Below are 57,671 nucleotides of genomic sequence, written 5' to 3' on the forward strand. Positions count from 1 at the left end.
AATATGTTCGCAGAAGCCGCCCAGTCAATACTACCCTTCGGCGCGGCTGATATTGATGCGGTATTGACAGGACGGCTTCTGCTACCACCAACGCGTCTCGATGCCGGAAACGACCACTCCGAACCGATCACACGTGGAAAACCGATCACTGGAACATCCATAACGAAGCGATACACGAACGATTTTTCTGTCAACTTTTTTTAGGACGAGACAAGGTGATTGGATTTGGTCAATAAAAAAACCCGGCTTGCGCCGGGTTTTTTATGAACAGTTTTTCTGAGAATCAGACAGCGGGGTCCGTTTTTTCGTCCGCAGCGGGTTCGTCGACGGCGGGGGCCGCATCTTCTGCCGGGGCTGCTTCCGCGACGGGCGCGTCTTCCACAACTGGAGCTGCTTCCGCGACGGGCGCCTCTTCCACAACCGGGGCTGCTTCCGCGACGGGCGCTTCTTCCACAACCGGGGCTGCTTCTGCGACGGGCGCCTCTTCCACAACCGGGGCTGCTTCGACGACGGGTGCTGCTTCGACGACGGGTGCGGCGGCGGCGGCTTCGGCTTCCTGATTCTTGAAAAGGTTCTGCAGGGCGGGGATATCACCGAGCGAGAAACCGCGTTCACCGGTGGAGGTCTTCATGTTGAACGACTCACCGCCGTGATCCTCGCGCGAATCCTGCCCTTCCTCGCGCACGATGGCGCAGATGAAAGACTTTTTGTCGATGTCCATCTCGAGCACTTTTACCTGCACGCTGTCGCCGGCCTTGATGGCGCTGGTTTCGGCGGGCTTGGGGGCGCGGGGACCGCGGCGCTGCGCGCCCATCTTGCCGCGCGGCACAAAGCAGTCGATTTCGTACTCGAGCGCAACGATGGCGCCGGCGTCCATCACACGTTTCACCGTGCCCGTTGCTTCGGCACCGACGTGATAGATGTTGGCGAGACGCGGCCACGGATCGGGCTGTGTGGCCTTGACGCTCAGGGAGATGCGTTTGTCGCTCGCGCGCACTTCCAGCACCTGCACGTCGAGATGCTGGCCGACACGCACAACCTCGGAGGGGTGCTGGAGGCGGCGCGTCCACGACAGGTCGGAGATGTGCACCATGCCGACAATGCCGGGCTCGAGCTGCACGTACACGCCGAAGTCGGTGATGTTGCGCACCTGGCCCTTGTGCACGGTACCGGTGGTGTACTTGTCCGCCGCGGCCGTCCAGGGCGACTCGGTGAATTCCTTCATGCTGAGGGCGATGCGTTCCTTGTGCGGTTCCACATCCACCACGCGCACCTTCACTTTCTCGTGCAGCTTCACGACATCGGCCGGATTCGCGACACGCACCTTGCTCAGGCGCGAGATGTGCACGAGGCCGTCCACGCCGCCGAGATCCACGAACACGCCGTAATTGGTGATCGAGGTCACTTCGCCTTCGAGGATGTCGCCCTTCTTGACGACGAGGAATTTCTCGAGCTTCAGGGCCTTGCGGCGGCTGCACACGTATTTGCGCTTTTCGAAGTCCGAAAGTTCGACGATGAGCGCCGGCACATCCTGCCCCACAAAGGGCAGCATGTCGGTCTGCTCGGCGCGGCCTTCGAGCATGAACTGCGAGCGCGGAACAAATCCCTCGAGTTCCTTGAAGCTCACGATCATGCCGCCGGGGATGGCGCGCAGGCAGCGCACCTGCAGCACGGTCTGCTCCTTGTTGGCGGCCGTGAGTTCATCCCACACAACCTGCGCTTCCTCGTCCGACAGGCGCGGGCGGCGCTTCGGCTTTTTCTTCGGCGCGCCCGTCTCATCCGTCTCCTCGCCTTCTTCCAGTCCTTCCACGTCAGCGGCAGTCTCGACAGCGGTCTCGCCCGATGCCTCTGCGGCGGGGGCGATTTCGGCTGCGGGAGCGGCATCCGCTGCAGGCGCGGCTTCGACGACGGCTGTTTCCTCCGCAGCGGGGGTCACCTCTGCGACGGGTTCAACAGCCGCGGGAGCGGCCTCGGGTTCAGCAGCAACTTCGGCCTGGGTTTCCGCGGCGGGCGCGTCGGAGACGGGCGCTTCGGCGGCAGGCGTGTCGCTCTGTGCGGGCATGTCGGTGGACTCGGGAATCGGTAATTCCTGGTCGCGGTTTTCGGGGGTTGTCGGGTCGATACTCATGGGTGTTCCGAAAAATAGTGGTTGGTTGCGCACAGCGCGCTGTTCTCGCATTTGACACCATTCGTGGGAGGATGGACGCTTCCACGAAGACATGCGTGATTGTCCTTCTCACGGTGTACAGAAACCTAATCTACCCAGAAAATCTGAACGGCGCAAGGTGATTTGTGAGCGCCGGACCATCCGGGAAGGCGTGAACGGGGTAAGGGGAAGGGGGAAACGGAGCGGCGCAAAGTCTCTTCGACGCTCCGTCACTCCGTTCCCCCGCCGCCCCGATGTCCCGACTACCGCAGCGCTTCCTCGAGGGCGGTGGCGGCATCGGTTTTTTCGTCCCGATATTTGATGATCACGGGTGTGTAGATATGGATCGCATGTGTCTCGGCGAACCGTCCGCGCGCGGGACGCGATCCCTGCACCACGACGGCGTTCTCGGGGATCTCGAGCGGATGTTCGGCGGTCTTGCGATACACGACCTCGCGCACGAGATCGTACACGGGGGTGGATCCGGTGAGTATGACACCCGTGCCGATGACCACGCCGCGGCGCACGATCGTGCCCTCGTAAATGCCGCTGTTGCCGCCCACCATCACGTCGTCTTCCACCACGACAGGCACGGCGTTGGCGGGTTCCAGCACACCGCCTATCTGCACGGCGGCGCTGAGGTGCACACGTTTGCCGATCTGCGCGCAGGAGCCGACCAGCGCGTGGCTGTCCACCAGCGTGCCCTCGTCCACAAAGGCGCCGATGTTGATGTACGACGGCGGCATGACAATGACACCCGGCGCGATATAGCTCGCATCGCGGATGCTGCTCCCGCCGGGCACGATGCGCCGTCCGCTGGCGGCGTCGAAGGTCTGCACCGGAATGGTGTTTTTATCGGTGAAGGCGAATACCGGATCGGATACTCCGGTATTTTCGAGAATACCGGCCCTGAAGGCCCAGAGGATCACCTGTTTTACCTCGGTGTTCACCGACCAGACGCCGTCGCGTTTTTCCGCGGCGCGGAGTCTTCCCGCGCGGAGTTGTTCCCAGACGGGCGCGAGGAGAGCGCGATCCGCGTCGGTCGCGGCGCCGGGATCGATGGCGAGAATGCGGGCGATGTGGCTGTGCATGTCCATGGCGGCCTCCGGAATGTATGTGCTGGGTGAATCCAATAGTACTGAAGTGTCCGCTATTGGACAAGGAGCGGCGCACGGCCGCGGCGGGGACGAATCCGCGCGGCCCACACAGCGCGCGTGTGGTGAACTTGGGGAAGGCCGCGTGCGTTGTACCTGCATAGGTCGTTTTGTATGTTGTTTCCTTCATTATCCGGTGTCTCATGCGAACAGTCGTCTCAATTCTATCCGCCATAACGCTGTCACTCTTGTGTATTTCCGCGCCCGCGCGCGCGCAGGCCGACGAGTGGGAGGAGGCCCCGCAGTTCGAAGCCGAGGTGAACGGCAAGCCCGACATCGGCGTACGCGCGTTCCAGCCCTCCGGCTCCAAACCCTGGCTGCTTCTGGTGCGGGACAAAGGACGCAGCGCTCTTTTTCTCGATCTCTCCGCCAAGAAGGTGACCGTCGTGGCCGCGGCCGACGTGAGCGCCAGCGGCGACTACACGGTGAGCACGAAGGGCATGCCCGCGGGCAAATCCGCCGGATCGTACACCGTAAAATCCGGCGCGAGCAGCTTCACGTTTGAAGGGAAGAAGTACGCCGTGCGTATGCGCGAGACGCTTGTCGGCGAAGTGGGGCTGGGTGTGCTGCTGGCGCACAGCCCGATCTACGCCGCCTTGCGCGACGCCTACACCCCGCGCAAGGCCGCCGTCGAGGCGCTGTCGCGGCACACGAAGCCGGTGGACTTTGTGGTGATGCTCGCTACATGGTGCCCGACCTGCAAACGTGTGGTGCCGCGCTTCCTGAAAGTGATGCAGGACGCGAAGAATCCGCGCTTCACGATGCGTTTTGTGGGCATCGCGATGGGCGGCAGCGAGCCGCGCGCCGAGCTTGAAAAATACGGGCACGATTATCCGGCCATCATCGTGTATCAGGACGGCAAGGAGAAGGGCCGCATCGTGGGCGAACCCGTCTCGACGATGGAACAGTCCATACTCAATCTTGTAAAGAAATGACCGCACCTCTCTCATCAAATCCCGTTCTTCGTGTCACCGCGCGGGTGCTGCAGATCGCGGTCGGCGCGGTGATACTTCTGGCCGCCGTGCTGAAGGCCTTCGATCCGCCTGCGTTTGCGGAGCAGATCCGCGGCTACGACATTTTCCCTGCTCTCGCGGGGATAGCGGCCTGGTGTTTTATCATCGGCGAGGTGCTGCTTGCGGGCGCCCTATTTGTGAACCTGTTCCCGCGCCTGACGGGCGTGCTGACCATGATCCTCATGGCCTTCTTCATCGGTATCACCGCGTATGGCATCATGATCGGACTTGGAGGCAACTGCGGCTGTTTCGGCAGTCTTGTGCACAGGAGTCCCGAACAGGTGATACTCGAGGACGCGCTCATGCTGTTCGCGGTGCTGTTCTCGACTCTTGTGCTGGCGTCGCCGAAACAGAAAACGGCGCTGTGGAAGGTGATCGTCGTGCTGACACTCGGAGCCGCCTCGGCGGCGACCGCGGCGTTTGCCTACGCGCTTCCGGTGGACGAGTACGCGACGAGTCTGCGGCCCGGCGTGCGGCTCGATTCCTGGCCGGTGGAAGGCCTCAATCGCGATCTCACACGCGGCACACACATCATCTTCCTCTTCTCGTCCAAGGCCCGCGACGTGCAGGCCGACATCACGATGATGAACGCCGTGGCGCAGAGCGACGGCGTGCCGTCGGCCATCGGTCTCATGACCGAGGGCACCGCGGCGGTCACCGAAGTGATGTTCCAGTACGGCACCGCCTTTCCCGTGGGGGCGATCGAACCGCGCTTTGCGCGCTCGCTCTACCGCACGCTGCCTCGCGCCTTTGTGCTGCATGAGGGCACGGTCACCGACGTCTGGCCGCGCATCCCCGCGCCGGGCGACGCGCGCCGCGCCATCACGCGCGCCCTGCAGGGACGCTGAGCCATGGTCAAGATCTACACGAAGACGGGCGACGACGGAAACACATCGCTGTTCGGCGGAGAGCGCGTGCGGAAGGACGCCGCGCGCATCGAGGCCTACGGCACGGTGGACGAACTCAACAGCGTCGCGGGATTTGCCGCCGCGGCCTGCACACATGCCGATATCTCCGTCATGCTGCGCGATGTGCAGAACGCGCTCTTTGTGCTCGGCGCCGATCTTGCCACACCGCTCGCGGAAGACAAGGTGCAGGTGCCGCGTATCGGCGAGCAGCAGGTGCAGGCGCTCGAGCGGGCCATCGACACGATGGAGGAGAAACTCGAACCGATTCGTTTCTTCATTCTGCCGGGAGGCAGCGAACTCGGCGCGCGTATTCATCTGTGCCGCGCAGTCTGCCGCCGCGCTGAACGCGCAACGGTCGAGCTGGCCGCACACGAAACACTCAACGAGCACGACGTTCGGTATCTCAACCGGCTGTCGGACTTCTTCTTCGTGCTGGCCCGTTACGCGAACCTCGCCGACGGCGCGCCGGAAATCCGCTGGGAGCAATAAGGGAAAGGGGCACAGGCATGTTTGTCGCCATCGCGGGCAATATCGGATCCGGTAAATCCTCCCTGACGCAGTTGCTGCACGAACGATTCGGCTGGCAGCCCTATTTCGAGTCGGTGGACGACAATCCCTACCTCGAGGACTTCTACGGCGACATGCGGCGCTGGTCCTTTCACCTGCAGGTGTATTTCCTGAGCCAGCGTTTTGTCACACACAAGCAGATCACCGAGAGCCGGCTCGACGTGGTGCAGGACCGCTCGATTTACGAGGACGCGGAAATCTTCGCGCACAACCTGCACGAAATCGGCCGCATGGACGACCGCGACTACACCAATTACCGCGCGCTGTTCGACGCGATGAGCGCGTATCTGCAGCCGCCCGACCTGCTCATCTACCTGCGCGCGTCGGTCGACACGCTGCTCGCGCAGATCCGCCGACGCGGGCGGTCGTTCGAGCAGGGCATCGAGCGGCGCTACCTCGAGCAGCTCAACACGCTGTACGAATCCTGGATCGCCCACTACCACGGCGGCCCGCTGCTTGTCATCGACACCGACGAGAAGGACTTCGTGCACGACATGCAGCATCAGGAGGAACTTCTCTACGCCATCCGCCATGCGGCGGCGCGGCATGGCCGCTGACAGATCCGCGCGGCGTGCAGCGCTGGCGCTGTGTGCGGCGATGCTGCTCTGCACCGCGCCGATGCACGCGCAGCAAGGCGCCCTGCGCGGTACCGTGACCGACGCGGAGGGGCGGCCGCTCATCGGCGCAAACGTCGCGCTGCCGGGCACGATGCTCGGTGCGACCTCCAACGCCGAGGGCCGCTACTTCATCCGCCGCATCACTGCGGGCGTGCATTCCGTGTCGGCGACGATGCTCGGGTATGAACGCGCGACGGCGAGTATCGTCATCGCGGCCGGCGACACGGCGGTGCTCGACCTGCGCCTTCGCGAGACACCCATCGTCACCGACGAGGTGGTGGTGACGGCCGGACGACGCGCGCAAAGCTTTGAAGAGATTCCGGTCAGTATATCTCTTTTTTCCTCGCGCGATATCGAAGGCCGTGGATACACGTCGTTGGACCAGGCGATGCGCGCGATCCCGGGTGTGAACATGACCGAATCGCAGGTGAATGTGCGCGGCTCGAGCGGGTACAGCCGCGCGCTGGGAACACGCGTGCTGCTGCTGATCGACGGCGCGCCGATGCTGGCCGGCGACGCGAACGAGATCAAGTGGGACGCCGTGCCGATGTCGATGGTGGAGCGCATCGAGGTTGTGAAGGGCGCCGGATCGGCCCTGTACGGTTCGAGCGCGCTGGGCGGGGTCATCAACATCATCACGAAGGCGCCCGACAGGCCCGTGTACCGCGCGCGCCTCATGAGCGGCTTTTACGGTGATCCGCACGACGCGGAATGGAAGTGGTGGGGCGCGGGTCCGCGCTACTACAACAATCTCGACGTCGAGCACGGAAGCGCTCTCGACGGCTTCTCGTATCTGGTCGCGGGAGGCGTGCGCCACAATCAGGGCTATCGCAAGCACGACGATTTTCTGAAGTGGAATCTGAACGGGAAGGCGCAGTACCGTCTCGATCCCGAACACACGCTGAGTCTCTCCGCGCATTACGCATCCGACGACCGCGCGAACTGGATATACTGGAAGAATCTCGAGAACGCGCTGGTGCCGCCCGACGGCACGGATCTCGGCGAACGCATCCATTCCACCAAACTACACGCCTCGGCGTTGTACCGCGCGACGAGCAGCGCCGACTTCGCGTGGCTGGCGCGCGCCTCGCTGTTCCGCACCGCCTACGACGCGTCCAGCGACACGGCCGACTACGTCACACATCCCAACGACAAGACGCAGTCCGACGCCCTTGTCGCCTCGTTCGAGTGGCAGGGCACATTAAACGCGGGGCGCGGGCATACGGTGACCGGCGGGATCGACGGCAACGTCACTACTGTGCGGTCCACCACCTATGGCGACCGCGGCGGCGCGGGTGCTGCCCTGTATCTGCAGGACGAGTGGCGGCCTGATCCGCGGTGGACCATTTCCGCCGGCGCACGTGTCGATCTCACGTCCGTCGACACGGCCGACATCGACGGTCAGGCGAATCCGCGCCTGGGACTCGCGTACACACCGGTACACGGCACAATACTGCGCGCCTCATTCGGCCGCGGCTTCCGCGCGCCCTCCATCGCCGAGCGTTTTGCGAGCGCGAGCGGCGGCGGACTGCGGACCAAGCCCAATCCGTCGTTACTCTCCGAGCGCAGCACGTCGTACGAGGTGGGTGTGAAGCAGGAACTGCCGCTGCCGGCCTCGATCGACATCGCCCTGTTCTGGAACGAGTACAACAACCTTGTCGAACCCGCGCTCGATCCCGCCGACGGCATGATCGTGTTCCGCAACATCACGCGCGCGCGTATACAGGGATTCGAGATCGGCACGCAGGCGGCGTTTTTCGACGGCGCGCTGCGCGGCGCGATTTCGTACACGTACATGTATCCCCGTGATATCGGACGCGACGGCATATTAAAATACCGTCCCAGGCATCTATTCAATGCTTCGGGTGAAGTACGACTTTTCGAGGACGGCTTTGTTGCGGCGGACTTCCGTCACGTCGGCAGAATCGAGGAGATCGACCGCGAACTCGGCGTGCTCATCGCCAATGCCGACGTGCGTGTGGCGGCCTACGTGACGGATGTGCGCGCGGGCTGGTCGTTCACGCGCGGCGGTATTCCCCTCACCGCCACCCTGCTCGTCAACAACCTGTTCCAGTACAACTACGCCGAAATTGTCGGCAACATCGCACCCATCAGGAATTACGCGCTCGTCCTGGCGCTGGAGTTATAACGGACCGACGTTACACGTAACACGTATCCACGTTACACGTTGCATGTAGAATGTAGCAAAGTGGAAAGTAGCAAAGTGGAAAGTCGAACCGAGCGGTTCTTTTACTTCCGACCTTGCTACTTTGCTACCTTCTACGTTGAAAGTGAAAAGTAGCAAAGTGGAAAGTAGACCCGAGCGATTTTTCCACCTTGCTACTTTGCTACCTTTTACGTTGAAAGTGGAAAGTAGCAAAGTGGAAAGTCGAACCGAGCGATTTTTCCTCCTTGCTACTTTGCTACCTTCAACGTTGAAACGTGTCACGTGGATACGTGTCACGTTTCACGTATTTACTTATTGAGGAGCGAGTCGATTTCGTGCTTCTGATACGCGGCGCTCTCGCGGAGGGTTGGCGACGCGGCCGCCTCGTCGAAGGCGGCGCGGGCGCCCGGGAGGTCGCCCTTCGCGCGGCGGGCGAGTCCCACCTCGTAGGCGACGGCGGGAGCGGATGCGGGCGAGAGGCGCAGCGCGGCGGCGGCCTCCTCGATGGCCTCGTCGTGCCGATCGAGACGCAGCAGCGCGCGCGCGGCGACCAGGTGCGGCTGATACATGCCCTCGTCGTTTTTCATCGCCGCGCGGGCCGTGGCGAGGGCCTCGTCGAATTTCGAGGAATCGAGCAGCGCCTGCGCGAGTCCCGTCTGCGCCGAGGCCAGGCCCTTGCGCGCATGCGCGAGTTTGGGGTGCAGGGCCAGCGCGCGCTCGAAGGCGCTCACCGCCTCGCCATAACGCCGCAAGGCCGCGCAGGAATTGCCGAGGCCGTGATGCGCCGCGGCAAAGTCCGCGTTGAGCTTCAACGCCTCCGAAAAACAGACGGCCGCGCGCTGCTCGTCACCGGCGCGTCGCAGAGCCAGACCCTTCTGGTAATAATAAAACTCGTGTTTCTCGAGCGCGAGCGCCGCATCGTACTTGGCGATCGCCTCGGCAGTACGGCCCATCGTCAGCTTGCGGTTGCCCTCGAGATACAGCTTGCGCGCCTCGGCATTATCCTGTCCCGCGGCCCGGACAGAGAGTAACAGGAGCAGCAACAACAGGGTCGATCGCATGGTTCGCCTCTCGAATCGGTACAAAGGGAAAATGCCGATGCGAACATCGGCATTTCTGGTGCGGAAGGCGGGACTTGAACCCGCATGCCCTTTCGAGCGCCACCCCCTCAAGATGGTGTGTCTGCCAATTTCACCACTTCCGCGGGACCTGCTGTGAGGCTGGATGGGCTCGAACCATCGACCCTCTGCTTAAAAGGCAGATGCTCTACCTCTGAGCTACAGCCCCATCCGCCACAGCGGAATACAAATGTACGAAACGGGAAATGCTTTTGCAAATTCGCAGAGGCGGGCAGGGGACGGAGATCCGGGAGCCGCATGCCGGACGAGGAAGATTTTTCAGCAGGACGGTTCACGATTCCTTTTCTCGCGCCATATTGCACGGAGATATTTCTTCAGCATGTGAATTCAGGATCCATGATTCGACTCCTCCTCTTCGACCTCGACGGCACACTCGCCGACACACGCAACGACATCGCCGCGGCCGTGAACCGCACACTCGCGCGGGCGGACCTTCCCGCGCTGCACAACGACATCGTGCTGCCGTTTGTCGGACGGGGTGTCACACATCTGCTGCGGGACTGTTTTTCGGCGGCGGGCGGTGACGCGCTGGCGGGTGAGGCCGCGGTGCCCATTTTCCGCGAGGAATACGACACCGGACTCGTCCGCGAGACCGTGTTGTATCCCGACGTCCGCGATACACTCGAGAAATTATCGCGCTACGACATGGCAGTCGTGTCGAACAAACCCGTATCGATGAGCAGGCGCCTGCTCGCGGAACTCGGTGTCGCGCAGTTTTTCCCTCTTATCCTTGGCGGCGATTCGCTCCCGGAAATGAAACCCTCGGCGCTGCCCCTTCAACACGCCATGCGCGAGATGGGCGCGGAGCCCGGAGAGACGGTGATGATCGGCGACTCCGTCTACGACCTTGAAGCGGCGAGAGCCGCGAACACCATGGCGATCGCGGCTCTCTACGGCTTTCAGGACGAAGCGGCGCTGCGCGCGCTGCGTCCGGATTACGCGGTGCGGGGTTTCGGCGAACTCGCCTCGCTTCTCAGTTGAAGTAGTAGAACAGGCCTATCTGCGGCATCGGATACACGCTGCCGTCGCTGAAATAGGTGATGGCGCCGTTGGCGCAGAAGATGAGCTTCTTCGAGACTTCCCATTCGTAGGCGAGGCCGATGCCCGCGCGCCATTCCCCGTCGAGCTTCTCCGTGCCGTTGTCCTTCCAGGAATACAAGCCGGTGCCGAGATAGCCATAAAAACGCGAGCGGCCCACGTTGTCGAAATCGAACTGACCCTCGAGTCCGAACGAATAGGTCGAGACCTTGCCCGACTTGAAGCCGCCCCCCGTCAGTTGCACGGCAAAACGGCCCTGCGGGTGAAAGCGGGCCGAGAGCCCCATGCCGGAAAGAAAGCCCGCGTGTACTCCCGCGGCCCAAAGGTCCTTCGTGGCGAAGGGGTTGGCGTCGGCGGTGCCGGGATCGCTTGTCTGGGCGGAAACAAACGGCGCCAACATAAGGAAGGCCACAATGGCCGCAAGCGCGCGCTGTGTCGTTTTCATGGTCAAAGCTCCGTGTCTTGTGATTCGGGATCGAACATAGTAAGTTTTTTCATTGCCAGAACAAAATACCGCTTTGCCCGATAGCGCGCAGCAGCGCAGGAAACGCCCCGTATGGACAACATCGCAGCAGAAAAAGGACTCACGTATCCGGAATTGCTCGTCCGCCTCGACGCCCTCTGCGAGGGATGGAACGGCGACGTGTCGCTGCTTGCAAACGCCGCGGCGCTGATCTACTGGTCGGTGAACGATCTCAACTGGGCGGGATTCTACCTCATGGACGGGACACGCCTTGTGCTCGGCCCCTTTCACGGGCAGCCCGCCTGCGTCTTCATCGACGAAGGGAAGGGCGTCTGCGGCGCAGCCGCCTCGTCGCGCGCGACGGTTGTGGTCGACGATGTCGATCTTTTTCCAGGACACATCGCCTGCGACAGCGCCTCGCGTTCCGAGATCGTTGTGCCCCTGTGTGTGAACGGGGATCTGTTTGGCGTGCTCGATGTCGACAGTCCGATCCGCGCACGTTTCGGCGATGAGGAAAAGGCCTTCTTCGAGGCGGCCGCGGCCACACTCGGGGCGGCAATTTCCTCGAGCAGGCGCCTGCTGGATGTGCCCCGGGGGCGGCCGCTTTCTCCTTGACATGCCATGAACCCCCTCGTATATTTGTCCTTCGGCGTCTTTCCCACCAAACAGCAGGCCCTATCGACAGACTCGTTACCGGTTCTCCTTTGCAATCACCCTTCTCGAGTAACGATTGTCGTCACCTGTCACCCACCGCCGGGGAGTCCATCTCCCGAACTTCTCCGTTGTCGCCGCAGTTGCGACAGGGGAGCCGTATGTCCGGCGTGAAGCGTACGCGGGCCGGGTTGCCATGATACGCGGCCTCGCACGGTCGCCGCTCGCGCGGCAGACGCTCTGGTATTTTTTTGCTCAAATCGCCAACGGCGCCCTCGGCCTTGCGGTGATGACCGTCCTGACACGCGGGCTTGCAGTCGGAGATTTCGGGGCGTATTCCCTCGTCGTGACCGTGCTCACATTCACCGCGCTCTTTTTCGACTTCGGTGTTGCTGCATCGGCGGGCCGCCTGCTCGCAACCGCCACCGGTGAACAGGCACAGCGCGCCCGCGCCGGCGCGATGCTGACGGGTGCGATGGGCTTGGGACTCTTGTTCGGTGCGGCGCTTGCGCTCGCTTCAGCAATGGCGGATCCGTTACTCGGATCCGGCATTGGCTCCCTGCTGTTGTTTGCCGCGCCGTTTGCCGTCGTTCTGCCGATCCAGGAAATGATACTCATGATCTGCCAGGGAGCGGGCCGCATCGGACTTCTTTCGATGATGACCGTGCTGCCGCGCCTGCTGCTGCTGCCCGCTCTCGCGGGACTCGCCTATTGGAGCGGTCTGACACCATTCTCGGCGCTGCTGGTGACCATGCTCACCACGGTGTTCGCCGCGGCGGTCATCACCGCCGTGCTGCGCCCGTCGCTGCACGGCCTGCGCGCACAGCTCGGCGAGCTGCGCAGGGAAGTGCGCGAGTTCGGCCGCAAGACCTACGCGGGACGCGTGGTCGACAGTTTGACCACCGGAGTGGACCGCATGCTGATTGCGCGCTGGCACGGTCTGGAACCCGTGGGATACTATTCGGTGGCCTATACGATGGCGCAGCCCATCGCGATGATGAGCAGGGCGGTGGCCGGCAGCAGTTACCGCCGCTTTGCGGGCGAGGATTTTATTCCCCGGCGCGTGCTCGTGTTGAACGCGATATGGTGTGCCGCCGCCGCGGCCCTGCTGGCCGGACTCGGCATGCTTCTCGTCCCGCTGCTCTTTACCGGACGATACCTGCCCGCGCTCCCGGTGCTGCCACTGCTTGCCGCGGCCACGGCTCTGGCCGGCATCAACGCCGTGTTCCACTCGTTTTTCAACGCGCAGAGGCAGGGCCGTACCATGCGGTTCCTCTCGATCAGCACCTCGGGTCTCAACGTGCTGGCGAATCTGGCCCTCGTGCCCTTCCTTTCGATGACGGGCGCAGGACTCGCGCTTTGTGCATCCACAGGATTGAATCTCGTGCTCAATCTGTACTTTTACCGTCGATTCCGCCGCGGCCGCCGAGAGGAAAATACGGGCGCGGGTTCCGCCGCGTTCGACACGCCGGGCGCCGAGAACTATTCACGAACTTTCGATTGTTGACACCGCTATGACGAGATCCTTTGCTTCGATACCGCCCGTCCGTAACAGCGGCCTTCCGCGTTTGGCCCTCCTTGTGGCCATGCTCGCTGCGCCGCTTGGAAGCGCCGTGTTTGCGCAGGAACTGCGCGTGCTTGCATCCGGAGCGGACGGAATCACCATCGAATACAGGCCCGTCGTGCGACTGCGGTCGTTCAGCGACGCGGGGGTCGCCTATGTGCGCCCCGAATTCGCGGAGGCCGCGTCCGTCGCTCCGTTAAGTCCCGGCATTCCCGATCTCCAATTCCGCGGCGTGCTGCTCGCATTGCCAGGTCTCGAGGGGCACAGCGTGACAGTACTGGCCGCGGACTATGAGGACACACACAACACCGTGCTCGCTCCCGTGCCGCGGCGCTTCCGCGGAGACGATGGCCTCGTCACCTCGTACACGCGCGGCGCCGAGTATACGCGCCGCGGGCTGCTGCCGGAGTCGGTCGCGGAGCTTGCGGACGCGGGTATCGCGCGCGATCGTTTTCTCGCCACACTCCGAGTGTATCCCTACGCCTTCGATGCGGCCGCGGGCCAGCTTCGGCACTACACGCGGCTCGTTGTGCGTGTGCAGTTCGGGCCGGCCGATCCACGTCTGACCTCGGCGGGCCGCGCGGGCGAGTCCTTCGGCGGGACAGTGGTGAACGAACAGAGCGCACGTGGCTGGCGCATCGCGGCGCAGGCGCCGCTGCGCAAGACACAGACGGCCTCGCTCGCCAGCGGCGACTGGTACCGCATCGAAATACCGCAGGACGGCGTGTACCGGCTGACGAAGGCATGGTTCACCTCGGCCGGCATCCCGATCTCGTCTGTCGATCCGCGCAGCATCCGCATATTCGGACAAGGTGGTCGGGAATTGCCCTTACGCCTCTCATCGCCGCGTCCCGACGACCTGCAGGAAATCGCCATCGAGGTAAGCGGCGAAAGCGACGGGCGTTTCGACGACAACGACGCGGTGACCTTCTACGGACGAGGGAACAGCGGCTTTGTGTGGGACACCGTGGCCGGACGATACACACACACGATCCATCGTTTCGACGCGGCCAACGCGTATCTGTTGACCTTCGGCGGCGCCGCGGGACGGCGGGTCGAGGCGCAGCCGTCGCTCAACGAGGCGAATCCCTACACGCCGCAGTGGTTCACGGGCAGGGAATTTCACGAGGAGGAGGCCGTCAACCTGATCTCCTCCGGAAAGATGTGGGTGGGCAAACGTATACCGCCCTCGAGCGGAATCAACACGCAGGTGGTGATGAAGAAGCTGGAGGGCCTCGTGCGCGAGCAGCCCGTCACCTACCGCGTGAAGTTGTATGCGCAGTCGGAAGTGGCGCACTCGTTTTTGCTGTCCGACGGACAGACGCTCGGCAGCATTCCGATGACCACTGTCGCGTTCTCGACCGACCAGGACGACATCGCATCCGGCTCGGGCGTGCTGACCTTTTCACGTCCGGGCGATCTGCCCGAGGACCGCAGTTCGCTGAAGATCGAATACAATGTGTCCGATCCCGACCGCAGCCGCGGCGCATTCGTCGATTGGATCGAATGGTATTACGCGCGCCGTTTCACCGCGTCGGGTGACGTGCTCGACTTCGGCGCGCCCGACACCAGCACCGTCTGCGCGTTCGAGATACAGGGCTTCAGCAACAGCGACGTGGCGGTGTACGACGTGAGCATCCCCTGGCGTGTGCGGCGCATCGCCGATCCGGCGGTCAGCGGAGGCACCGTGCGTTTCCAGGCCTCGTCGCGCCGGGGCGCGCCGCCGCAGTATTACGCCGTCGCGGCGAACGCCGTGCGTCAGCCCGCGACGCCCACGCGTCTGTCGAATTCCGATCTCGCCGTGACGCAGGGTGCGCAGTATGTGATCATCACGTCGCAGGATCTGGCTCCGGCCGCGGAACGCTTGAAACGGCATCGCGAACGTCCGGGCGAGGATGCGATCACAAGCAAGGTTGTGACCCTGCCCGAGATATACAACGAATTCAGCAGCAGTGTGAAGGATCCGGTTGCGATCAGGAATTTCCTCTCGTACGCCCTGCGCTCCTGGACCGTGAAACCGAAGTACGTGCTGTTCTTCGGCGACGGGCATTATGATTACCGCAATTACGGGACGGATGAAAAGATCGTCGTGCCCGTGTGGGAGTCCGAAAACTCGATCAACCTCATGGCCTCGTACGTGACCGACGATTTTTACGCGCAGATATCGGGCGACGACGCGCTGGTGGACATCGCAACGGGCCGCCTGCCCGTGCTCGACACCGCCGAGGCGATGTCGATCGTGGACAAGATCATCCGCTATGAGAGTGATCCCGATTTTGCGCCGTGGAAAAACCGCGTGACCTTCGTGGCCGACGACGGACTCACGACACGCATCGATGACGGACCGACACACACGGCGCAATCCGAGGACATCGCGCGCTCGCTGCCCACCGGCATCGAGCAGGAGAAGGTGTACATCGTGTCGTACCGCACCGAGATCACGGCCGAAGGCCGTCGCAAGCCCGACGCAAATCAGGCCATCATCGACCGCATCAACGAGGGCACGGTGGTGATAAACTACACCGGCCACGGCAGCGAAGCGGTATGGGCGCATGAACACGTGTTTGTCACCGACGTGACCGTGCCCATGCTGGCCAATGTGACACGCCCCACTTTCCTCGCGGCGGCCACGTGTACGTTCGGACTCTACGACAGGCCCAAGCTGCGCAGCGGCACCGAGGCCATGGTCACAAAGCCCGAAGGCGGGGCCATCGGCGGACTCTCCTCGCCGCGTGTCGTGTATTCCGGACCCAACTCGAATTTCAACCAGACCTTTTTCGACAACCTGTTCGCAAACGGGCGCGAAACCGACGGCCGCGCGAAGCGCCTGGGCGACGCGATCTTTTCGACCAAACAGCGCTGGTACAACGATGCCGGCTACGAAAAATTCCATCTCTTCGCCGATCCGGGTCTGCGCCTCGCGTTTCCGCGCTACAGGTGTTCCATCGATTCGATACTCGTGAACGGCCAGGCCGCAGGATCGGGGCAGGTGCAGCTCAAGGCGCTCTCGCGTGTAACGCTGAAGGGATCCGTGCTGCGTCCCGACAGCACACGGTGGCCCGATTACAACGGCGTCGCGACCGTCAGTCTCTATGATGCAAAACGCAGCATCCCCGTGCCGCTCGAGGGCTGGGGCGGCTTCTCGTACGGCGTGCAGGGCGGCTTGCTCTTCCGCGGTGAAGCCACGGTGGCCGACGGCGGCTTCACCGTCACGTTCCCGATTCCGAAGGACATCTCCTACGAGAACAACAGCGGACGGCTTGCCGTGTATTTCGACAACGACGCCGTGGACGGTGCGGGGTTTGCGACGAACTTCACCGTGGGTGGATCCGACACCAGCGCAGTGACCGACCGCGTCGGTCCGGAGATCCGCCTGTTCATGGATCAGCGGAGCTTCCTGCCCGGCGATGTTGTAAACGAATCGCCCCTGCTCATCGCCGATCTGCGTGATGAAAGCGGCATCAATACGACGGGACTCGGCATCGGACACAACATCGAGGCCTGGCTCGACGGCAGCGAGGCGAGTCTGGTGTTGAACGCGTTTTACACCGGCGACCGCGACTCGTATCAGCAGGGAACCGTCCAATACCAGTACCGGCGGCTCACGGAAGGCACACACACCCTGCGCCTGCGCGCGTGGGACATTCACAACAACTCGTCCATCGCCGAGACACATTTCTCCGTCGCCAACAGCGCCGGACTTTCGGTGCAGGACGCGTATCCATATCCGAATCCGATGCAGAACACAACCACGTTCACGTTCACGCACAATCAGAGCGCGGCGGTGAAGGTGGAGATCAAGATATACACCGTGGCCGGGCGTCTTATCCGCAGCATCGACGCGGGGGAGACCGCCGAACGATTCGTGCGTGTGCCCTGGGACGGGCGTGACGAGGAGGGCGACACGCCGGCGAACGGGACCTATTTCTACAAGATCGTCTGCCGTACAGCCGACGGGCGGCTCGGATCCGAGCGTATCGGCACGCTGGCGATACTACGCTGAGTGCATGAACGACTGCCTTGCGCGATCAGGAATTTTCACGTAACTTTTAAATTCGTCACAAATCAGCTTCACGAGGAGAAGAATGACCATCCACACAACACGCCTGACCGCCGCCGCCGCCCTTGTCCTGCTCGTCATGAGCTGCGGCGCGTCGCTGCTGCACGCGCAGGGGGCGGCCAGCACTGCCGTGCCCTTCCTGCTCATTTCGCCGGGAGCGCGCGCGAGCGCGACGGGCGAGAGCGGTGTCGCCGTTGCCGACGATGCATCGGCCATTTTCTGGAATCCGGCCGGACTCGGCTTTCAGAGCGGCATGGAACTGAGTCTGAGCCATTCGAACTGGCTGCCGCAGTTCCAGCAGAGCGACCTGTTCTACGAATACGCGAACTTTAAAATGGGCGTTCCCTCCATCGACGGCACCATCGGCGCGGCGCTCACCTTTCTGAATCTTGGCGAGTTCGAACGGCGCGACGAGGCGAACAACATGCTCGGGCGCTTCAAGAGCTTCGAGGTGGCGTTCACCGGCTCGTACGGCACACGCATCGACGAGGACCTGTCGCTAGGTATCGGACTGCGCATCATTCACAGCAGTCTCTCGCAGGTCGCGACCGCCAACGAGCAGGGCTCGGGCACGGCGACCGCCGTGGCGGGTGATCTCGGCGTGCTGTACCGTCCGTCGAAGTTCACATTGCCGTTCACCGACGTGGATCTGGGTGATCATTTCTCGGTGGGTCTGGCCTTTTCGAACATCGGTCCGTCGATCACCTACATCGACGAGCAGCAGTCCGATCCGCTGCCGACCACGCTGCGTCTCGGGCTGGCCTTCGATCTGGTGAAGGAAGAGTACAACCGGCTGACGTGGACCACCGACATCACGAAGCTGATCATTCACCGCACCGGCGACAAGGCCGACAACTTCATTTCGGCGCTCTCGAAATCGCAGCTCGGCGACTGGAACAGCTACACGCTGGGCACGGGTATCGAGTACTGGTACTCCGATTTTGTGGCGCTGCGTTTCGGCTTCTTCCACGAGGATCCGAACTGGGGCAACCGCCGCTTCCTCACCTTTGGCGCGGGCGTGCGGTACGAGATTTACGGCTTCGATTTCAGCTACATCTCGACCGACATTTCGAGCGAGAGGAGTCCGCTGGCCGACACACTCCGGTTCACACTCTCGATTCTCTGGGATCGTGACACGACTCCGCCGGACGACGGCACCACCATTCCCGCGGACGATTCGCGGAACTGATTCCGAAGCAACCGACCGTCAAACCATTCGAGCGTCGCGGGGCTGTCCGAACGTGTCGTGACACGACACCCCCCGGACAGCCCCGTCCTTATTCCGCGCGCGCAGGCGCCGCGCGCGGACGGTTCACAGATTCGAGAGCAACACGGGGCACAGACCGGCATGGCACGCACAGCAATCGCGATTCTCCTCCTCGGACTCGCGCTCACCGCACACGCGGCGGCGCAGGCGCCGGCGCCTCGTCTCGCGCATCGACTCGCGGCTCCCGGCGCGGCGGGTCCCGCCCCGCGCGCGGCGCTGCCCGACACCGTGCGCGTCCTCGCCCTCATGGCGGAATTCCAGCCCGACGACGATGCGCGCACCAGCGGCACCGGGCGTTTCAACACCGTCTTTCCCTACGATTACGGCGCGGACATCATCGACGCGTTTCCGCACGACCGCGCATACTTCCTCGCGCATTTGCGCTTCCTCGAGAACTACATCGCGAAGTCGTCGGGGGGCCGCACACGCGCCGTGTCGCGGCTGCTCGATTCCGTCGTGACACTGCCGAAGAACATCCGCGGTTATTCCTATCGCAAGGGCGAGACCGAAAAGCCCGTCGCGGATCTGGCCGTGGACGCCTGGACGGCGGCCGACCGCGTGCAGCCCGCGGTGGACTTCTCGGCCTACGACATGTTTGTCATCTTCCACGCGGGGCGCGGCCGCGACGTGGATCTCGCGAGTTTACAAGGTTCCGATCCAACACCGTACGACATCCCCTCGCTCTCGTTCACGCTGGGCGCCTTCCGCAAGCAGCTCGGCGCGGATTTTCAGGGCATCCCCGTCAACGGCGGAAAATATCGGATCACGAACTCCTCTATTCTTCCCTCCACCGATTCCCGCGAAATCCCCTTGCTGACGGGGCAGACCGCGCTGCTCGAGCTTTCGATCAACGGACTGCTCGCGGCAAGTTTCGGCACCTACGCGGGGCTGCCCGACCTCTTCGACACCAGGACGGGGCGCACGGGCATCGGGCGTTTCGGCCTGATGGACGCCGAGTCGATTTTTGCATTCGGCGGCATCTGTCCCCCCGCGCCGTCGGCGTGGGAGAAGCAGTATCTGGGATGGACCACGCCGCGTTCGGCCGTTCCGGGCAAACGCGAATACCTGCTCTCCGCGTACCGGACCGACCAGCCCTCCACCGCCGACATCCTGCGTGTGCCGGTGACCGATGCCGAGTACTGGCTGCTGGAAAACCGCCAGCGCGATCCCGGCAACAACGGGCAGCGCGTGACCTACGTGTCGGGCGGGCAGGAAGTGACCGTGTCGTTCCCGAAGGACACGACAGGTTTTACGAACGACAATATTTCGGCGCTAAAAGGCGTGGTGGTTGACGTCGAGGATCTCGACTGGAGCCTGCCCGGCGGCACCGTGATCAGCGACACACGCGAGGCGCGCGTGATGGGCGGCTTGCTGATCTGGCACATCGACGAATCCGTCATCAATGCAGGTCTGGCCGACAACACCGTGAATGCGGCGCCGAAACACCGGGGCGTGGACCTCGAGCAGGCGGGCGGGCCGCAGGACATCGGCGAGACGATACAGTCGGTGCTCGGCTCGAGTGTCGGCACAGGCGGACCGCTCGACTACTGGCATCGCGATAATCTCTCGCCGCTGTACAAGAACAGTTTCGGCGCGGGCACCACTCCCGACACACGTTCGGCGGACGGATACTTCACACACGTGACGATGGACAACATCAGCACGGCAGGACCCTTGATGTCGCTCGACGTTGCGGTGGGTGACAACGTGATCACACCCATGAGCGGGTGGCCCGTCGATCCGCGCGATCCGGTCGACGGCCGGCGCGTCAGTTTTGTGCAGACCGCCGATATCGACGGCGACGGCGCGCACGAGATCGTGGTTGCGACACACGCGGCCGACAGCACCTCAGCCGATCCCGCCAACATCTACGTGTTTGAACAGGACGGCAGCAATTACCGTGGTGGCGGCATGCCGCGAGTTGCGGCCACACTCACGCAGGTGTCGCGTATTCTTGAAGCGCCCGCGATCGGTGATGCCAACGGCGACGGCGTTCTCGACATCGTCGTACACGCGAGCGCCGATCCGGCGGGAAAGATGCGCATGCTGGTGGTCGTTTCGACACGTGACGCCGACAACAACGGCGCGCTCGACGAAGTGACGCGGCACATGTACGCCTACGCATCCGAACAATACCAGTCCGATCTGAGCGGCTGGATGGTGCGGGACGGATCGATATTGTACCGTGTGTTCCACCTGCCGGCGCCACTCTCATCGATGATCCATCCCGACACGCTGTTTATCGTGGGAAAAGAGAACCGCGTTTTTCCCATGACGCAGGGCACGGTTCCCGGATCCGGCATTGCCGCGACCGGTGATGCGGACGTCATCTACAGCGGTGAGTTCCTACGGCGCAGCGACGGAACAGTTGTGGCGTCTTCCGCAAGTCCCGCGCTATCGGCGCGGCGCTCGCTTCCGGGTGTGTGCAGCGTAGCCGACTTCGACGGGAACGGCGCGTCTGACGGCGCCAGCGCGGCACACGGCCTGTCGATTGACTTCCGGAATCCTCGCTGGAGCAGCACGGATTTTTCGCGGCAGATGCCGGGCGGTACTTCGCCCGAGATCGCCGATCTCGCCGCCGCGGATGCCGACGGCGACGGACGCAACGATCTGCTTGTGAGCGACGGCAGCGGTGTCACGGCCATGAACTTCGCTCTCTCGACACTGGACTATTATCCCGCGAGCGGCGGGACGCGCTACACACTCGCGGCGCGCCTTGCGGGCGACACACGCGACGCGCTGCTGCGCGTGGGTGCGGACGCTCTGACGCAGCTCGGCACACGCGCAAAAGCGGCCGAAGGATTCCCGGTGCCGCTGCCGGGGCACACGAGCGTGTTACTCTTTCCCGTCGGCAGCACAAATCCCACACTCGGCGTGGCCGTGGGCGGTACCGACGGACTCGTATATCTCTACAACACCGCGGGCCGGCTGGCACCGAACGGTCTTGTATGGCGCAGCAAAGACGGCGACGAGACCCGCGCGCGGTACGCCGCTCCGTCGCCGTACACACAGACGACACGCTCCGAATTTTTCCCCGCCGAGAGGTGTTACAACTGGCCGAATCCCGTGTACGATCCCGTGACGAAGGTCCGTTTTTACGTCAGTGAAAACGCCGATGTGACCGTGAAGATCTACGACCTGGCGGGCGCGAAAGTGGGCGAGCTGCATTCCAAAGCCGCGGGAGGTGTCGACAACGAGATCGACTGGAACGTGTCGGACGTGCAGACCGGCGTGTATCTCGCGCATGTCAAGGCCGAGGGCGCGGGGCGGAGCGGCGAGAAAATCATCAAGATCGCGGTGGTGAAATGATTCGAGAATCCAGAATTCAGAATTCAGAATTCAGAATCCGGAATTCCGAATTTTGGATGAAGTGTGGTTGCACCGGCACGTGGGCGGGTTCGGCAACGGCGGTCACCGGGGGGCTGTTACCTGTCTCCCGTCTCCTGACACCGATCTTCGTCATCCTCGCACTTCTAGCGCCCACTGTCGCGCAGGGCCAGCCCGACGAATACAGCGCACCGGAGAAGGATTGGTTCACAATCGAGGCCAAACATTTCCGCGTAGTGTATCACGAAGGATCGGAGCGCACGGCGCGCGCGGCGGCAAAGGTGGCCGACGAGATTTACGGCCCCATCACATCGCTGTACGGGCACGAGCCCGACGAGCGGGTGAGTCTGATCATCAAGGACATCTCCGACTATTCGAACGGCGCGGCGTACTTCTTCAACAACAAGATCGAGATCTGGGCATCGCCGCTGGACTTTGAACTGCGCGGCACGCACAACTGGCTGCGCAACGTGCTCGCGCACGAATTTACACACATCGTGCAGATGCAGGCGGCCATGAAATGGGGCCGGCGTCTGCCCGCGCTCACCCTGCAGTGGTTCGGCTACGAGAAGGAGCGCCGCAGCGACGTGTTGTACGGGTATCCGAACGTGCTCATCTCCTATCCTCTGCCCGGCATCATCGTGCCGCCCTGGATGGCCGAAGGCACGGCGCAGTACATGCGGCATCAATTCGGCTACGAGCACTGGGATTCGCATCGCGACATGATCCTCCGCAGTTACGTCCTGTCGGATTCGATGTTGAGCTGGCCCGAGATGGGCGCCTTCGGCAAGACGAGTCTCGGCAACGAGAGTGTGTACAACGCGGGGTACAATCTCACGCGCTACATCGCGCGCAAATACGGCGAGAAGGCCGTGGTCGACATCACGCGCGCGATGGGCAAGACCTTCGTCTTCACCATCGACGCAGCGATCAAGAAGGCGATCGGCATTGATGGGGCGGATCTGTACCGCGAGTGGGCTACCGATCTCCGTGCCGACTACGCCCGGCGCATCGCGCCGGTGCTCGCGCGCCGCGCAGAGGGCGAGATCATCGCCGCGACGGGATTCGGCAACTTCCATCCCGCGTATTCGCCCGACGGGAAAAAGATCGCGTACGTGTCGAACAAGACGTCGGACTACTTCGGGCAGTCAGCAGTCTATCTCTACGATGTGGAAAAGGGCAGCGAGGAACTGCTCGTTGCGGGTGTGCGTTCGGCTCTCACCTGGTCGCCCGACGGTGCGCGGATAGTGTACTCCAAGTACAATCCCCCGAGCGTGTACGGCCATCTGTACTACGATGTGTATGAATATACCCTCGCGACCAAGGAGGAGAAGCGCATCACCGAAGGGAAGCGCGCATTTAATCCCGCACTCTCGCCTGACGGCACGCGGCTGGCCTATGTGGCGGCGAAGGACGGATCGGTGAACCTGTGGATCGCGGATGCCGACGGCGGCAACGCGCGGCAGGCGACCACCTTCACCGACGGCGAGCAGGTCTTTACCCCTGCGTGGGCGCCGGACGGCTCGCATCTGGTCTTCGGATATTCCGCGCGCGCGCAGCGCGGCGTCGCGCGGGTGAACAGCGACGGCAGTGGTTTTGCGCTGCTTGTCGACGGTGGCGAGTCTGACGCGCGTGATCCGAAATACAGCGCGGATGGGCGGCACCTCATCTACGCGTCCGACCGCACGGGCATCTTCAACATCTACCGCCGCGAGCTGGCGAGCGGCCGCGACGAACAGCTTACGAACGTGGTGGGCGGGGCCTTCATGCCGGCGGTGGACGCGCGCGGGAACGTCGCGTACGCGGCCTACACCGCGTCGGGCTACAAACTTGCGCTGCTGCGCGTCCCCGCGCCGCTCGCGCTCGCATCGAACGACTACATTGCCGCGGGCGAATTTGCTCCGGCGATCGCAAGCGCCGACCAGGACGCGTGGGAGTGGAATCGTTTGAGCGCGTACAACGACCGCGGCCTGCCCGCTCCGGCCGCGAAGCCCTACAAGACGATTTTCCAGAGCATGATGCTGTTCCCGGTGCTGCGCTTCGACACGTACAATCCCGACAACACCGGCCTCGCACTGCTGAAACCCGGCCTCATGTTCTACTCCAGCGACATCCTCGGGCGGCTCGAGATGCTCGGCAGCGGCGCCATCAACATCAAGGGCGAACGCGACCTGTTCGCGAGCTTCACATACAAGGACCGCCTTCCGCTGCTCGCGTCGCTGGGCGTGTTTCCCGCCGTCTCGCTCGACGTCGTGAATGTGACACGCAAAACCTCGTCGAGTATACAGCTCCCAATCGACACCGTCGGAGTGGACGTCTCGTTCAACCTCCTCGAATTCGGCGTGCGTGTGCAGCACAATCTTTTCTCGAGCCACACGCAGCTCGATCTCGGATACAGGCACAGCCGCTACACCAGCACCGTGGGCAGCTTCCGCAATCCCGATACCGACGGACTCGTGCCCGCCCGCGACAACTTGTACCTCATCGGCAACGACCTCAGCGCGGCGGTGCGGCATCATGCGATGGAACCCACGCGCGACGGCGAGATCAATCCCGTCGGCCTGCGCCTCGGCCTGTATTACGACTTCGAATTCAACCGTTTCAATCCCAACGGCGACTTCGACTACGACGCCTCGACGGGCATGATCGTGCCGCGCTACACCAATTTCGATTTCCACCGCCTCGAGACCGTGCTTTCGCTTGCGGCGCGCCTGCCCGGCTGGCAGCACACGCTCGCGGTGCGCCTGCGCGCGGGAAGCATACTCGGCGCTCCCGTCGACGACTTTTTCAATTTTTACGCGGGCGGCATCACCGGCATGCAGGGATACAGCTACTACGCCCTCGGCGGGAACGAGGTGTATCACGCGAACGTGACGTACCGCTTCCCGATCATCGCGAGCATGGATTTCAGACTCGGACATCTTTTATTCGACAAGCTGTACGGCGGACTGTTCTTCGACGCGGGCGACGCCGTCGCCGATCCGTCGCAGTTCACGGCCGGAACGATGAAGACCGACGCGGGTTTCGAACTGCGTCTCGAGACCTACTCGTTCTCGATGTATCCGACACGCATCTTTTTCAGCGGGGCGTACGGACTGACGGACTTCACGCGCACGTTCAACTTCCGCGACGTGCGGTACGGGCGGGAATGGCGCTGGTACGTGGGCGTGCTGTTCGGATTCGACCTGTCCGACAAGTAGCCGGCGGGGCCGCGTTGTTTTCTCGCGGCGAATCGGTTAGTTTCACGCGCACACCGTCCCAGTCTTTCGCAGCGGATGAAAAAACACTTCCTCCGGTCCTTTTTCCACGTCGAGTTTGCCGTCGCGTCCGCGATCGTGCTCATACTCGCACGCCTGTTCAGTTCGTTGTCGGACTGGCTTCCCGAGACCGACGACACCTCGTTTCTGAATCCGATATTCGGGCGCATCGATTTTCTGAACATCGAGGATGTGAGTCTCGACGCCATCTTTGCGATCCGCGACATGGAGTGGGCGGATCCGCGCATCGTGGTGGTGAACGTCGGCGCGGTGGCTCCGGTGCCCGACGGAAAAATCGCGAAGCTGCTGTACAAGCTGCAGGTTTACGAGGCGCGCGCGGTGGGCATTGACGTGATATTCGACACGTATCATTTCGAACGCTTCCCCGAGGAGCGCCGCGGCGAGATCGACCTGATCAAGCAGGCGTTTCTCGACAATCCGGGCACCGTGCTGGTGAACGGCTACGATCCGGAGACGCTGCAGCCCGCGCTCGAGCTCGATCCCGACGTTTCGGCCGCCGTATCACGCTACGGTTTTGCGAATCTGCAGAAGGACGATGACGAAGTGGTGCGTCGTTTCTGGCCCGTGCGCACCGTGGGCGGACGGCTGCAGCAGGCCTTTCCGATCGCGGTGTTATCCGCGTACGATTCGGCTCTGGTGGCCCCGTTGCTGGCGCTCGGCGAGAGGCAGCACATCATTGCGTACGCGGGCACCTACGACCAATTCCAGACCATTCCCATCGACGATGTGATCGACAGCGACGTGTACCGCAGAATGCTGCGCGGGGCCATCGTGCTGGTCGGTTACGTGAACGAGGGCGGATTTGTGTATCTGAACGATACACATCGCACACCCATGGGCCGGAAGATCGGATACGAGGGTCCCGACATGGCGGGCATCCTGGTCCATGCCAACATCATCAACATGCTGCTCGCCGGGCGTTTCATTACACCATTGCCAGTGACCGCCGACTGGGCCCTGGCGTTTGTGTTCGCCTACGTGAGCATCGCGCTGTACCGCGTGCTACGTACAAAAACCACCACACGTGGCGGCCTGGCGGCCCTCATATCCGTGACACTGATCATCGAAACCGTCATTGCGTTTTTCCTGCCGATCATCGCGTTCTTCTTCTTCCAGACAAAAATCTCGTACGACACCCTCGCGGCGGCCGTGCTGTTGTTCATCCCCGCGGGCGCGCTCACCAACAAGGCGCGTTTCATGCTGCTGAAGCTGCGCGTGAAGCGACGTTTCCGCGGGGCCACGTCGCCCGCGCCCGCGCTGCTCATGGCGTCGTTCGACGACGTCGAGGCCTTTCCCGCGCACGCGCGCCTGCTGCACGCGGCAGAGTACCTGCTGCATTTCGCCTTTGCGCTGCGTTGCGCCGCGCGCGCGCGGAGAGGGGAGGCCCTCCCGGCCGGATGGAGGCATCCCGATGCGCGCGTATGGGCGGCCGCCCTGCCCGAAATCGCCGCATGTATCGACGGCGACGCACCACATGCGCTCGAGAGGCAGTACTTCCTGAAATTCCTCGACGGACGCAAGGAGCAATTCCTGCGCGAGAGCGCCGTGCGCGACCTCTTCCTCACCGCGCAGCTCGAAAATTTCAACGAGTTCTTCTTTTTCGAGGAGTGGGAGGTTCTGCTGCCCCATGTGCTGCGCCTCTACGGCGAGACCCTGGCGGACACGCACAGCGTGCGCCTGTACACGGCAGAATCCGATGCAGACGGACGTGTCGTGCCGCACCCCTTTCCTTCCCCGAAGAAAAAGACCGATGAATCCGAAATACCGGCGGTTGACGGACTCGCGCCCGGACTCTATTTTACATCGGTCGAAGATCCCGAAGTGTTTGTGCCGCTTTCGCCGTTCTGCGTTGTCGCGGAATGCAAGCTCCATCGCACGCGCGAACTCTTCGTGTTCAAGGCGCTGATACAGCGGCAGTTCGACCTGCCGCTGCAGCCCGTGTACGCAGGCGAAACGCTCGCCTGCGACCCCGTCCTGCCGCGGGGCATCGTTGCGCAGCTCACGCGGAGTGCCGCGGGAGAGACGCAGGCAGAAGCACCAGTCGCACAGGAGGACCAATGAAAACTCTCGCATACGTCGTGGCACTGCTGCTGACCGTCGCCGTTTCGGCGCGGGCGCAGGATTCATTCATGGTGATGAGTGTGAAGGGCAAGGCCGAAGTGTCGGCCAAGGGCAAGACCTGGAAAAAGGTGGAGGTGGGACAGGTGTTCGGGAAGCGCGATGTGATCCGCACCTCGTTCGCCAGTTATGTGAAGCTGATGATGAACGAGGACCGGCTCGTCAGCATCGACGAAAACACCACCAAACCTCTTGCCGAATTTATCCGCGCGAAGTCGTCGCGTGGCGAGGGCTCCGCGGGCAAGATTCTTCAATACGCCGCGGCACAGATGACAAAGACGAGGCAGAAACAGGGCGGAAACGACTTCGGCGCCGTGCGCGGCGGCATGGAGGTTTTTGCCGCGGTGTTTCCGATGCACGCCGTGCTGTCGCCCGAACCGCGCTTTGAATGGATCGACAGCGATTCGACCGGCAACTACGAGCTGCTGATCCTCGACGATCAGCTCGCGGCGATCAGCCGCAAGCAGGTGCAGAACGTCCAATTCGCGCTCGATGTGGAGCCCGGCCTGTTGAAACCGGGCGCGACATATCATTGGCAATTGGCGCGTGTGAACGATCCGCAGAGCGCGCAGTGGCAGACCTTCACCGTGCTGCCGCAGGACACGATCAATTTTGTGCAGCGCGAACTGGAGTCGCTCGACCGCGAACTCACCTCCATGAAGGCCGACGACGTGACCCGCCATCTCATCCGCGCCATTTACTTCGAACGCCGCGGACTCTTCGGCGATGCCTTCCGCGAATACAAAACGACGGTGCGCCTCGCGCCCGAAATCCAGGAATACCGCGATATGCTGCGCGGCCTGCTTGTTTCGATGCGCCTGATGAACGAAGAGGAGTATCTGCTGCGGTAGGGCGCGTGTGATCTTTTTACACGTTTCACGTGGCCACGTGGAAAGTAGCAAGGTAGCAAAGTGCAAAGCTGTTGCTCAGTGCGCCGAGCGTGCCACTGGAGGCGTTCGAAACGAAACACCGCCACTCTGTCCCAACTCCTACTCCTAGATCCCAGATCCTAGCTCCTAGCTCCTCCGGGAACATTCCCCGACGTTGCCGCGTATAACGGAGAGCGCGGGGAGCGCGCGGTGGAATGAACGAGGGAGGATGCGGGCATGTTCTCAAAAATCATCAGTGCGTCGACATACGGAATCAGCGCGCACCTGGTCACGGTGGAATCACACATCGAAAACCAACTGCCGGGTTTTGTGATCGTGGGTTTGCCCGACAACGCGGTGAAGGAGAGCCGCGAGCGCGTGTCGGCCGCGATAAAAAATTCGCAATGTGTGTTTCCGCTGAAACGGATCGTGGTAAACCTGGCGCCCGCTGATGTGCGCAAGGAGGGCTCGGCCTTCGATCTTCCGATGGCAATAGGCATCCTCCAGTGTACGGGTACTTTCGGCGACGCCGATTTTTCACGCACCCTGTTTCTGGGCGAGCTGGCGTTGGACGGCGCGCTGCGTCCCGTGCACGGAGCCCTGTCGATAGCGCTCGAGGCGCGGCGCGCGGGATGCACACGCATTGTGCTGCCACGCGACAACGCGCGCGAGGCCGCGATGGTGCAGGGTGTGGACGTGTATCCCTGCACCACCCTGCGCGAGGTGGTGGATTTTCTCTGCGGGTCGCATCCGCATCTGCCGCCGTTTCGTGTGGACATCGACGCGGTGCTACGTGAGACACAGCAGGGCGTACATGTGGATTTTGCGGATGTGAAAGGACAGGAGGGCGTGAAACGCGCCCTCGAAGTTGCGGCGGCGGGCGGGCACAACATTCTGCTGATCGGGCCTCCGGGATCGGGCAAGACCATGCTCGCCCGCCGCATCCCTACCATACTTCCGCCGCTGACTTTCGACGAGGCGCTCGAGACCACCAAGATACACTCCGTCGCCGGCCTGTTGCCCGTGGGTGCCGCCATCGTGGCCACACGTCCGTACCGCGCGCCGCATCATACCATCAGCGACGCCGCGCTGGTGGGCGGAGGCATCGGCTTCGCGCGGCCGGGCGAGATCAGTCTTTCACACAACGGCGTGCTGTTCCTGGACGAATTGCCCGAGTTCGCGCGCAACGTGCTCGAGGTGCTGCGGCAGCCGCTGGAGGACGGTGCGGTGACCATCGCCCGCTCGAAGATGTCGATCGAATATCCCGCGAATTTTATGCTGGTCGCGGCGATGAATCCGTGTCCGTGTGGCAATCACGGCAATCTGATGCAGCAGTGCCAGTGCGGACCCATAAACATACAGCGCTACATGGCGAAGATATCGGGTCCGCTGCTCGACCGTATCGACATACACGTCGAATGTCCGCAAGTGCGGTATCAGGAACTGATGGCCGACCGTGTGGGCGAGCGTTCGGAGCAGCTTCGCGCGCGTGTGATCGCGGCACGCGCGCGGCAGACCTCGCGTTTCAATGGGCGACGCGGTTTGCACAGCAATGCCGCGATGCAGAGCCGCGATATTAAAAAACACTGCGTCATCGACGAGACGGGGCAGGCCATCCTGAAGCAGGCCATCGAACGGCTTGGCCTCAGCGCGCGCGCCTACGACCGCATTCTCAAAGTGAGCCGCACCATCGCCGATCTCGGCGCGAGCGATACCATTCGATCGGAACACGTATCCGAGGCGGTGCAGTACCGCACCCTCGACAGGCAGATATTCGGCGGGGAAACCTGATATCGAAGGCCGGCCCTCCGCTTCGCTCCGGGCTGATGTTGAACGTAGCACGGTGAAATGTCGATGGGAACACAGGCGAGGATTTATTTGAGGCGCGGCGGTGTTGTGTGTCGTGTATGGAGACAAAACGCACACTTCTCGTCACCGGTGTCTCGGGCTATGTCGGAGGCCGGCTGGCCGCGGCACTCGCCGCACGCGGCGAAACACTGCGCTGCATGGCGCGCACACCGGAATACCTCGGCGGACGTGTGCCGGATGGCGCGGAGCTGGTGAAGGGCGATGTCCTCGATCCCGCGTCGCTCGCCGCCGCGTTCACCGGTGTGGACACGGTGTATTACATGGTCCATTCGATGGGCGACGATCGCGACTTCGAGTCGCTGGACCGGCTCGCCGCGGCCAATGCAGCCCGCGCCGCACGGAACGCGGGTGTGCGGCGCATCGTGTATCTGGGCGGACTCGGTGGCGCGGATGCTGCTCTCTCGGCACATCTGCGCAGCAGGCAGGAGGTGGGCCGTGTGCTCGCGTCCACGGGCGTGGAGGTGGTGGAACTGCGGGCCTCGATCGTGATCGGGTCGGGTAGTCTTTCCTTCGAAATGATTCGCGCGCTGGTCGAGCGGCTCCCCGTTATGATCACGCCGCGCTGGGTGTCGGTGACGGCGCAGCCGATCGCCATCACGGATCTGCTCGCGTACCTCGTCGAAGCGCCCGACGTGCCGGCACGTGGGCACACGGTATACGAGATCGGGAGTCCCGACCGCACCTCGTACGGCGACCTCATGCGCGAGTACGCGCGTCAGCGCGGTCTGCGCCGCGTAATGATCCCCGTGCCCGTGCTCACGCCGCGGCTCTCGAGCCTTTGGCTCGGTCTTGTCACTCCGCTGTACGCCCGCATCGGCCGCAAGCTCGCCGAGAGTCTTCGCCACCCGACTGTTGTGACCGACGAGAAGGCGCTTGGCGCCTTTTCCGTACGGCCGCGCCCCGTGCGCGAGGCCATTAGCGAAGCCCTGCGCAACGAGGACGAGGAGTTCGCGCGGACGCGCTGGAGCGACGCGGTCTCGTCCTCGGGTGCCATGCGCGGCATCGGCGGCGCGCGGGTGGGGCGGCGGTTGGTCGATGCGCGCAGCAAACATGTGCAAGCCACCGCGGCCGAGGCCTTCGCGCCGATACGGCGCATCGGCGGGACAACGGGCTGGTACTATGCAAACATCCTGTGGCGATTGCGCGGCTTTATGGATCTGCTCGTCGGAGGCATCGGCATGCGGCGCGGGCGGCCGCGGCCGGATACGCTGTCGGTGGGGGACACACTCGACTGGTGGCGCGTGGAGGCGTACGAGGAGGGCCGTCTGCTGCGCCTTGCGGCCGAGTTCCGATTGCCCGGCCGCGCGTGGCTCGAGTTCCGTGTTGAACCTGACGGTGCCGCGAGTGTGATTCATCAGACGGCCGTCTTTGATCCCGCAGGACTTTCGGGACTGCTCTACTGGTACGCCGTGTATCCGCTGCACGCATTGGTGTTCCGTGGTATGCTTGCAGGTATCGCGGCGAGAGTTACTCCGCTTCCACAAACGGATTGAGGGTGTCGTCTGCTTCAGGCGGCTGGTGATGCCGCTGATCACACGTCAGATGAACTCTCGCTGTCCCGCTGTCCCGCTGTCTGCTGTCCCGCTCTCTCGCTGTCCCGCTCTCAGTACAGCGATCCGTTGAAGTCCCGACGATGCCGGAGTGTGATCTCGTGTTCTTCGCCGAGGATTTTGAAGATGGCGATGCAGGCTTTGCGGGCGCCGTCGTCGTCGTAGTAGCGGTTGCGGCGGATCACATCGATGAAGTGTTCGAGGGCGGAGTCGAAATCCGCGTCGTTCAGCGCGGTGATGGCGGAGATATACAGGTCGCGTACGGGATGCTCCGGGAGTGACGCTGTGTCGAACAAACGGTAACGCGCGAAGGTGCGTATCGCGTCCGCGATGTCGTCGTACTTGCTTCCCGCTTCGACAGGCGCGACAAGCGACGCGGCCTTCGTTGGATCGTCGTCAAGAAACATCTGCGCATACAGCACACGCGCCCTGTCGTTGGCGGCGTCGCTCTCGAGTATGTGTTCGAGAAGGACCGCCGCCTCGCTGCTGCGGCCTTCCAACAGCAGGGCCTCGGCCTCGTCCACCTCGTTCGATCCCGCCGCGGGGAGGTGCTGTGCGAGGAATTGTCTGACGGACTGCTCGGGAAGGGCGCCGGTGAATTCCGCAACCGGAGCACCGTCGATGAACAGTTTTACGTTGGGTATGCTGCGAATGCCGTAGCGTGAGGCCACGTCGGGCAATGCCTCGGTGTCGAGCTTGGCGAGCTGCCAGGCGCCTCCGCTTTCGGACTCGAGTTTTTCGAGCACAGGTCCGAGCATACGGCAGGGCCCGCACCACTCGGCCCAGAAGTCCACAAGTACCGGCACGTGGCTGCTGCGCGCAAGTACATCCTGCTCAAAATTCCGTACGTCGAACGACATGCTTCCTCCGTGTTGTACTCTGGTGTTCCAAAGTTAGATGATCGAAGGGACATTTTCGATGCAGATCATCCACACGAATTCAGCGGTGCTTCCGGATGTCCTCCTTTCGTCGGGGAAGGGGAGTGTTTCCTGATGCCTGAAGGGTCTCTAACGGATTTTTACCAGTCGGGTCGTCTTCGATTGAGCCAATCCACGTTCATCGATGGCATCGAAGCGGCACACATAGGTGCCGGGCGGCAGCAGCGCATCGGGCAGCAATACCTGATGCGCGCCCATCGACGACGGCAGGGACGGGACGGTCAGCATCTGCTTCGCGTCGAGCGTGAACACGGTCAACGACAGCTCGCGCAGCATTCCGGGCAGCGTGTAGGAGAAACGAATGGCGCCCCGGGCGGGATTGGGGTAGTGCTCGAGCGCGAGCATCCAGTCGGGACCGCGCAGGGGCAGCCGCATGGAGTGTGTGTTGTTGGACTCGCAGATCTCGCCGAATGAGGCGGCATCGTCGGCCGCCGCAAAAAACTCGACGGACAGGGCGCTGTCGGGAATGAGATACATCATCGAGACCGATCCGCGCGACCGCGCGTCGATACGGTCCACCATCACTGTTCCGACGCGTGTCGTGTCGAGTCCGTTCACCACGGCGTCGATCGACAGCGCGCAACGATCCATCATCGCGACGCCGTTGCTGTACGACACGTCCACGCGTACGAGATGGCCCTGACAGCCGCTGCGCGGTGTGGACGTCACCTCATCGATGGTCACGTCGTAGGCGGGCAGGTCGAGCTGCGTGGGATCGGGCACGGTGAATACGCGCTTCTGCATCTTGCCCGCGACGGGATACGCGCCGTTGTACAATACCTGCATCGATCGAATCACGGCGCTGCTGTCGTACACGCCGCCGCAGGTTTCGGGACGCAGCTCATACAACACACGAAGCTGCCGCGTCTCGCCTGGAAGCAGCGGCGCGAGCCGCGCGGTCAACTCGTCGTTGTTGCTGCTGCACTGTGCGGGAAGCGCCGACGACTGGGGACGGAACAACGGACCGTGCCCGGCGACAAGATTCACGTTTTCGGCGATGGCGGATCCCTGATTGGTCACTTCGAATAGCACCTGCACCTCGCGTGTTTCCTCCGGCCGGAACTGCGGCACAACGCCGTCGCGCAGCGCGCGGCCATGCACGTCGGTGATGGTCTTGTACACGGTCAGTTTCGGTCCGACAATGCTGACGGACAGCGGCCGCTGCGTGAGCGAGGCGAGCACCGCGGGTTCGGGTGTGTGCCGCAGCATCTCGCCCTTGGTGACGGGAAGCAGGTCGGCGGTGGACGTGCTTGTGACCCGCGCCTGCTCGAGCACGGTGAGACGTGTCAGGCCGAGCGTCGGGAACGGGCCGAGGCCCGACAGCGACACGGTCTCGATACCCTGCGCCGCGTCGAAGCTCGCAGGGAGCCGTGTTGCGAGTGTGTCGAACTCGAGGTACTGCGCGTCGCGCGGCGCGTACCGCGCGTTCTCGAGGCCCTCCAGCGCGCCCGGAACGGTGTTCGTGCGGATGTCCTCGAGACGTCCCTGCCCGATCACCAGCTTCTGATACTCGCTGACGTTGCCGCGCACATCGCGCCTGCCGATGCTGAACATCAGCGGCGCAACGGCGTACGAGGCCTGTTCGATGAAGGATCCGTCGTACTTCCGCACCGCGCCGTTCAGCGAGAAGGGGATCGAGTACACGCCCCGCTTCAGACCCTCGTCCAGTTTGAACAGGAACACAAAGTATGCGCGCCGTGTGGGCTGAAGGAGATTGAGTTCATTGCCCATTTTCACCAGCACTTCTCCTTCCGGCTGATTGAAGCGCCATCCGGTGCGGAACACGGTCGGATCGTCGCCGCCGCGCAGTACCGCGCCCGTGACAGGATCCACCATGGCGGGCACGAGTGGACGCGGATACGAGACGTACACCATCTCGACCGAGGTCGCCCCGAGCTCGGGCGGTATCATCGGTGTGACGGTGGTTCCGATCCAGTTGTAGTCCGTCCCGTTCGAGATCTCGATGCGCGCCTCGATGAAGGTGCCGCTCAGGGTTTTGGGATATCCCGCCATGTCGGGATTTTTCGGATCGGCCTGCGGCAGCAAGGTGAGCGTCTGTTTGTTCCGGATCGGATCGATGATCGTCGATAGATTTGCCGCCGGTGTGATGAGCCCGCATGGATCCTTCCCGCCCGCGTACGTGGTGATGGAGGTCTTCCCATACCCGCGCGCTACGATGAAAGGATCGAAGTTGACGTCGAACAGATGCGGTTCGGCCTTGTCCTCGATCAAGTGTTTGACATAGACGGTGTCGACGCCGAAACGTGCGACCGACGGCGTGACACTCGATGTCATCGTGATGTTGACACCCTCGGCGTAGGCCGAGAGCGCGTGCGAGAAGAGCACCCACGGCGAGCCGCCGAAAATTTCCTCCACCACGAGCCAGCCGCCCTTGCTGATGTCGACGGGACCCTCGCGTCCCAGCCCCTCGTACTGCGCGCTGATCCTGATGTGCCGCTTGCCCAGATTCTCGAAGAAGTCGTCGCCGTATGTGCCGTCGGCGCCGGAGGACCAGCCGGATGTGACCCAGCCGTAGATGTCGTCCTTGAACGGCACGGCGGGTTCGTTCGGATACGCTTCGCCGTTGCCCGTCATGAACGCGTCGTGCAGGAAGCCGGTCCGCGATTGGAAACGGTCGCCGCGGTCGTCGATCCAGTCGTCGACGCCGTCGTTGTTGTCGTCGTCGAGAGCGGGTGGAATCAGCAACTGGGGAATAAAGACGTGGTAGGCGAAGGCGTCCTCGAGTATGGACACGGAATCCTGCGTGCGCGCGTTCACGATCCACGGCTGATATTTCCCGCCGTCGATGGACACGATGCGGTCGATGTCGTAGCCGCCGTCGGGCCGGCGCGGCAAGGTGATTTTGTAGCCGCCCACGCCTTTCGGGATGTCGTAGAGGAAGTAGCCGAACACGCCGTCACCCAGTGCCTCGTTGCCCTCGATGGCGAGCGAGGGATCGTTGAAATCCACATCGTGCCCCGCGTTGCGGATCCAGTAGTACGTGTATTCCGTCGAGGCGTCGATGTCGAAGGTGAGCTGCGCCTTGCCGTACGCGGGCAGGGTCGGGAGCACGCGCGTGTTGGTCGAATCGGTGATGGTGAAATTGTTCGTGATGTATTCGAACTGCAGGGGATTCGGCAGCGGCGCGTAATACGTGTACGTGGTGCGTATCGGCGTGTGCCGTGTTTCGCCGAAGATGGTCGTGTACTCGAGATTCGAGTACAGCGAACGGCTCGGCGTGTACGTGTTCATGTCGATCTCCTCGCCGCCGAGCGAGAGTACGGCGATGAACTCGCGGTGCGGCTGCGGAACCGTGCCCGCGCAGCGGTCGGTGGGCCGCAGCGTGTAGCGGCTCTTCGCCGTGTCGATGAAGGTGAAACCCTCGTAGTTGTGTATCGATTGATACACGAGTTGTTTCCAGGGGATGAGACCCGCCGCGTCGCGCTCCATCCAATGTGTCCACGACGTGTCCTGCAGATTTGGTGACTGCCCTGGCCTGGAATACGGATAAAACATGCCCGGAACATCCTCATCGAGCGATCCGCGCGCCTTCGCGATGCCCGCGGCCATCGGCACCAGGTCGGGTGGATCGATCCACAATTCGTACGCGCAGTACGGATCGTGGAACTGATACCCTGCGACGGTGCCCACGGGCCAGGTCACCTTCCAGACGCGGATCTTGTCGCCCGGCTCCTCCACGTCCACCACACCGTCGCCATCGGTGTCCTGCGCGCGCAGTCCGTCGTGATCGATGTCCTCGTACAACGCCGTGTTCCCGCTGCGTAAATGTTCCCAGGGATTGAGCCAATAAACCGCGGTTTCCTCAATGGTGTAGTTCTTCGGGAAAATCGAGGCGGTGTCGAGCCAGGCGTCGGGATGGCCGTCGGAATCCATGTCGAACTCCGGAGCGGATTCGCTGTTGCTGCCGCGCAGCACGTCCACAAACTTTCCGCCCGGTGTTTTAAGTATCGGGATGTCGAGTGTGCCGTCGGTCCAGTAGAAGGGCACGTCCTTCGGAATGTACTGCACGTAGCGCGTGCCCATGGCCGCGGTGCGCTCCTTGTTCTCCATGATCATGAAGACCTTGAAGGGCTGGTAGTACAGTCCCAGGAAGTTCTTCCAGTTGCAGTCGGTGTCGGCCGCGAGGCGTGCGGAGAACAGCATGTCGACGTAGTTGCGGTACTTCACGTACGACACCGCGCCCTCGTCGTCGGAGTAGGACACCTGCGCGAGCGAGGCGTAAATGTAGTTCGCCCACGAGATGTATTTGTCCACGCTGCCGTGTATCGCATCCGCGGGGTCGGGGGTGGTGATGCGATAGACGATCACCTTCTCCCCGTGTGCGGGCAGTGATATGCCGCTGAAGGTGACCGCGGGTTTGCTGTACTGCGACACGATTCCCGGAGTGACCACGTCCACAAACCGGAAGTAGTCGCGAATCGATTCGCGCACGGTGATGCCCGAGACGGGATTCGCGCCGAGATTGCGCAGTGTCACGCGTATTTCGAGCGTGTCGGCCCTGTCGAAGGACGCGGCGTTGTGCCCGCAACTCAACGAGTCGGGCACGTCGTTGTACACCGAGCGTGTCACGTCCACCGATGTCGCGAACGCGTACATGATGGAGTTGAGCGCCCACTGCATTTCGCGAAGCGCGGAGCCGGTCGCGCCCTGCTGCAGGGCGTTGGATGCGCCGACGGTGGGCAGCGCGGTGTTGCACACCACGCGTCCGCCGCGCGCCGTGCTGCCGGTGAGCGCAAACACCACGGGTGTGCCCGTGCCCGCGAGCCGCGCGAGCACGCGCGCGCCGGGCGCGTCGACGAGCGGGATGTCGCCGGCGTACATGTCGGTGTTCCCCGCGGTGAAACTCGTGCCCACGGGATGGGAGGCGTCGACGATATCTATCGCAACACGCCCGCTCGCGGGATCGGGCTGCACACTGCGCGAGTAATCGATGGAACCGGGCGGCAGCAGGCCGAGTTTCTCGATCATGTACACGGCATTTCCCTCGGTGTAAATGGTGCCGCCGCGCGCGAGAAAGGCGTGCAGGGCGGAACTGAGCCGCGGGTAGCGGACGCAGACGCTGTCCATGTGTGCGCGCCAGTCGAGTCCGTCGGAGGCAAACGCGGGAATGATGAGGAGCTGTGTCGGCCAGCCCAGGCCGGCCGAATCGATTTCCTTCTCGTTGATGTCGCACGAGATGCCGCTGACGAGAAACGACTCGATAAGATTCCGGAAATACACGGCCTCCCACGAGATGCTGCTGTTGTTGCGCCGCAGCCCGCTTTTCCATACCGCGATGCTCCGGGCGTTCGCCTTGAACGTCACCGCGTAATGCGTCTCGTTCTTCCATGCATAGGCGGGCGCGGGCTGCGAGGTCAGCCCTGCGTACTGCGACGTCACCACGTCGGGGTACACAAAACTCCCGCGCTCGGGACCGGAGGTGATCCAGTACACGGACCGTTCGCCCCAGCGCGGAAACAGCGCCGTGTCGAGCGTCGACGGGGCGAAGTGATAATCGGCGCTCGCCTGCGCGAGCGCAAACTTGTAGGCCTTGAGAAGATCCGCCTGGCGGGCGTCGGTCGGAATCAGCACTGCCTGCGCAAGCAGTGCGACCGGCGCGACGAATGACACACAGAATACAACGGCGATCCGGAATGCGCGAAGATGCTGCATGACAACTCCTGCATCATGGATGGGAGACGGGAAACGGAGATTCGGAGCCGTATATATTATATAACGGATCTCGTTGTCTGATACTACGGTATTCTTCGGAGAAAGTCAATTCCCGCAGCACCGTGCTGTGCAGACTTTTCCCCGGGATGACGCGTAGGCGGGTAAAGGAGGATGGAAGTCGTGAGAACGCGGCCGGGACCGCAGGAGTGTCAGTCCGCGCGCTCCACAACATGGACCGGAATGCGCAGGCGGAATTCGGTTCCCTCGCCAAAGACGCTGTGCACCGTGACGTTGCCGTGATAGGATTCAACGATCTGTTTCACGATCGAGAGGCCGAGGCCCGTGCCGGGAATCGCACGCGTGAGTTCGTTCTTGGCGCGGTAGAATTGGCGGAATAGATTCTCGACCTCGGCGGGCCGCATGCCGATGCCCGTGTCGCGCACGGTGAGAAGCACCGAGCCGTCTGACGCCGTCGCGCCGATCACGATGTCGCCGCCCTCGCGGTTGTACTTGATCGCGTTGCTGAGCAGGTTGGTGAGCACGCGGGCGAATTCCTCGCGGTCGACCTCGATGGGCGGGAGGCCGTCGTCGAAACGGGTTTCGAAGCGGAGCCCGCGCGCCTGCATCTGCTGGCGCAGGAGTTCCTCGACCTGCGCCGTCAGGTCGGGGATGCTGACAGCGGCGATTTCGCGCCGCGCCGTGCCCAGTTCCATGCGGCTGATGTTGAGCAGATCGTTGATCAATTCCACCAGCGCCTTCAGGCGTTCCGACGAGCGGTGCACCATCGTGTCGTAGGTCCCGAGGTCCGGCCCGAGCAGCTTGTCCTTCATTGTGTCGAGGTAGCCGCTGATGGCGGCGAGCGGGGCCTTGAGTTCGTGCGCCACCATCGAGACGAACTGCGACTTCTGCATCTCGAGACGTTTCGGCTCGGTGACGTCCTGCACCGTGGTCACATACCCGATTATGGACTGGCCCGCGTCGCGCAGCGGCACGGTTTTCATCGAGAGCACCAGCTCGAGCCCCGGTTTCATCTCCCATTCGCGCGACACGAGTTCGACGCCCTCGGGCGCCTTTGACGCCGCGTCACGGATCAACTCCACCACCGGCTCGGGGAAGATGTCGGCGATGCGAGCGCCCGCCTTCACGCGCGAGGAAAGTTCGAACAGCGCGCGGGCGCGCGGGTTCGCGAGCACGATCTCGTCCTGCAGATTCGTCACAAACACCGCGTCGCTGATCGCATTGATGATGGTGCGCAGGCGGCTCTGCTCCAGATGTATCTCGAGGAGGCGGCGCTCCTGCTCCGCGCGCAGTTCGCGCGCCTCGAGCGTCAGGCGGCGCTTCTCGAGAGCGCGGCGCACCTCGAAGACGATCTGGTCGGGCGTGAAGGGTTTGGGGATGTACGTGTACGCGCCCGTGCGTGTTGCCTCGACGGCGGAGTCGATGCCGGCGAAGGCCGTCATCATGAGATATTCGGTGTCGGGCCGCTGTTCACGCAGAGTGCGGAGCACCGCGAGTCCGTCGATGTCGGGCATCTTCAGGTCGAGCAGCACGATGTCGAAGTCGCGCGCCAAGCCGCGCTCGATGCCCTCTGTGCCGTTCTCGGCCACGGCGACATCGAATCCTTCCATGGCGAAGATCCGCGAGATACCCTCGCGCATGCCGAACTCGTCGTCCACGACAAGAAGCTGCGGCCGTGCGCCGGGCGCGGTCATGCGGGCACTCCCGCGATGTGTGTCATGAGGCGGATTCCGCGCGGGTGACGGACGAGGCGGAGAGCGCCGAGGCGAGTTCAGCGGGCGTGCTCGGACCCGAATGCATGCCACGCACGTCCACCGGTATTGTGACCGTGAACGTGGTGCCCGCATCGGGCGTGCTGCGCACGCCGATGTGTCCGTGATGCATCTTCACAATGCCGTAGGCGATGGGGAGGCCCAGGCCCGTCCCCTTGCCGATCTGTTTCGTGGTGAAAAACGGCGTGAAGAGCCGCGGCATGTTTTCCTTCGGTATGCCGATGCCGGTGTCGCTGATCGTGAAGACGATTTCGCCCGGCTGCGCGCCCTGTGCGGCGGCGAGGGTCAGCACGCCGCCCGAGGGCATCGCTTCGCAGCCGTTCAGCGCGATGTTGAGGAGCACCTGTTTCATCTGGTCGGCGTCGATGTACAGGCGCGGCAGCGCGTCCGTGACGGTGACGACAAAACGCACCTTCGCGGCATCCTCGCGCCGCTCGAGCATGGCGACAATGGAGGAGAGCAGATCGTCGGCGCTTGTGTCGACCACCGAGAGTTTACCCTGCCGCGCGAAGTTGAGCAGGCTCGACACGATGGTCTTGCAGCGGTTGGCTTCCTCGATCACAAACGCGACATCCTTGGCGGCGGGATCGGAGTCCTTGAGCTGCCGCAGCAGCAGATGCGCGTACAGCAGGATGGTGCCGAGCGGATTGTTGATCTCGTGCGCGACGCCCGCAGCGAGCTGTCCGACCGAGGCGAGTTTTTCGGAATGGATGAGTTGCTCCTGCGCCTGCGCGAGCTCGCGATGCGCGCGCTCGAGCGTGTCGATGGTGTAGGGCAGGCACATCTCGGGTTCAGCGATGCCGCACGCGACGGCGGTGGCCAGATCGCGGCAGGTCGTGTAGCCGCAGGCGCCGCAGTTGAGGCGATCTTCCACGCGCTGTTTTCCCGACGCGGAAAGGATCGCCTCGATCTCGGCGGCGCCGACCTCGCGGTCGTGCACGGGCTTCGCCGTGAAGCCGCGGTCGAGATCGGTGCGCGCGTACGTCGCGATCGAGTTTTTCCAGATCGCGACGTTCAGATCGCTGGTGCGCTCGCGCACGTATTGAATGATGCGCTCGCGCTTCTCGAAGTGGCTGAGCGGCGAATGCATACCCGGCCCGTTGATGCAGCCCTCGCAGAAAAGGATGTCGACGAGTTTTGCTCCGACCCTGCCGGCGGCGATTTCGTCGATGATGTTCAGGCAGCGGTCGCGTCCCTCCACCACGATCACCTGCTCGTCCATCGCGTCGGAACTCATGCCGGCGCTTTTGAGCAGTCCGCCCGCCACGGGATAGATCTGTCCGAGATTCCCGCGCGGCTGGTCGAACTCGCGCTCCATCGAGACCGACGGATCGACCTCGGCGACATCGAACAGTTTGATGATCTCGTCGAAGGTGAGCGCCTCGTCCACAACATCGGCGACCGCGGGATCGAGGATCTCGAGTTTTTTTGCGATGCAGGGTCCGAGAAACACCACGTACGCGTCTCGGCCGTACCGTTCGCGGGCAACCTTGCCGGCCGCGATCATGGGCGACACGATGGGCGCAAGTGTCGGGAGGAGTTCGGGATGAAATTTTTCGACCAGCTCGACCACGGCGGGGCAGGGGGTGGTGATTGTCACACCCTGCGCATGTTCGAGACGGTGGCGGTATTCCATGCTGACGAGATCGGCGCCGAAACCGACCTCGAGCACCTTCGTGAAGCCCAGTTCCCGCAGTGCCCCCACAACCTGCAGCGGGCGCACCATCGGGAAGGCCGCCGGGAACGAGGGTGCGAGCAGGGCGATTCGCTCGTGTGTGGACACGCGGCGGAGGGAGTCGAGCACATCCTCGATGCCGTTGCGCACGGCCTTGGCGTTCTGCGAACAGACCTTCACGCAGTTCCCGCAGCCGATGCAGCGATCCGCGATGACAACCGCCTGTCCCCGGTTGATCTGTATCGCCTTTGCAGGACACTCCCGTACGCAGCAGTAGCAGCGTTTGCAGCGTTCGGGTATCGTTGAAACAACGGACATAGACCTAGGTGCGTGTGTGTGAATCGACGGATAACGGATACCGTGGATTCAAAAGTCCGAAATACATCCGTCCAAAACAAGTCTGAATTTATCCCGATTGGTGAATTTCTTCACGGACGCGGGCGGTACAAGACATGTGTATTCGGACACAATCCCGCCTTTTTACACGAATTACCCAATTTTTCGTTTTGACGGGTTCGGACTAGTGAGTATTTTAGCGATTGAACTTTTTCTACCCGCTGCACACGCGTCACCCGTCAGCCCACATTTTCCACCCTCGCGGCACCCCCCTTCGTCCTCGGCAACGCACCTCTCATACACCAAGTGGAGTTCCCATGCACAAAATCGCAATCATCGACGATGATCCGGATATCGTCGAAGCGAATTCGATCCTTCTCGAGGCCAACGGCTTCAGCGTCGTCACGGCGGGAGCGGTCGACGAGGCCATCGCGCTCGTGTCGCGCGAACATCCCGACCTGATCATCCTCGACGTGATGATGCAGGAGCCGGATGACGGCTTCTACCTTGCGAACAAGTTCCGCAAGATGGGCGTCGACGCGCCGATCATCATGCTCACATCGGTGTCGAAGGCCATCGGTTTTAATTTCGGCGCCAGCGAAATGGTGCCGATCGAGGAGTTTCTCGAGAAGCCCGTGCCCCCTTCCACGCTGCTCGACAGGGTCAAGTTCCACCTCGCACAAGCCAAGCGGAGCAACCATGCTAGTCACTGAGAAAAACGCACTCACCGAACAGATCGAACGGCTGGTCGAAGCACACGGCACCGGACGCGAGGCGCTGCTCCCGATTCTTCAGCAGATCCAGATAAAGTACGGTCATATATCCGAATTTGCGCAGCAGGAAATCGCGCGCTTGCTCGACATTCATCCTGTGGAAGTGTACAGCGTCATCAGCTTCTACTCGTTCCTGAGCACCGCGCCGAAGGGCCGCACGATCGTGCGCCTGTGCCGCACCATTTCCTGCGACATGGCGGGCAAGGATTCCGTCGTGCGCGCGATCGAGCGCGAAGTGGGCGTGTCGTTCGGCGAGACGACGAAGGACCGCAAATTCTCGCTCGAATTCATCAATTGCATGGGCATGTGCGACCAGGGTCCGGCGATGCTCGTGAACGACGAAGTGCACACGCGGCTCACGCCGCAGTCGGTCGTCACCATTCTTAAAAGCCGCATGTAGGAGGCCGCCATCATGGAACGAAAAGGCATAGTGTTGTTTGACGCGGCCAATCACGGCAAGAGTCTCGCCGAGGCGCTGAAACGCACGCGGCAGGACATCATCATGGAAGTGCGCGAGTCGGGCCTCAAGGGCCGCGGCGGCGCAGGCTTCCCGACGGGCACCAAGTGGATGATCGCGGCAGCGGCGCAGGCAGACCAGAAGTACGTGGTCTGCAACGCCGACGAAGGCGAGCCCGGAACCTTCAAGGACCGCGTCCTCCTCGACGAATATGCGGAACTCGTGTTCGAGGGCATGGCGATCGCCGGCTACACGATCGGCGCGAGCAAGGGTTTCCTGTATCTGCGCGGCGAGTACCGCTATCTGCTTCCGAAACTCGAAGGTGTGCTCGCGGCGATGCGCGCCGACGGCCGCCTCGGCGAGAAGATTCTCGGCAGCGAGCTGAACTTCGACATTCAGATCCGTCTCGGATCGGGCGCGTACGTGTGCGGTGAAGAGACCGCGCTCATCGAATCGCTCGAGGGACATCGCGGCGAGGCGCGCAACCGTCCGCCGTTCCCGGTCAACACCGGTTATCTCGGCAAACCGACAACGGTAAACAACGTCGAGACCTTCGCGAGTGTCGCGGTGATCCTGTCGAAGGGCGCCGAATGGTACAAGGGCATCGGGACCGACAAGTCCACCGGCTCGAAACTCGTGTCGGTATCGGGCGATTGTGACAAGCCAGGCGTGTACGAGATTCCGTTCGGCATGACCATCGCGGAGCTTCTCGCGCTCGTCGAGGCACGCGACACCAAGGCGGTGCAGGTGGGCGGCGCGTCCGGCATGTGCATCCCGAAACACGAGTTCCACCGCACGGTCGCGTACGAGGACGTTGCGACGGGCGGATCGGTGATCGTGTTCAACGAGAGCCGCGACATGCTGCATGTGCTCAAGAACTTCATGGAATTCTTCACCGAGGAATCTTGCGGTCAGTGCACGCCGTGCCGCATCGGCAACGCGAAGCTGCTGGAAGGTGTGGAGAAAATCGAGAAGGGAACCTGCTCGATCAGCTACCTCAACGAGCTGGTCGAACTCGGCAAGTCGATGCAGATCGCATCGAAGTGCGGTCTCGGACAGTCGAGTCCGAATCCCTTCATCTCGATCATGACCCATTTCCAGCACGAAATTTTCTCGCACCGCTAATCGGACACAGCCATGAATACAACTGAATCAAACCGCGCTCCCGTCAGCCATCAGCCGCATGTCGTCAAACCGGTCGCGGCCGGCGATATCGGTTCCGAGGTGCATGTCGAGATCAACGGCACGCCGTTTCACGTGCCGCTCGGCATGACGATCCTCGACGCGTGCAAGAGCAAGGGCATACACATCCCGACCCTCTGTTACCATTCCGACCTGTGCCTCGCGGGCGTGTGCCGCATCTGCGTCGTCGAGGTCGAGGGCATGCGCACGCTTCAGGCCGCCTGCACCTATCCCATCACCAATCCCGTGAAAATCGTGACCTCGTCGGAGAAGGTCCGCAAGTCGCGCCGGCACATCCTCGACCTGCTCCTCAGCGAGCACTACGGCGAGTGTTACTCGTGCCACCGCAACGGCAACTGCGAACTCCAGACCCTGTCGAAGGAATACGGCGTCGACGAATACCGTTTCGGGCACGTGACCGAACGCAAGCACGAGATCGACAAGTCGTCGTACTCCGTCGTGCGCGACATGGACAAGTGCGTGCTGTGCCGCCGCTGCGTCCGCACCTGCATCGACCTGCAGGAAGTGGGTGTGCTCGAGGCGACGGGCCGCGGCGACCAGACGTCGATCTCGACGTTTATGGACAAGCCGCTGCTCGACGTCGTCTGCATCAACTGCGGCCAGTGCATCAACCGCTGCCCGACCGCGGCGCTCAAGGCCAACGATCCGTCCGACGAGATCTGGGCCGCCATCGACGATCCGAAAAAACACGTCGTGATCCAAACCGCCCCGTCGCCGCGCGCCGCGATCGGCGAGGAATTCGGCCTGCCCGCCGGACGTTCGCTCACGCGCGAACTCAACACCGCGCTGCGCATGATGGGCTACGACAAGGTGTTCGACACCAACTTCACCGCCGATCTCACGATCATGGAGGAAGGCACCGAACTGCTGCTGCGTCTCAAGGCGGCGCTGGTCGACAAGGATCCGAAGGTGAAGCTGCCGCAGTTCACCTCCTGCTCCCCCGGTTGGGTGAAATACATCGAACATTTCTATCCCGAGTACCTCGACCATCTGTCGTCGGCGAAATCGCCGCAGCAGATGTTCGGCGCGGTGATCAAGACCTTCTACGCGCAGGAAGCGGGCGTGGATCCGGCCGACATCGTGACCGTGGCCGTCATGCCGTGTTCGGCGAAGAAGTTCGAGTGCAACCGTCCCGAGATGGCCGACTCCGGCTTCAAGGACGTGGACTACGGCCTGACGACGCGCGAACTTGCGCAGATGATCAAGGAAGCCGGTCTGAAGCTCCCCGAACTGCCGCCGTCGGACTTCGACGATCCGTTCGGTGAAGCATCGGGCGCGGGCCTCATTTTCGGCGCCACGGGCGGCGTGATGGAAGCGGCCCTGCGCACGGCGTACGAGCTGGTCACCGGTCGCGAGGTGCCCTTCAAGAATCTCGACATCATGCCGTGCCGCGGTTTCGAAGGCGTGCGCCAGGCGTCGGTGAAACTCGAGAACGTGAAGCCCGAATGGAGCTTCCTCGAGGGTGTGGAACTCAAGTTCATGATCGCGCACGGCACCGCCAATGCGAAGCAGGTGATGGACGCCATGAAGCGCGGCGAACTCACCGACGTGCATTTCATCGAGGTGATGGGCTGCCCCGGCGGCTGTATCGGCGGCGGCGGTCAGCCGATCCCGACCTCGCTCGAGATCCGCAAGAAACGCGCCGAGGCGATTTACGCCGAGGACGCGGCGCTCCCGTTGCGCAAGTCGCACGAGAACACCCACGTGAAATATCTGTACGAGAAGTTCCTGACCGACGGTCCCTGCGGTCATCTCTCGCACAAACTGCTGCATACGCATTATACGGAGCGGGGCAAGTATATTGCCTGATCCGCGCCGCATCGGGCACATGCCGCCGCGCGCGGCATGTGCCCTTTTTTTATACGGCTTGCGGGTAAAACTCCACCGTAATGTCCTGAATACACCTCACGGATCTCAGACATGAACGCCAGGACCTTCGCGCTCACCCCCCGCTGGATCATGTTCGACCAGTTCTGGATCGCGCTCAAGAGCCGGAACCGCCGCCTCATCATTCTGCGCTACGGCGCCATCATCATGCTGGCCCTGTTTCTGGCGGGCGCCGTGCTGCTGCCGGAACTCGGCATCCCCGTGATCCCGGTGGCGCTTGTCACTCTCGCGATCCTTCTCTACAACGTGCTCCTGCATCAGGCGCTGAAAACACTGCCCGCGGAGTTCGCGCCCTTCCACGGCCTGCACTTCGCCCTGATACAGATCAGCGCCGACCTTGTGGCTCTGCTCGTGCTCACATACTACACGGGCGGAGTCGAATCACCGTTCCTGCTGTTCTATCTTTTTCACATCATCATCGCGAGTCTCATCCTGCCGTCGGCCATCGTGGCGCTGATCATCGCCGCGGTGCTGGGCATGATGTTCGGCGGCGCCCTGCTTGAACTCAGCGGCGTGATTGCGCATCATCCGATACACGGGCTGTTCCCCGCGGCGCAATACACCAACGGCACATACATTGCGGTGCAGTTCGCCGCCTTCGCCTTCACGTTTTTTGTTATCAACTATCTCGCGAACTCGATCTCGAAGGAACTGTATCTGCGTGAACGCTCGCTCACGCGCGCCTACAAACAGCTCGAGGAGGCCGAGAAGACCAAGTCGCGGTACGTGATGTCGGTGGTGCACGATCTCAAGACGCCCATCGCGGCGGCGATCACCTACCTCAACATGCTGCTCGACAAATCCTTCGGCGAACTGTCCGACGAAATGGAGCGGCCCATCGAACGATCACGCGTACGCCTGCAGGGGGCCATCACGCTGATCAACGACATCCTGCAGTTGTCGCAGGTGAAACTCGCCTCGGATGTCGAGGTGCAGGATGTGAATCTGTCGGCCCTCATCTCCGAGATATACGAGGAGATGCGCATCCTGTTCATGGCAAAAAAGATCCGTTTCTCGACCTGGACCAACGCCGAGAACGACGTGCATGTCGAGGCCGAACCGAAACTGCTCAAACTTGCCATCGCAAATATCATCTCGAACGCGCACAAGTACAGCGAGAACGACAGCACGGTGGAGGTACACCTGAAGGAAATCGACGGCCTGGCGAGCATCGAGGTCGCCGACAGCGGCATCGGCATCCCCGAGGGTGAGATCGATAAAATATTCCAGGACTTCTACCGCACCGGCATCTCGAAGAAAAAATCCGAGGGCACAGGCCTCGGACTTTCCATCGTGAAACAGATCATTCATCAATTCAACGGCACGGTGCACGTCGAGTCGCCCTCGCGGCTGCAGACGCCCGACCGGCCCGGCACGGCGTTTTTTATCATGATGCCGCGCACCTTCAAAAAGGCGGATGTCGAGGACGAGGAATAATCCCGCCCGGCTCCGCCCTCCCGTCCCCGCATGGAACAAACCTCGCGGCTCCTTCGTTGTGGAGAGTGACGGTCTTCCCACAGTACCTTTCGGATAATCATGACCTTTATTGACGAAACAACCATAGCCGCGCTGATCGACAGCCCCGCGGTGCACGATGAACGGCGTCAGCGCGAGGCGGTGGACGCGGCCCTGGCGGGCGCGCGGCTCAGCATGGAAGACGCCGCGGCGCTGCTGCACACAAATACTCCCGAACTGCGCGACGCGACGCATCTCGCGGCACGCACCATCAAGCAGCGCATCTACGGCAACCGGCTCGTGTTTTTTGCGCCGCTGTACCTGACCAACCGCTGCGTCAACAACTGTCTGTACTGTTCCTTCCGCCGCGAGAACGACGAACTCGTGCGCGCCACGCTGACGCAGGACGAGATACGGCGCGAGGTCGACTTCCTTCTGCGCCAGGGTCACAAACGTCTGTTGCTCGTCGCGGGCGAACATCCGAAGGAGGCCCCGCTCTCGTATGTGGGCGAGGCGATCGCCACCGTGTACGACGGCGAATGGAACGGCAACCGGATACGGCGCGTGAACATCAATGCCGCGCCCATGAGTGTCGAAGATTTCCGCACGTTGAAGTCCTTCGGCATCGGCACGTACCAGTGTTTTCAGGAGACCTACCACCACGAGACCTACGCGCACGTGCATCCCTCGGGGATGAAACGCGACTACGACTGGCGTGTGACCGCGATGGATCGCGCGATGGAAGCGGGTATCGACGACGTGGGCATCGGCGTGTTGTTCGGTCTGTACGATTTCCGCTTCGAAGTGCTCGCGATGCTGCAGCACATACAGCATCTCGAGCAGAACTTCGAGGGTGTCGGACCGCACACCATCTCGATTCCGCGCCTCGAACCCGCGCTGCACGCGCCGCTCGACAGCACCAATTCCCCGCACACCGTCAGCGACGACGACTTTAAACACGTGGTCGCCGTGCTGCGGCTCATGGTGCCCTACACGGGCATGATCCTCTCCACGCGCGAGAGCGCCGACATGCGCCGCGAGTTGTTCGACTTCGGCATCTCGCAGATCTCGGCGGGATCGCGCACCGATCCGGGCGGCTACCTGCACGACGCCGACGCCCACGCCGAACAGTTCCAGCTCGGCGATCATCGCACGATGGACGAGGTTGTGCGCGACGTGGTATCACTCGGCTACATGCCCAGCTTCTGCACCGCCTGTTATCGCAGCGGACGCACGGGCGACCGCTTCATGGATCTGGCGAAGTCCGGCAACATCGGCAAGATTTGCACGCCCAACGCGCTCACGACTTTCGAGGAGTATGCCAATCAGTTCGCCGACGACGAGACCCGCACGCTGGCCCGCCGGATGATCGAGGAGGAACTCGCGCAGATGCCGGAGAAGCTCCGCGAAAAAACCCGCGACATGATCGATAGGACGGATAAGGGCGAAAAAGATCTGTATCTTTGAGAATCCAGAATCCAGAATTCAGAATCCAGAATTTAGGATTCAGAATTTGGTAGTTCGAATATCGAACTGATTTCTCGTACGGAGGTGATCATGATGCGTGCGTGGATGGCCCTGCTGCTGTTCGCCGTGTTGTGTGCGGGAAATTCCCTGTCGCAGCCAACGACGCTTCAGGCATTGGATGCCGGATGCAGAAATCGGGAACCACTGACTCCGTGGGACTCGCTCGTCGGGCCGTACCCCGAGATTGGTATCGCCGCGCGAAGCGCCTTCTTATCACCGGATGATTCAAAAATCGCATTTTTCTATGAGCGAAGCCGGGTGCCTTTTTTTCAAGGGGTGGTGGTGTACGATCTTGTGCGGAAGACTACACTGGCCATGATACCCGAAGGCGAATGGCTTCGTTGGTCGCCGGATGGCCGGAAGCTCCTGACCAGTTACCATCTCTATGATGCGGAGTCCAACAGCACCTCGCCTCTGCCCGTGCAGATCACGTACCAGCGTCCATATTGGTCCTTTGATGGGAAGCATATTTACTATCAAACTCCCGGCGAATGGTACCGGGGCAACAGTGATGGGGCGGACACCGTGGCGTTCGGCCGCTTCATTGGTGATGACGGGCAGGTCGATGCGAAGACGTTTGTGACGTTTTATATCGGGGGTATCCATATCCCTCCAGGCACATATCTCCGACACGATGTTCAAAGTGGAAAGGATTCACTCGTTTCCGTACCGGAATTCCTTGGCCTCGATGAAATAATGTATCCCACGATCTCGCCTGATGGCAGATTCATGGCGGCAGATTTCTACGAGCGCGGTCGCAACCTGCTCAATGGGAAACAGTTCCTCGGCGTGTTCGACATGCTGACAAACCGCCTGCATCGCATCCTCCCTTCACAGGCCCTCGGGAATCTCTATTACCCTTCCGTCACGAATCGGGGCACTCTGGTGGTGTCATTCGTCTGCCGTGCAGACTCGACATACACCGTCTGGGAGATCGATACGAATGGTCTCTTCCTGCGCCGGTTGATTGGAGGCAGGGAATTGGAAGATGCTGTGACCTCCGTCGCAGGGCCACCGCTCACGCTTGAGCACGGAATCATCGCGCTCTTTCCCTCGCCTGGGCGTGGCTCCTTAAACGTGACAGTCCTTCCGGTGGTACAGGACGATATCAGGATCGACGTACTCGATCTTTCCGGGGCGATCGTGCAGAGTATCCACGCCGGACCGGTGGAAGCCAACATCCCACGTTCGCTTGTACTACCCATCTGGGATCTGCCGACCGGTTCCTATTTGATGACGGTGTATGGACGACGGACGAGACCAGCGTATAGGTCATTTTTGGTTGAGTGACCGTACTTGTAGTCGCCCAGGCGAACAGCAGTATTCCACTCCGCCAATCCTATACTTTCGTTCCCAGCTCCTAGCTCCTAATTCCTACATCCTAGCTCCTAATTCCTACCTCCTAGCTCCTACTTCCTGTTACTGGACGATGAAGTCGAAAGTGGCCGAGGATCCCGCGTAGGGGAATGAGCCCGTGCCGCCTGAGCCGCTGGCGCTGCCGGAGAAGGAGATTGTGTACGTGCCGGCATTGTCGGGAGCGAGAATGCAGGTGAGTGTCGCGGTGTAGGAGCCGGGCGGGAGATTGATGGAGTAGATACGCTGGCCGCCCGCGGGTGTGGATCCGAGATTGCCGTAACCCGTGACGGAAAGAGAGAACGAATCGTCGGCAAGCGAGCCGCTGTCCCACACGGTGATGACCACCGTGCCGCCGCCGGAGCAGTCTTCGTCGATGAGGCCGTTGCCGTTGTTGTCGCGGCCGTCGCCGCAGATTTCGCGGAGTCCGTCGTTCACCGTCGTCGGATCCACGCCGTTCTGCGCGATGTCCTCGCCGAGTTTCTCGACATCGTTGAGATCACATCCGTGCGCGCGAAGCTGTTCGGTGCACGCCATGACCTGCTCACCGAGCGATGACGTGCGCTCGATTTTTTCCGAGAGCGCGGCCACGATCTGCGGGAGCTGCACGGTTTCGATGTTGTCGATCGCCGCCTTGCGCGCGGCCGCCTGTTTGTCGCTCTCATCCGGCGGCAGCTCGGGAAACGTGATGCGTGTGCCCCCGATGATTTCGGCCTTGTAACCGAGACCTTCGAGAGAGGCGTCCTTCGGTCCGTAGGGATGCATCATCAGCAGGCATTCGATGTTGTGCGGTCCCGCCTCCACTTCCTCGATGTCCACGGATTCGAGTCCCGTCGTCGACAATTCGTTTCCATCGAGGTACCAAAGGACACGGACGAAGGTGTAGCCGCCCTCGCCGCATACCATACGCGCGTAGCCGTCGAGCTGCGGTTTGGCCGACTGGAACGAATTGCCGCTGTACACGACCGACGCGCGCACGGTCTTGCCCGGCGCGGGTGGTTCGATCGGATCCTTCGGCGCTTTCACACCCTGACGCAGGGCGGTCATACGGATCTGCATGCGGTACTCGAGTTCCGCCATGCGGCTCACCGCGCGGCTGTAATCCTCAAAGCTGTTTTTCGCCATACGATAGAAATACGCGACCGAAGGATTCTTGCACGGCGGAGCATCCTTTGCTCCGATGGCATTTTGAAACGCGGCGACATACTGGCTCACATCGCCCGCGGCACGATCGGCCTCGCCCGCCCGCTGCATGAATTCATCACGCAGATTCTGAAAGATGGTCAGGTCGTCGGCACCCTCGTTCGGCTTCCTCTCTTCGACCACCTTCGCCGCGACGGATATCCCGATCGCCGAGGCAAGGGACTTGAACTGTTCACCGTTCTGCGCGCGTGCTTCCTGCCAGGCGGGAATAATCGAATTCAGACATTTCGCCTCGTTGATGGCGACCACGTTCGGTTTGTCGGACGATTCCTTCGCGTGTTCGCGGATCTTTGCGGCGAGTTTGTCCTCCTCACAGGCAGCGTAACGCAGGAGCAGCACACCCATGTTTATATCGTCGCCACCCTTGGTGTCGGCCTTGACCGGATTATCGGGATAGATGCCCGAGAGCATGTCCATACATTCCTGCCGTCCCGCCACAAGGTTGAAGCCCAGCTCCTTCGCGGCCTCGAGCATCTCGTTGGTCAGAGTGCCGAGAATGGCGATGGCAGCAGGCGACACCGCGAGTCCGAGATTGACGAGCGCCTTTGCGTAATCGCCCTTGCTAAGGTCGGCGCCCATCTGTATGGCCTGGAAGGTGATGAAGAGGCCGTTCACCACGGTCACGATCTTGTCCACGGGCACCTTCGACAGCGCGTCCATGAGCTTGGCCGAGGCCTTGCCGCCCTTCTCGAGCATCTCCTCGAGGATCGAGAGTTTGCCGCCCCCCTGGCGTATCATCTCGCAACGCAGCTTGGCGCCCGCGAGAATGTCCTTCGCCTTGCCGATGTCGCCGGCCTTCAAGGCATCGTCGATGTCGGAGATGTCGATGTTCACGCCCGATTTGTTCTTGAGGATTTGCAATTCCTTCTTCAGGCGGTCGAGCTGCTTTGTGGCCTTCCGCGGATCACCCGAGCGCAAATCGTCGAAGATTTTGTCGATGAACTGGCTGGAGACGTTTGCCGATCCTTTCGCCGTGAATTTCACCCCGTTGCCGTCCAGTGATCCGGGATCGACGAAACGGCTGCTCATGGCGCGGCCGGTTTTCGGATCCTTGTAGAACACCCTGCCGTTTTCCGGACTGAGATTGTCCTGATGAATCCAGCGTGAGGCATCCGGACCGTAGAGTCCTTCCGTCACGTTCTTGAGCCGGTTCGGATCGATGGCGTCCACTCCGTTTACCGCGCCCGTGGCGATGTCGTCGACTGCCGCGAGATTCGGCACGGAGTTCATCTTCTTAAAACGATCGAGCGCTTCCGCACCGTCCTTCACATCGTCGATCAGCTCGCGCGGGGGATAGACGTTCATCTTCTCGAGCATCTGGCGCGCCTTGTCGGGCGGGTATTGCGATTTGATCCTGGTGACGAGATCCCGCTGCGCTTCCTTCCACTTCTCGAGTACCTGCCGCTCCCATTTTTTTGCGGCGGCAGGATCCGTCGGTTTCGGAGTATCAGGGATGTAATCCAGATCCAGATCCGAGGAGCCCGGCTTGAAGGTTTTATGTGTTTCATTGATCCAGGATCCCTTCCCGACAAAGGTGTGCCCCTTCTCCTGCACGACGTTCGAGACTATCGCCTCCGCGTGCAGGGGAATGGTGCGGTCTTTCTGGGCTTGCGCGAAGGGGACGATGCACACACTCGCGAAGACGAGAAACGCGGGAAGGGTGAGTCGAATCGCTGCGCGTGGTGTCATGGGATGCTCCGACAAGGTGCCGCGTGGTAGGATGTGCATGTTTACTGGTCTGACAGGCGTGTCAGCGAGAACGCGCCGTTCGATATCGTGATGATGCTGCCGTCGGAGGACGAGCGGAGCAGGCCCGAGAATGTACCCACGACCTGGCCGCCCTTGTCGGCCACCTGCGTGATCACACTGCTGCCCTCGACGGCGGTGTAACTGCGCGCGCTCTGGCCCTGATCGTAGACGTCCAGAAACACGCCCGATGCCGAGAGCACCGCACCCTTCGGATCGATCCATGTGTGTGTGCCCGGAGTCGACACAGGCAGGACGACGGTGAACACCACACGTTTCGACGATGTTGCGCCGAAAGTGCCCAGGCAGTCGAGCACCCCGAGCAGGCGCCCGTTTGCACTGATGCGCCAGATGCCGTGTGTGTTGTCGCGCAGTTCGACTGCGGTGTTCGAGTACGTACCGCCGTTGAGGATAAACGACGCGGTGGATTGTGTGCTCGTGCCCGGTGATGTCGCGTCGTCGGAATTGCATGCGCTCGCCACGATACACGCAAAGAGCATGCAGATCATCACCCGTGTGCGCGGGCCGGCTGCGGAGTTACATGGCATATCGGAGTCCCACAAGAAGCAGCGTGTCGTCGATCTTGTCGCGGTCGCGCGTGCCGCCCGGCAACTGTATCTGTATGCGTGTGTCGTTGTCGAGACTGTAGTACTGCGCGCGCCCGAACACGCTCAGCGAGCCGACCACCACCACGTTCGCCTCCGCGCCGAGACGCAGCCGCATGGGCGAACGTTTGCGCCCGGCGTAGGGATCCTCGATAAAGTGGAAGGCGCGTTCGTACTCGGCCCAGGCGCGGACGTTCACCCGCGACTCGAAACTCGCCAGAGCGTGCAGACTTACCCCCGTGCGGGCGCTGTTGTTGAGATTGTCCTTGATCGACCGCGTCTTGTTGTTGAGAAACAGCGTCGTGCCGATAAAGGGACCCGCCTCGATCCGAACCGTGGCAATGGTGATGATGACGCCGGGATTCAGGTACAGGTCGGTGAAATGCTGCGAGAGCGAATCGGCACTCTCGGCCAGCACATAGCGTGCAACGCCATTGAGCCCGAGGAAGAATGTGCCGGCGGTGTGCCGCGCGTCGGCATTGGCCTGCATGTAGCTGGGATTCAGCGTGCCGTTGTTCTGTTGGAACAGCAGCAGGGCATCCCACTGCGTGCCGGTTAATTCCCGTGTGTGATGGCCTGCAAACAGCGATGCCTGGCCGTAGGTAAGATTGCTTGCATCGGGGTGGTAGCGGTAATCGATGCGCGCGCCGTAGTCCGTGATGCCCGTGGCTTTGGACCAACGAAGCTCGAGTCCGGGACGGTGGTAGTTGAGGAACGCGCCGTTCGAATCGGCGAGGGTCATGTATCCCTCGTAGGCGGGCCGGATCGAAAAACCGGATTCACTGCGCCAGAGAGCGAAGGCCGTGACCATGTTGAAATTCAGACCCATGTCCTCGCTGCTCTGATAGCGGTTGAGCATATTCAGCTCGAAGGCCTGTCCATACGGGGCCATGGTGCGCAGACCCGCGTTGAGACTCACGGCCGAGAAGTCCTGCGGCTGTGTTTCGGAGAAAGATTTGCCCTGGTACATCGCGCGTGCAAACCAGGCCGGACCCTGTTGCCGCAACTGTTCCCAGCCCGCTTGGAGATCGATCAGGCCGTAGGTGTTGACGGGAATCTGGTCGTCGTAGCGGAAGAAGTTCACGCGCGCGTTCCACTGATGCGTGCCTTGCGGCAGCCGCCAGTCGAGTCCCGTATTCAGGCGTGTGAACCGTGTGGTCACGACGTCGTCGGTCCAGTCGAGCCGTCCGCGAAAGTTGCCATACTGCGGTGTATTCATCCATGCGGACGCCTGCACCGTCGGTACCGATGATTTGTACTCGTACACGGCCGTTCGTGTGTGGGATCCGATGGCCGCGGAAATATTTCCCCCGTACAGCAGTGTTGTGCTGGGAGGCGCCGACTGCGCGCGCGCCACACTCTGGCGGTAATTCTCGAGCGTCCGGCGTCCCGCGTCGGCGATGAAGCGCGCGGCGTTGCGGTCGGACTCGCTGGGCGCGTGTTCCGCGAGCGCCTCCAGGTCGGCGCAGGCGGTGCCGAGCCGTGACGCATCGGTCTGCAGCCCGCGCAGGAAGTGTTCACCCGAGGCCGACAATCCGGCCACGTCGCTTCCGTCGTCTCGCTGTGAACGTGTATCGAGTGCCGCCAGACTTGCGCGCAGACGCCGTTCGTCCTCGACCGCCGCCGCGGAGGCCTTCTTCAATCCCTCGTCATCCAGACGTTCTACCGTCGTGTGCAATTCATCATCGATGCGAGCGGATCTGGCTGCGGAAGCGGACGCGGATGCGGTCGGGCGTGTGCCGCGCAGCGTCAGCTTCTCGCGTTCCACCCAGCCGGTGAGTCCTTCATACTCGCATTTGATCCAGCGGTCGCTGCGCTCCACAACAAGCACAACGCCACGTTCCGGCAAGGCCTGCAACACGGGCGCCTGCGAGCCGGGGTACGAACGCATCTGCGCTCCGCTCTGTGTCACCAGGGCCTCGAGCAGCAGCGCGCCGTCTAGTCCGGTGTTCATGGCCACGGGCTGCACCTCCGCGAGATCAGGAACCGGCTGATCCACGTACGGATCGAATCTAGCCCTGCCTGCCTCTGCAGCGGGTGTGCTGCCCGGCACTTCGCCGGAGGCGGACATGTCGAGGCGCGACGATTCGAGCCAGCCGGTGTTTTTCCCCGCGCGGACCCGGCTCCATTCGGCTTTTTGTTCCAGCACCGAGACTTCGCCGCCTTTTTTCAACGTGGCGACAATCCGTGCCTTGGCCGATGGCTGAGCCCGCAGTTTGACATTCTCGGCATTCACCTTCGCCGGTCTTTCCGCATCCTGTGCCAGGAGTGTCGGAATGAAGGTGCAGAGACAGACTGCAAGGAGAAGATAGGTGCGCATACGAACCTCGTGGCAGGTGCAACGCAAACGATACTCGCGCCCCGGCGGGGCATGAGGCCGAATAGATAAACCCGTAAGAGAAATGCCAAAGATGAAGATAAGAGTATCTTAATATGATGTCAAGAGCGTCCGCCGCTTTCGCAGTGGACTTGCCGGCATTATTCTTATGTGCCCTAAGGGGACGTGACGGCGATCGGCGGCCGAATCGGAAATGGGCGCGATTTTCGTATCTTCCATGATTGTTTGATGTTCAATTCGAGGAAAATCATGAGCACCCCCGAGACAGAGATCATCCGCCACCCCGCCAACGCCGTGTTCGCACTGATGGAAGACCGCGAGTTCCGCTACTCCATCATCCGCCCCGCGCTGGAGAAGGATAAAGACGCGCTCTGCCGCATGTCGACCGGCAAACACCAGTTGAAGGGCTTCCGCTACCTCAACCGGGCGCCGAATGTTATGATCGTGCCCGTGTTGTCGGACGAAGCCAATCTTTCGGCCGATCTCGCGCGCGCACTCCTGGAACGTTGGTTCGAGGATCAGGACGTGCTCAAGGGACTCGTCGCCGCAAAACTGCAATTGCTCGGATACGAGCCGGTGGAAAAACCTTTCGACGAGCGCGGCGAGATCGGCTGGAACACGATGTCGGAAGAACACGCGGAGGAGCAGTTCGAAGGCACCTTCCTACCGGATCAGGACAAGAATCATGTGATGCTCATGTCGCTGCTGCTCGGCTGGTTCGGTCATGAGCAGGGCGAAGAGACCGACGCGGACGACGAAACCGCCGACTAAACGCACACGTATTTCGGCCGGTCTGTGTACCGCCGAACGCCCCCGTCTTTCCCCCCCATCCGCACGAGGCGCGATGAACTCCCGGGATGTGGACCCCTCGCCGGCCGCGGCGCATCTGTGCGGCGTCCGGCTCGACCTGCTTGAGCAGGCCGCAATTCTCGAGCGCGTGGCAGCGG

At 62.3% G+C, this 57,671-nt stretch carries 34 protein-coding genes, 2 tRNA genes and 1 pseudogene (1 of these 37 running past the window's edge); 24 read left to right on the forward strand and 13 right to left on the reverse strand.

Going from position 1 to position 57,671, the window contains the following annotated elements:
- Window positions 1-283 precede the first annotated feature (283 nt).
- Window positions 284-2,128: a S1 RNA-binding domain-containing protein gene (locus HY962_09475; GenBank protein ID MBI5647149.1), complete on the reverse strand. Its 1,845-nt coding sequence runs from the start codon at window positions 2,126-2,128 to the stop codon at window positions 284-286.
- 281 nt (window positions 2,129-2,409) lie between these two features.
- Complete coding sequence (locus HY962_09480) at window positions 2,410-3,243, reverse strand: 2,3,4,5-tetrahydropyridine-2,6-dicarboxylate N-succinyltransferase (GenBank protein ID MBI5647150.1); 834 nt, start codon at window positions 3,241-3,243, stop codon at window positions 2,410-2,412.
- A gap of 200 nt (window positions 3,244-3,443) precedes the next feature.
- Between HY962_09480 and HY962_09485 the strand changes: the two genes are divergently transcribed.
- From HY962_09485 to HY962_09505, 5 genes are read left to right on the forward strand one after another with little or no spacing between them, the layout of a single operon-like run.
- Window positions 3,444-4,235 (forward strand): thioredoxin family protein, encoded by a 792-nt coding sequence (locus HY962_09485; protein ID MBI5647151.1) that lies wholly within the window; start codon window positions 3,444-3,446, stop codon window positions 4,233-4,235.
- Entirely contained in the window at window positions 4,232-5,161 is a 930-nt protein-coding gene (locus HY962_09490) for a hypothetical protein (protein MBI5647152.1), read from the forward strand. The genes HY962_09485 and HY962_09490 overlap by 4 nt, the downstream gene beginning before the upstream one ends.
- A 3-nt stretch (window positions 5,162-5,164) precedes the next feature.
- Entirely contained in the window at window positions 5,165-5,710 is a 546-nt protein-coding gene (locus HY962_09495; protein MBI5647153.1) for a cob(I)yrinic acid a,c-diamide adenosyltransferase, read from the forward strand.
- 17 nt (window positions 5,711-5,727) lie between these two features.
- Window positions 5,728-6,345, forward strand: coding sequence for a deoxynucleoside kinase (locus tag HY962_09500; protein ID MBI5647154.1), 618 nt, complete (start codon window positions 5,728-5,730; stop codon window positions 6,343-6,345).
- Window positions 6,335-8,554, forward strand: a complete 2,220-nt coding sequence (locus tag HY962_09505; protein ID MBI5647155.1) for a TonB-dependent receptor — start codon at window positions 6,335-6,337, stop codon at window positions 8,552-8,554. Before HY962_09500 ends, HY962_09505 begins: the two co-directional genes overlap by 11 nt.
- Before the next feature lie 326 nt (window positions 8,555-8,880).
- Here HY962_09505 and HY962_09510 read toward each other — a convergent pair whose 3' ends face one another.
- The 3 genes from HY962_09510 to HY962_09520 all read right to left on the reverse strand — a co-directional run bounded on the left by HY962_09510 (window position 8,881) and on the right by HY962_09520 (window position 9,859).
- Window positions 8,881-9,633, reverse strand: coding sequence for a tetratricopeptide repeat protein (locus tag HY962_09510; GenBank protein MBI5647156.1), 753 nt, complete (start codon window positions 9,631-9,633; stop codon window positions 8,881-8,883).
- Between the two features lie 56 nt (window positions 9,634-9,689).
- Window positions 9,690-9,776 (reverse strand) — tRNA-Leu (locus HY962_09515).
- A gap of 11 nt (window positions 9,777-9,787) precedes the next feature.
- Window positions 9,788-9,859: transfer RNA gene (locus HY962_09520), tRNA-Lys, on the reverse strand.
- A gap of 188 nt (window positions 9,860-10,047) precedes the next feature.
- Here HY962_09520 and HY962_09525 point away from each other — a divergent pair.
- The gene (locus tag HY962_09525; protein ID MBI5647157.1) at window positions 10,048-10,692 is read left to right on the forward strand and encodes an HAD-IA family hydrolase; all 645 of its coding nucleotides are present in this window, start codon (window positions 10,048-10,050) and stop codon (window positions 10,690-10,692) included.
- On the opposite strand, the gene HY962_09530 is transcribed toward HY962_09525, so the two are convergent.
- Window positions 10,685-11,194 (reverse strand): hypothetical protein, encoded by a 510-nt coding sequence (locus HY962_09530; protein MBI5647158.1) that lies wholly within the window; start codon window positions 11,192-11,194, stop codon window positions 10,685-10,687. The genes HY962_09525 and HY962_09530 overlap by 8 nt on opposite strands.
- Before the next feature lie 111 nt (window positions 11,195-11,305).
- Between HY962_09530 and HY962_09535 the strand changes: the two genes are divergently transcribed.
- The 10 genes from HY962_09535 (at window position 11,306) to HY962_09580 (ending at window position 31,708) form a co-directional block, all read left to right on the forward strand.
- A complete protein-coding gene (locus HY962_09535; protein ID MBI5647159.1) occupies window positions 11,306-11,827 on the forward strand; it encodes a GAF domain-containing protein in 522 nt (173 codons plus the stop codon).
- 232 nt (window positions 11,828-12,059) lie between these two features.
- Window positions 12,060-13,370, forward strand: coding sequence for a lipopolysaccharide biosynthesis protein (locus tag HY962_09540; GenBank protein MBI5647160.1), 1,311 nt, complete (start codon window positions 12,060-12,062; stop codon window positions 13,368-13,370).
- Window positions 13,371-13,377: 7 nt separating this feature from the next.
- A complete protein-coding gene (gene porU, locus HY962_09545) occupies window positions 13,378-17,430 on the forward strand; it encodes a type IX secretion system sortase PorU (GenBank protein ID MBI5647161.1) in 4,053 nt (1,350 codons plus the stop codon).
- 136 nt (window positions 17,431-17,566) lie between these two features.
- Window positions 17,567-18,676: a PorV/PorQ family protein gene (locus HY962_09550; protein ID MBI5647162.1), complete on the forward strand. Its 1,110-nt coding sequence runs from the start codon at window positions 17,567-17,569 to the stop codon at window positions 18,674-18,676.
- 159 nt (window positions 18,677-18,835) lie between these two features.
- Window positions 18,836-22,063, forward strand: coding sequence for a VCBS repeat-containing protein (locus tag HY962_09555; protein ID MBI5647163.1), 3,228 nt, complete (start codon window positions 18,836-18,838; stop codon window positions 22,061-22,063).
- A 56-nt stretch (window positions 22,064-22,119) separates the two neighbouring features.
- The gene (locus HY962_09560; GenBank protein ID MBI5647164.1) at window positions 22,120-25,281 is read left to right on the forward strand and encodes a PD40 domain-containing protein; all 3,162 of its coding nucleotides are present in this window, start codon (window positions 22,120-22,122) and stop codon (window positions 25,279-25,281) included.
- Window positions 25,282-25,356: 75 nt separating this feature from the next.
- Complete coding sequence (locus tag HY962_09565) at window positions 25,357-27,420, forward strand: CHASE2 domain-containing protein (protein MBI5647165.1); 2,064 nt, start codon at window positions 25,357-25,359, stop codon at window positions 27,418-27,420.
- Window positions 27,417-28,328 (forward strand): hypothetical protein, encoded by a 912-nt coding sequence (locus HY962_09570; protein MBI5647166.1) that lies wholly within the window; start codon window positions 27,417-27,419, stop codon window positions 28,326-28,328. The genes HY962_09565 and HY962_09570 overlap by 4 nt, the downstream gene beginning before the upstream one ends.
- A 255-nt stretch (window positions 28,329-28,583) precedes the next feature.
- Window positions 28,584-30,137 (forward strand): YifB family Mg chelatase-like AAA ATPase, encoded by a 1,554-nt coding sequence (locus HY962_09575; GenBank protein MBI5647167.1) that lies wholly within the window; start codon window positions 28,584-28,586, stop codon window positions 30,135-30,137.
- Between the two features lie 116 nt (window positions 30,138-30,253).
- Entirely contained in the window at window positions 30,254-31,708 is a 1,455-nt protein-coding gene (locus HY962_09580) for an SDR family oxidoreductase (protein ID MBI5647168.1), read from the forward strand.
- A gap of 110 nt (window positions 31,709-31,818) precedes the next feature.
- Here HY962_09580 and trxA read toward each other — a convergent pair whose 3' ends face one another.
- The 4 genes from trxA to HY962_09600 form a co-directional block, all read right to left on the reverse strand.
- Window positions 31,819-32,625, reverse strand: a complete 807-nt coding sequence (gene trxA, locus HY962_09585) for a thioredoxin (protein ID MBI5647169.1) — start codon at window positions 32,623-32,625, stop codon at window positions 31,819-31,821.
- Window positions 32,626-32,772: 147 nt separating this feature from the next.
- Complete coding sequence (locus HY962_09590; protein MBI5647170.1) at window positions 32,773-38,376, reverse strand: hypothetical protein; 5,604 nt, start codon at window positions 38,374-38,376, stop codon at window positions 32,773-32,775.
- Between the two features lie 209 nt (window positions 38,377-38,585).
- The gene (locus HY962_09595) at window positions 38,586-40,088 is read right to left on the reverse strand and encodes a response regulator (GenBank protein ID MBI5647171.1); all 1,503 of its coding nucleotides are present in this window, start codon (window positions 40,086-40,088) and stop codon (window positions 38,586-38,588) included.
- A 22-nt stretch (window positions 40,089-40,110) separates the two neighbouring features.
- On the reverse strand, window positions 40,111-42,159 hold the full coding sequence (locus HY962_09600) for a 4Fe-4S binding protein (GenBank protein MBI5647172.1): 2,049 nt from the start codon (window positions 42,157-42,159) through the stop codon (window positions 40,111-40,113).
- A gap of 335 nt (window positions 42,160-42,494) precedes the next feature.
- On the opposite strand from HY962_09600, the gene HY962_09605 reads away from it, so the two are divergent.
- The 6 genes and pseudogenes from HY962_09605 (at window position 42,495) to HY962_09630 (ending at window position 50,769) form a co-directional block, all read left to right on the forward strand.
- Window positions 42,495-42,890, forward strand: coding sequence for a response regulator (locus tag HY962_09605; protein MBI5647173.1), 396 nt, complete (start codon window positions 42,495-42,497; stop codon window positions 42,888-42,890).
- Window positions 42,877-44,532: pseudogene (locus HY962_09610) on the forward strand (NAD(P)H-dependent oxidoreductase subunit E). Before HY962_09605 ends, HY962_09610 begins: the two are co-directional and overlap by 14 nt.
- A gap of 12 nt (window positions 44,533-44,544) precedes the next feature.
- Window positions 44,545-46,419, forward strand: a complete 1,875-nt coding sequence (locus HY962_09615; GenBank protein ID MBI5647174.1) for an iron hydrogenase small subunit — start codon at window positions 44,545-44,547, stop codon at window positions 46,417-46,419.
- A gap of 111 nt (window positions 46,420-46,530) precedes the next feature.
- Window positions 46,531-47,934: a HAMP domain-containing histidine kinase gene (locus HY962_09620; protein ID MBI5647175.1), complete on the forward strand. Its 1,404-nt coding sequence runs from the start codon at window positions 46,531-46,533 to the stop codon at window positions 47,932-47,934.
- 99 nt (window positions 47,935-48,033) lie between these two features.
- The gene (gene hydG, locus HY962_09625; protein MBI5647176.1) at window positions 48,034-49,419 is read left to right on the forward strand and encodes a [FeFe] hydrogenase H-cluster radical SAM maturase HydG; all 1,386 of its coding nucleotides are present in this window, start codon (window positions 48,034-48,036) and stop codon (window positions 49,417-49,419) included.
- Between the two features lie 90 nt (window positions 49,420-49,509).
- Complete coding sequence (locus HY962_09630; GenBank protein ID MBI5647177.1) at window positions 49,510-50,769, forward strand: hypothetical protein; 1,260 nt, start codon at window positions 49,510-49,512, stop codon at window positions 50,767-50,769.
- Between the two features lie 129 nt (window positions 50,770-50,898).
- Here HY962_09630 and HY962_09635 read toward each other — a convergent pair whose 3' ends face one another.
- From HY962_09635 to HY962_09645, 3 genes are read right to left on the reverse strand one after another with little or no spacing between them, the layout of a single operon-like run.
- Window positions 50,899-53,724 carry a hypothetical protein gene (locus HY962_09635; protein MBI5647178.1) on the reverse strand — a complete coding sequence of 942 codons (2,826 nt, stop codon included), beginning with the start codon at window positions 53,722-53,724 and terminating at the stop codon, window positions 50,899-50,901.
- Window positions 53,725-53,765: 41 nt separating this feature from the next.
- Complete coding sequence (locus HY962_09640) at window positions 53,766-54,329, reverse strand: hypothetical protein (GenBank protein MBI5647179.1); 564 nt, start codon at window positions 54,327-54,329, stop codon at window positions 53,766-53,768.
- Window positions 54,319-56,706 (reverse strand): SH3 domain-containing protein, encoded by a 2,388-nt coding sequence (locus HY962_09645; GenBank protein MBI5647180.1) that lies wholly within the window; start codon window positions 56,704-56,706, stop codon window positions 54,319-54,321. Before HY962_09645 ends, HY962_09640 begins: the two co-directional genes overlap by 11 nt.
- Window positions 56,707-56,973: 267 nt before the next feature.
- Between HY962_09645 and HY962_09650 the strand changes: the two genes are divergently transcribed.
- Window positions 56,974-57,495 carry a hypothetical protein gene (locus tag HY962_09650; GenBank protein ID MBI5647181.1) on the forward strand — a complete coding sequence of 174 codons (522 nt, stop codon included), beginning with the start codon at window positions 56,974-56,976 and terminating at the stop codon, window positions 57,493-57,495.
- Window positions 57,496-57,568: 73 nt separating this feature from the next.
- A protein-coding gene (locus HY962_09655; protein MBI5647182.1) for a WecB/TagA/CpsF family glycosyltransferase crosses the window boundary here: on the forward strand, window positions 57,569-57,671 show its beginning. It continues 686 nt past the right edge of the window; the window shows 103 of its 789 coding nt (coding positions 1-103); it begins with the start codon at window positions 57,569-57,571; its stop codon lies off the right edge, out of view.

This window comes from Ignavibacteriota bacterium, from assembly GCA_016218045.1.
Classification (GTDB): Bacteria; Bacteroidota; Ignavibacteria; order SZUA-365; family SZUA-365; genus JACRFB01.

Excerpts from the sequence above, each read along its gene's own strand:
- HY962_09475 (MBI5647149.1), bottom strand. The coding sequence starts at position 2,128 with ATGAGTATCGACCCGACAACCCCCGAAAACCGCGACCAGGAATTACCG.
- HY962_09480 (MBI5647150.1), bottom strand. The coding sequence starts at position 3,243 with ATGGACATGCACAGCCACATCGCCCGCATTCTCGCCATCGATCCCGGC.
- HY962_09485 (MBI5647151.1), top strand. The coding sequence starts at position 3,444 with ATGCGAACAGTCGTCTCAATTCTATCCGCCATAACGCTGTCACTCTTG.
- HY962_09490 (MBI5647152.1), top strand. The coding sequence starts at position 4,232 with ATGACCGCACCTCTCTCATCAAATCCCGTTCTTCGTGTCACCGCGCGG.
- HY962_09495 (MBI5647153.1), top strand. The coding sequence starts at position 5,165 with ATGGTCAAGATCTACACGAAGACGGGCGACGACGGAAACACATCGCTG.
- HY962_09500 (MBI5647154.1), top strand. The coding sequence starts at position 5,728 with ATGTTTGTCGCCATCGCGGGCAATATCGGATCCGGTAAATCCTCCCTG.
- HY962_09505 (MBI5647155.1), top strand. The coding sequence starts at position 6,335 with ATGGCCGCTGACAGATCCGCGCGGCGTGCAGCGCTGGCGCTGTGTGCG.
- HY962_09510 (MBI5647156.1), bottom strand. The coding sequence starts at position 9,633 with ATGCGATCGACCCTGTTGTTGCTGCTCCTGTTACTCTCTGTCCGGGCC.
- HY962_09525 (MBI5647157.1), top strand. The coding sequence starts at position 10,048 with ATGATTCGACTCCTCCTCTTCGACCTCGACGGCACACTCGCCGACACA.
- HY962_09530 (MBI5647158.1), bottom strand. The coding sequence starts at position 11,194 with ATGAAAACGACACAGCGCGCGCTTGCGGCCATTGTGGCCTTCCTTATG.
- HY962_09535 (MBI5647159.1), top strand. The coding sequence starts at position 11,306 with ATGGACAACATCGCAGCAGAAAAAGGACTCACGTATCCGGAATTGCTC.
- HY962_09540 (MBI5647160.1), top strand. The coding sequence starts at position 12,060 with ATGATACGCGGCCTCGCACGGTCGCCGCTCGCGCGGCAGACGCTCTGG.
- porU (MBI5647161.1), top strand. The coding sequence starts at position 13,378 with ATGACGAGATCCTTTGCTTCGATACCGCCCGTCCGTAACAGCGGCCTT.
- HY962_09550 (MBI5647162.1), top strand. The coding sequence starts at position 17,567 with ATGAGCTGCGGCGCGTCGCTGCTGCACGCGCAGGGGGCGGCCAGCACT.
- HY962_09555 (MBI5647163.1), top strand. The coding sequence starts at position 18,836 with ATGGCACGCACAGCAATCGCGATTCTCCTCCTCGGACTCGCGCTCACC.
- HY962_09560 (MBI5647164.1), top strand. The coding sequence starts at position 22,120 with ATGAAGTGTGGTTGCACCGGCACGTGGGCGGGTTCGGCAACGGCGGTC.
- HY962_09565 (MBI5647165.1), top strand. The coding sequence starts at position 25,357 with ATGAAAAAACACTTCCTCCGGTCCTTTTTCCACGTCGAGTTTGCCGTC.
- HY962_09570 (MBI5647166.1), top strand. The coding sequence starts at position 27,417 with ATGAAAACTCTCGCATACGTCGTGGCACTGCTGCTGACCGTCGCCGTT.
- HY962_09575 (MBI5647167.1), top strand. The coding sequence starts at position 28,584 with ATGTTCTCAAAAATCATCAGTGCGTCGACATACGGAATCAGCGCGCAC.
- HY962_09580 (MBI5647168.1), top strand. The coding sequence starts at position 30,254 with ATGGAGACAAAACGCACACTTCTCGTCACCGGTGTCTCGGGCTATGTC.
- trxA (MBI5647169.1), bottom strand. The coding sequence starts at position 32,625 with ATGTCGTTCGACGTACGGAATTTTGAGCAGGATGTACTTGCGCGCAGC.
- HY962_09590 (MBI5647170.1), bottom strand. The coding sequence starts at position 38,376 with ATGCAGCATCTTCGCGCATTCCGGATCGCCGTTGTATTCTGTGTGTCA.
- HY962_09595 (MBI5647171.1), bottom strand. The coding sequence starts at position 40,088 with ATGACCGCGCCCGGCGCACGGCCGCAGCTTCTTGTCGTGGACGACGAG.
- HY962_09600 (MBI5647172.1), bottom strand. The coding sequence starts at position 42,159 with ATGTCCGTTGTTTCAACGATACCCGAACGCTGCAAACGCTGCTACTGC.
- HY962_09605 (MBI5647173.1), top strand. The coding sequence starts at position 42,495 with ATGCACAAAATCGCAATCATCGACGATGATCCGGATATCGTCGAAGCG.
- HY962_09615 (MBI5647174.1), top strand. The coding sequence starts at position 44,545 with ATGAATACAACTGAATCAAACCGCGCTCCCGTCAGCCATCAGCCGCAT.
- HY962_09620 (MBI5647175.1), top strand. The coding sequence starts at position 46,531 with ATGAACGCCAGGACCTTCGCGCTCACCCCCCGCTGGATCATGTTCGAC.
- hydG (MBI5647176.1), top strand. The coding sequence starts at position 48,034 with ATGACCTTTATTGACGAAACAACCATAGCCGCGCTGATCGACAGCCCC.
- HY962_09630 (MBI5647177.1), top strand. The coding sequence starts at position 49,510 with ATGATGCGTGCGTGGATGGCCCTGCTGCTGTTCGCCGTGTTGTGTGCG.
- HY962_09635 (MBI5647178.1), bottom strand. The coding sequence starts at position 53,724 with ATGACACCACGCGCAGCGATTCGACTCACCCTTCCCGCGTTTCTCGTC.
- HY962_09640 (MBI5647179.1), bottom strand. The coding sequence starts at position 54,329 with ATGCCATGTAACTCCGCAGCCGGCCCGCGCACACGGGTGATGATCTGC.
- HY962_09645 (MBI5647180.1), bottom strand. The coding sequence starts at position 56,706 with ATGCGCACCTATCTTCTCCTTGCAGTCTGTCTCTGCACCTTCATTCCG.
- HY962_09650 (MBI5647181.1), top strand. The coding sequence starts at position 56,974 with ATGAGCACCCCCGAGACAGAGATCATCCGCCACCCCGCCAACGCCGTG.